The sequence below is a fragment of the Paraplanobispora takensis genome (assembly GCF_016863195.1).
Classification (GTDB): Bacteria; Actinomycetota; Actinomycetes; order Streptosporangiales; family Streptosporangiaceae; genus Planobispora; species Planobispora takensis.
The window spans coordinates 112,341-162,785 of sequence record NZ_BOOK01000008.1; the positions used below are offsets into that span (position 1 = coordinate 112,341).

Below are 50,445 nucleotides of genomic sequence, written 5' to 3' on the forward strand. Positions count from 1 at the left end.
GGGGAGACCGGCCCCGGTCACCGGGGCCCGGGCCGCACCGCCGCCCAGGACGTGCACGTCGGCTCCCCGGCGGCGCAGCTCACTGCCGATCGCGATCGCGGGGTACAGATAGCCGGGGTCGCTCAGCGGGCAGAGCAGGACCTTCATATCCTCAGCCCGAGGTGCGCGGCCAGGAACGCCAGACAGTCGGCCTGCAGGGCGACCGTCCGGGAGAGCGCCCGCTCGCCGTGGCCAACGTCCCGTTCGTGCCGGAGCAGCACGGGCCCGGGTCCCGGCGAGGCGTGCTGCAGCGCGGCGCACATCTTGCGCGCGTGCAGGGGGTCCACCCGGGTGTCGGTCTCCGCGACGGTGAAGAGCACGGGGGGATACGCCGTCCCGGCGCGCACGTGGTGATAGGGGGAGTAGGCCAGCAGCGTCCGCAGCCCGCCCGCCTCGTCCGCGCTGCCGTACTCGGGCCGCCAGCTCGGGCCGAGCCCGTGCAGCTCGTAGCGGGCCATGTCCAGCAGCGGGGACATGCACACCGCGGCCGCGTACTTCTCCGGGTGCTGTGTGATCGCGGCGCCCACCAGGAGCCCGCCGTTGGATCCGCCCATGATCCCGAGCCGGTCGCGGCCCGTCCACCCGGCCTCGACGAGATGGTCGGCGGCGGCGGCGAAGTCGTCGAAGACGTTCTGCTTGTGCGCGCCGCGGCCGGCGTGATGCCACTCCTCGCCCTCCTCCCCTCCGCCGCGCAGGCACGCCACCGCCCAGACACCGCCCGCCCGCACCCACGCCAGCGCCTCGGGCGAGTACGCGGGCACGACCGGGGCGCCGAACCCGCCGTAACCGGTGAGGACGGCCGGTCGCGGGCGGTCCGGGCGGCCCTCGGGGGACAGGACGAACATCCGGACCGTGGTTCCGTCGGCGGACCGGAACGCCACGTGGCGGGTGCGCGCGCCCGCGGTGACGACCGCGGAGGGGCGGCGGCGCCACGGCCGGGTCACCCCCGTCCGCCCGTCGTAGTGCAGGACCGTCCACGGCGTGAGGTGGTCGGAGTAGGAGAACCACGCCTCGTGGCCTCCCTCACGGCTCACCACGAGACCTCCGGCCGATCCGGCGCCCGGCAGGGGCACCGTGCCGACCTGTGTCCCGTCGGTCAGATCGTGGACGGTGATCTCGCTGACGGCGTGCCGTACCCACGAGGCGAGTCCCAGCGGGCGCGGCAGCCGCGCGCCGGTGAGCACGGCGAAGTCCGTGAGCACCGATCCCGGACGCTCGGCGATCAGCTCCCGCCACCCGCCGCCGGCGGTCGAGGGGGTCGCGGTCATGACGCGCCCGTACGGCGCGCCTCGCGTGGTCCTCAGCCAGATCGCAGACCCGGCGCCGGCACCCGGGGGGATGCACAGCCTGGTGTGCCCGCGCACCCCCTCCTGCACCGGGCGCAGCGCGGGCGCGTGCCAGGGGCCGGCGGTCAGGTCCGCCAGCCAGACCTCGGTGTCCCGGTCGGTGCCCTGGGTCGCGACGACGCTGAGCCAGCGCCCGTCGGCGGTGAGGCTCACCGTGTAGAACTGGGCCCCGTCCCGGCCCTCCCCGAAGATCATGATGTCCTCGTCGGGGTGGGATCCGACCCGGTGCAGGAAGACCCGGCGGTGATAGCGCTCCTCGCCCGGGTGCGGCCCGGGGGGCAGCCGCCGCACATAGTAGAAGTGCGTGCCGCCGGGCAGCCAGGCGACGGCCGAACGCCGGACCCGGTCGATCGGCCCGTCCAGCACGCGCCCGGTGGCGGTGTCCATGACCCACAGCCGGGACTCCTCCGTGCCGTTGGAGGAGAGCTGGTAGGCCAGCAGGTCCCCCTCGACGGAGGGACGCCAGGTGTCCAGCACCGTCAGCCCCGCCGGGTCCAGCTCCGCGGGGTCGACCAGCGGGCGGTCCCGCCCGTGCGAGGCGACCATGAGCCTCGGGTGCTCCCCGCCGGCGGGCCGCCGGGAGAAGAAGCTCCTCCCGCCGCGCGTCACGGGAGGGGAGTGGAGGTCCACGGCGTGCAGGGAGGCCAGCCTCCTGTGCCAGCGCTCGGCCCGCCACGCCGGGCGGCTGGCGGCGTAGAGCTCCTCCTGGGCGCTCAGCCAGGCGCCCGTGCGGGGGTCGGCGCCGTCCTCCAGCCACCGGTACGGGTCCCGGACGGCCAGGCCGTGCCGCTCCTCGACGAGAGCCAGGCGTTCGGCGTCCGGATACCGGGGCGTGCCGCCGCCCGCCGTGTCACTCCTCATGGTCATCTCTCATGGTCGTCTCTCATGCCGGGTCTCCGGTCCGGTCCGCGGGTCCCGTACGTCGTGCGCGAGCACGTCGGGCTCCGCGGTCTCCGCGGGCTCTAAGGTCTCCGCGGGCTCTGATGTCTCCGCGGGTTCCGCCGCCCGGCCCGCCTCGATCAGGGAGGGGATCGCGACGAGGGTGGCCGCCAGGCACAGTCCCGCGAACACCAGCCAGACGGTCGTGCCGCCGAACCACGCCACCATGACCCCGGCCAGCAGCGGGCCGGCGAAGGCCAGGCTGGTGCTGATGAGGCCCTGCGCCGCGATGACCCGCCCGTACATGCTTCGGGGGGACCGCTCCGCGACGAGCTGGAACAGCATCACCGAGGCCGAGGGCCCGAGCGCGGCCATGAAGGTGAGGCAGGCGCCCATGACCCAGGGGGACTGGGAGAGCGACAGGATCCCGAAGGAGCCCGCCCACAGCAGGCCGACGGCCGGATAGAGGCGTACCGGTCCCAGCTTCATGACCCGCGTGACGACCAGTGATCCGGCCACCACGCCGCATCCGGTACAGGCCATCACGATCCCGATCACGCCGCTCGGCACGCCCTGCCCGCTCATCACGAGCACCGCCGCCAGTCCCGACGCGGCCCCGACCAGGTTGAGCACCGCGCAGAACGCGGTGAGGCCGAGGACGCCGCGATGGGCCGCGAGCCAGCGCAGGCCGGCGGTGACCCGCCGATCCTCGCCGGCGGGCTCGTCCTCCCCCCGCCCACGCTCCCCCGGACGCGCCGACACCCCCAGGAGAAGCACGCCCGACACGGCGTAGGAGACCGTGTCGACGACGAAGGGCAGGAACGGATCCACCGCGTACAGCGCGCCTCCCAGCATCGGGCCGACGAGCGCGGCGATCCCGAATATCCGCTGGCTCTGGCTCATCGCGAGGGCGAACTGCGCCGGCGGCACGACCACGCGGACGAACACCATGGCCGCGCTGCCGAAGATCGCGGTCGCGACGCCCTCGACCAGGGCCACCGCCACCAGCTGGGGGAAGGTCAGGTGGCCGAGCGCCGCCGCCAGGGGGATGGAGCCGACGGCCGCGAGCCGTACCGCGTCCATGGCCAGCATCAGCCGTTTCTGGTCGAACCGATCGGCCAGATGCCCCGCGGGGAGCTTGGAGAGCGTGCCGACGACGACCGCGCAGGTCCCCAGCAGCCCCGCCTTGACGGCACTCTCGCCCATGCCGAGTACGAGGAGGGGGAAGGCCAGGCCCGACATGTGGCTGCCGAGCAGGGAGACCGCCCGGGAGACGCGGTAGTTGCGGTAGTCGCGGTCGCGCCACAGGCTGATCGAGCCGGCCGCACCGGTCATGGCCGCAACCGTCCGGTCTCGGCGAGATAGTCGAGGAACGCGGCGTCGGCGGCGTCGTTGAACGCCGCCACCGCCCGATCGTCATCGGAGTAGTGGTTCTTGTCGTCGCACGAGACCCAGATGTCCTCGGTCTGCTCGGAGGGCAGATAGCCGTCCACGACGCTCCCGACCTGCCAGCCGGGTTTGCCGGCCGTCTCCCAGCAGCTGGACAGGGTCCCGTCCGCGTTGACCACGGCGCCGTACAGGCCGTTCGCGTGCGAACACGTCCCGCAGGGCAGATGGGCGCGCGGACGGCTCACGGTGAAGCCGAGTTCGAGCGCGTGCCGCCGCCATCGGAAGAACCGCTCCGCGAGGTCGGCGGTGTGCCGCATCTCGTTGGCGTAACCGATCCCCACGTCGCCGACCCAGGCGAACTGCATGGCGCACCTGGACGGGTCGAGCCTGTCGGCCAGGGTGTCGAGCAGGGCGTCGATCCCCGCGTAGTTGAGATGGGAGACGTTGACGCGCAGCGCCCACCCCAGAGGCGTCGTCTCCGACACCCTCGTGATGTTGCGGATGATGCCCTCGAAGGTGCCGCCGCCCGAGCGGCGCACCCGGATGGCGTCATGCGTGGCCGCGTCCCCGTCGAAGGTGATCTGCACCGAACGGAGGCCGAGCCCGGCCAGCTGCCCGGCCAGCAGGGGGGTGAGCAGGGTGCCGTTGGAGATCATCGACGCCGACACGAGCCCGTAGTCGGCCGCGCGGGCGAGCAGTTCCCGGCAGCCGCGCGGATTGAGCAGCGGCTCGCCGCCGAAGAGCAGGACGTGGAGCGCCTGCAGCCCGGCCGCGGCCATCCGGCGCCGGGTGAACTCCAAAACGCCGGTGATGGTCTCGGAGGTCAGCCGGGCATGGGAGATCCGGGGCGGCCGGTTGCCGCCCGTCGGGTCCTGCTCGACGTTCTGGAAGCAGTAACCGCAGCCCAGGTTGCAGTCGGTGCTGGTGAGCACGGTCAGCGAGTAGATCTTCGGTGGGCTCGTACGGAACAGGCCCATCTCCGCCAACCGGCGCGTCGCCGACGGAGTCGGCGTCCCCGCGGGGGTGAGGTGCCCGGCACGAAGCCGGGCCACCCCGCCGGGGCCCAAGAACCACCAGTTGTCCTTTCCTCGGATGATCCGTTCGCGAGGAACATGGCTGATCCTGTGCCCACTCATTTCAATACGCCTCGATGCCTAGTCGTCTTTTTCCGGTCCGCTCACGAATCCGCGTAGTAGAGGGCGCACTGGCCGGAGAACCACAGACAGGGGTCCTCCTCCTCTTCGGCGTCGTGCGCGACCACGTCGATGCTCTCGTCGTTCTCCTGCGGCGTCTCTTCGTTTTGCCGCTTCTCGGGGTCAGACATTTTCTGTCCTTTCTTGTTGCGGTGGTACCACCGTAGGAGAGGACGGTATGGCGGCGGTTTCCCGCCGGTTCGACAGCGGTATGTCCGCTGCTCATCGCCTGTTGACCGGATTCTTCTGGCCCAAAGGGTGTATGGACGGCTGCGTTTCCGGCACCGACACTGTCGTCATGGATATGGCTGGACCAGGGCGATGAATTGCATTTCCTGCGGCACCCCGTTGAACGGCGGCAGCCGATTCTGCGCGATGTGCGGAACGCCGGTCGGATCCGGGGGCCCGTCGCGGGAGGCGCGGAAAACCGTCACCAGCCTGTTCATCGACATCGTCGGTTCCACCGAACTCGCGGAACGGCTCGATCCCGAACCGCTGCGCGAGCTGCTGGACCGCTATTTCGCGGCGTGCGTGTCCGCCGTCGGCGAGTACGGCGGAGAGGTGGAGAAGTTCATCGGCGACGCCGTCATGGCGGTCTTCGGCGCGTCCGTGACCCGGGAGGACGACGCCGTGCGCGCGGTACGGGCCGCCGCGGGCGCACTCGGCGCACTCGGCGCGCTCAACGCCGACGTCACCGCGAGCCACGGTGTGCGGCTGGAGGCCCGGTGCGGCCTGTGCACGGGCGAGGTCATGGTGATCACCGCGCCGGACGGCGGCTTCCGAGTCGTCGGGGACGCGGTCAACACCGCGAGCAGGCTCCAGGGCGCCGCCCGGCCGGGTGAGATCCTCATCGGCGAGCGGACCGCGGCCGTCGTGCGGGGGCACGTGGGCGTCGAGCCCGTGCCGCGGATGCGGCTCAAGGGCAAGGCCGCCGCCGTACCCGCGTGGCGCGTCACCGACCCCGCGGCGGGCGAACGCGACGGGCCGGGGACGCCGGGCGCGCCGCTGGTCGGACGCGACGACGAGCTCCACGAGCTCGGGCACGGCCTGCGGCGGGTGAGGGATCGCGGGCAGGTGTGCCTGGTCACCGTCCTGGGTGCGCCCGGGATCGGCAAGACCCGCCTGGTCGGGGAGTTCCTCGCCACGCTCGCCGACGGCGCGGCCGTCGTCCTGCGGGGGAGATGCTCCGCCTACGGCCGGGGCGTCACCTACGCGCCCCTGGCGGGCATGCTCCACGAGAACTGGGCCGGACTCGCCGGACCGGTCTCCTCCGGCTCCGAGGCCGGCGCGCGGGCGGTCCGCACCCTCGAGGCCGTCATGGCCGCCGGTGAACCGGCGGGTGTCGAGGAGATCTCCTGGGCCGTCAGATACCTCCTTGAGGAGCTCGGCGGGGAACGGCCGGTGATCATGGTCTGGGACGACCTCCACCGGGCCGAGGAAACCCTCCTGGACCTGATCGACGACATCGCGACCTGGCTGCTCGACGTGCCCGTGCTGCTGCTGTGCGTCGCCCGCACCGAACTGCTGGAGATCCGCCCGGCCTGGGGCGGGGGCAAGCCGTGCGCCTCGACGCTCGAACTGGGACCCCTGACCCGCGAGGAGAGCGCCAGGCTGGTCGGCGAGCTGGCCGCGCACGCCGAGGTGCAGTCTCACGAGCACCGGGACGCCCGCGAACGGATCGCGGTCGAATGCGAGGGCAATCCGCTCTTCGCCGAGCTGATGCTGGACCTGTTCGCCGACACCGCGCCCGGCCCCGTCGGCACCGCGCCCGTCTCCATCGGCACCGCCCCCGGCGCGCGGATCCCGCCCACCGTCCACGCGCTGCTCAGCGCCCGCCTGGACCAGCTCCCGGACGACGAGCGGCGGCTGGTGGAGATGGCCGCGGTGGCCGGTCGCGACTTCTCCCACGACACGCTGCGGGCCATGGCCGGCGACGAAGGCGCCGACGTCGCGGCGCCGGAGGTGGTGAACAGGCTCCTCCGGCGGCGGATCGTCCAGCGCGTCGACCGGGAGAACCTCCGGTTCCGGCAGTCGCTGCTCCGCGACACCGCCTACGCGCAGACCCCCAAGGCCCACCGCCGGCGCAGGCACCTGTTCCTCGCCCGCGGGCTGGGGCGGGACGGGGAGGGCCGCCTGGCCTTCGCCTGCCACGTGGAGGCCGCCTGCCACCTGCAGCGCGACCTCCTGCCCGGCGACACGCGGCTGCCCGACCTGGCCCCGCACGCCGCCGGCGTGCTGATCGAGGAGGGCGAGCGGGCGCTGCGGCGCAAGGACCTCCCGGCCGCCGCGGCCCTGCTGGAACGCGGGCGCGCACTCCTGGGCGCCGGAGACCCCCGCCGCCTGGCCGTCGCGCTGCACATCTGCGACGCCTGGCTGGGGATGCAGGACGCGGAGCGGTGCCTCGCCGTCCTGGCGGCGGAGGAGTCCGCGGGCGGGGACGGCCGCCGCACGCGGATCACGTGCGCCATCCAGCGCTGCGTGGTCGCGCTCCGGCTCGGGCTGGCCCCGCCGGAGGCGGTGCGGGCCGACGCCGACCGGCTCGCCGCCGAGCTGCGCGAGGAGGCGGACGACGACCTGATCTGGTGCAGGTACCACCAGCTCCGGGCCTACCTGCACCTCACGGGGGAGAGCGCGGGCGCCGACGCGTCCCTGCGCCACGCGCTCGCCAGGGCCCGCGCCATGCGGGACCGCTACGAGGAGGACCGGCTGCTCTGCGCGATCTGCGAGGTCGCCAAGTGGACGCCGGGCCGTCTCGGCGAGGGACTGGAGCTGTGCGCCGCGCTGTCGGCGCGGTTCGCCGCCAACCGGGCGCTCCTGGTGCCGGTGCTCGTGACCCGGGCGTACCTGACGGCGCTGGCGGGCCGGATCGGCGACGCCCGCCGTACCCTGGGCGCCGCCCGCGAGCACGCGGGCGACCTCCACCTCGACCTGGCGGACGCCGCGGTGCTGGAGATGTCCGGCGTCGTGGAGTCGCTGGCCGGCGCCCACGACCGGGCCGAGGAGCTCTTCCGGCGGGCGGCGGCGGCCCTGCGGGCGGCGCCGCGTGCCCCGGACGCCGACACGGCGGAGGCCGCCGCCGCCCGGGAGCTCTTCCACCGGGGCAGGACCGGCGAGGCCGCCGCGGCCCTGGACCGGCTGGTACGGCGCGCCGCCGGTCCGGGCCTGCGCACGCGCATCGCCGTCGCCTCGCTCCGGGGCCGGATCGCCTCGGCGTACGGGCGCCACGACGAGGCCGTCGCGATGGTCGCCGAGGCCCGCGAGCTGAGCGGGCCGGTCGACGACCCGTGTCTGGCCGGGGACGTGCTCTTCGACGCCGCCGTCGTGCTGCGGGCGGCCGGCCGGTCCGGCGAGTCGGCGGACGCCGCGCGCCGCGCGGCCGGGCGTTACGCGGCGAAGGGCGCCACCCTGCTGGTCTCCCGGGTCGAGAGGTGGGTCGATGGCGGTGCCTGAACCGATGGGGGCGAGAGGTGAACCGGTGGGGGCGACGGACGGATCGATGAGGGCGAGAGGTGGACCGGCGGTGGCGGCCGACGTGCCTCCCTGGCGACGCCCGCCGCGCAACCACTTTCCCGGCGTGCCCGCCTGGGGCGCGCCCACCGCCGAGCGGGCGCACGAACGCTTCGACGTGACCCCGCTGACCCGGGTGACCCCCGAGTGGGCCTGGGGCGGCGCCGACGGTTCCGGTCTGCGCGTGTGCGTGCTCGACAGCGGTGTCGACGGCGCCCATCCCCGGGTGGGCGGGCTCGAGGGCGCGTTCGAGGTCGTACGGGGAGCGCGGGGGGAGCTCTCGGTGACCGAGGCGGAGCCGTACGACCTCGCCGGTCACGGTACGGCGTGCGCCGGCGTGATCAGGTCGATCGCCCCCGGCGTCTCCCTCACCTCGCTCCGGGTCCTCACCGAGGGCAGGAGCGGCACCGGGGAGATCCTGCTCGCCGGGCTGGAGTGGGCCATCGAGCAGGGCTACGACGTCATCAACATGAGTCTGTCGACGACGAAGGCACAGTTCCGCCCCGCCCTGCACGAGCTGGCCGACCGCGCCTACTTCCGCCGCTGCGTGCTGGTCGCGTCCGCGCACAACATGCCGGTGCGGAGTTTCCCCTGGCTGTTCTCCTCGGTCATCTCCGTCGCCAGCCATGACGAGGCCGACCCGATGACCTTCTACTACAACCCGTCGCCGCCGGTGGAGTTCTACGCCCGCGGCCTCCGGGTCCGGGTGGCCTGGCCGGGCGGCGGGGAGATCCTGAGCACCGGCAACAGCTTCGCCACCCCGCACATCACCGGCATCTGCTCTCTCATCCTGAGCAAGCACCGGTCGCTGACCCCCTTCCAGCTCAAGTCCGTGCTTTACCTGGCCTCCAAGAACGTGGCCGGGAGAGAGGGAGACACCAGTGTCTGACACATCGGAGGCGAACGGGCCGGTGGAGCCGGACCTCACGCAGCGCCGGCTGCTGCAGTCCATCGTGGAGGTGGCCTGCCGCGTCTTCGGCGCCGCGGCGGCCTCGGTCTTCCTCCTGGACCACCGGACGGGCGAGCTGGTCTTCGAGGCGGTCGCGGGCGAGGGCGAGGAGGTGCTCGTCGGCACGCGTTTCCCCGGCGGCACCGGCATCGCCGGGTGGGTGGCCACGTGCGGCCAGCCGCTCCTGGTCGACGACGTGCGCGAGAGCGAGCGGTTCGCCCGCGGCGCCGCCGAGTCGACCGGCTACGTGCCGCGCAGCATCATGGCCGCGCCGCTGATCAAGGACGGGGAGTGCATCGGGGTCGTCGAGGTGCTGGACCGCGGCCTGCGCCCGCGCGGCGACCTGGGTGACGTCGACCTGCTCGCATTGCTGGCCACCGAGGTCGCCCTCGCGCTGGAACTGCTCGTGCGGCTGCGGTGGGGCGGCGACGCCCGGCCGGGGCCGGCGGCGGCCGACGGCGAGGACCTGGCCCTGCTGCACCGGGTGGCGGAACGGCTGGGCGGGGCCGGCCCGGCCGCGGCGACCGTGCGCAAGCTGCTGGCCACCGCCGACGAACTCCTGGCGGCCGAGGAGATCTCCCTTGCCTCCCCCTAACGCCGCGGCGTTCCTCGGCCAGCTGTCGGCGCCCCGCCACGTGCTCGACCTGCGGCCGCCGGCGGGGCCCGCCGGGCCCCGGGCGCAACCTCCCCCCGGACCCCGGACCCGGCCTCCCGGCGACCGCGCGCCCTCGCCCGCCGTCCTGCTCGTCAGCCGCTGCGGGGACGGCGAGTTCCGCGCCGTGGCCGAGTTGCTCGGCAGGGTGGGGGTGCAGGTCGTACGGCTCGACGCCGACGGGGTCGACGGCGCCGACCTCCTGGTGGACCCGCTGCGGGGGATCGTGCGCGTGAACGGCCGCCGGGTGCGGCCCACCGTGGTGTGGCCGCGGCACTTCTCGGCCGGTGCCATCGAGGGCACCGGGGAACCCGCGCGCGACCTCTTCCTGCGTGAGTCCTGGGAGTCGGTGGCCGACCAGCTCTGCGAGGTCGCGGCAGTCGGCCTGCGGCCTCCCCGCCTGCGGACGCTGGCGCAGCTGCGCCTGGCCGCGTCGTTCGGCGTCGCGGTGCCGGCGACGCTGATCACCACCGACCCCGGACGGGCGGGGGAGGAGCTCCGCGGCACCCGGCTGGTGATCAAGGCGGCGCACCGGCACTTCGTGGAAGCGGCGCCCGGGACGCTGACCGGCGTGTTCCCGGCGATCGTGGCCCGCGGCGGCCCGGCCCCCGCGGCCCGGCCCGGTCCGCCGGTCGTCGTGCAGGAGTACGTCGAGCACGACGCCGAGCTGCGCGTCCACTACGTGGCGGGGGAGCTGTACGGCTTCCGGGTCGTCAAGACCGCGCCGGAGGACCTGTGGGTGCGCGAGGACCGGGTCTCCGTCCACGTCACCGACCCGCCGCCCGGCGTCGTCCGCGCCGTCCGGGCGCTGGCGGGGGCGCTGGCGCTGCGCTGCTGCGCCTTCGACTTCCTGATGCGGGACGGCGAACCGGTCTTCCTCGAGATGGACCCCGACGGGGACTGGCGCTGGATCGAGACGAAGGCCGGCACGACCGCCGTCACCATGGCCGTGGCCCGCATGCTGTGCGGCCTGCACCGCGCGCACCTGCCCGCCGCGGCCCCCTCCCCGTCCGGAGGCTTCGACCTGCTGGCCTTCCTGAGCGGCCGGAAGTGACCGGCCGGAAGTGACCGGCCTGAAGTGATCAGCCGGAAGTGACCGGCCTGAAGTGATCGGCCTCTCCTCCATCCGCCGGGCCTCGTGCGGCGAATTCCGCGTGGTGTGTTCCGGGCGGGGTGTTCCGGGTGGTGTGTTCCGGGCGGTGGGTGAGGAGACTTCGGATGTGGCCCTTCGAGGGACGCCGGGCGGAGTTGTCGCAGATCCGCTCCGCTTTCGCCGGGTCCGAGACGGACGTCGTGCTGCTCAGCGGGCCGGCCGGGATCGGCAAGACCCGCCTGGCCCGGGAGGCCGTGGGCGGCCTGGACCGGGCGCACCCCCTGTGGATCACGGCCACCCGGGCCGCCGCCGCCATCCCGTTCGGCGCGGTCGCCCCGCTCCTGCCGGACGGGACCGGGTCCGACGGCTCCGTGGAGGTGATCCGGGCGACCGCGCGGAGCATGGGCCGCCGGGGCGGCGGGAGCCGTACGGTGATCGTCGTCGACGACGCGCACCTGCTCGACGACGCCTCCGCCACGCTGGTCGCGCACCTCGCCGCGCACCGGCTCGCCTTCCTCGTCCTGACGGCGCCGGCGGACGCGCAGGTCTCCGACGCGCCCGCCCGGCTGGTGACCGACGGCCGAGGCGTCCGGATCGAGGTGCCCCCGCTGCCGCAGGAGATCATCGACAGGCTGATCGACCGGGCGCGCGCCGACGGCCTGGACGCCCCCGCCCGGCGGCGGCTGCACCGGCTGGCGCACGGCAACCCGCTGGCCCTGCGCGAGCTGCTGTACGGCGGGCAGCTGGGCGGCCTCACCGAACTGATCACCTCGAGACTGACCCGGCTCGACCCGGAGAGCCTGCGGGTGGCCGAGCTGGTGGCCTGCGGCGAGCCGCTGGCGCTGGCACTGCTGGAGCGCGTGGTGGGGCTCGCCGCGGTGACCCGGGCCGAGGACGGCGGTGTCATCGTGGTGGAACGCTCGGGCGACCGCCGTCAGGCGCGTTTCGGCCATCCGCTCTACGGCGAGGTGCTGAGGTCCCGGCTGACGGTCACCCGGGCCACGCGCGCCTATCGGGCGCTGGCGCGGGCGCTGCTGTCCACTCCGCTGCGACGGCGCCACGACACGCTGCAGGCCGCCGTCTGGCAGGTCGAGGGCGGCGCCGTCAGCCGGCCCGACCTCCTGCCCGCGGGAGTACGGCTGGCGATCGCGCACGCCGATCTCCAGCTCGCCGAGCGCCTGGCCCGCGCCGGGTGCGCGGCGCGGCCCGGACGGCAGGCCGACCGGCTGCTGGCCGAGATCCTCGCCCTGCAGGGACGCACCGAGGACGCCGCCGAGGTCCTGCCCGCCTCACCGGCGGCCGAGGCCGGCGACGAGATGGCCTGGGCCGTCACCCGGGCCAAGACCGTCTACTGGGGCACCGGCGACATCGAGGCGGCGCTGGCCGTACTGGACGACTGGGAAGACCACCCCACGGCGCGGGCGTCGAGGTCCTGGCTGCTGTGCTTCGACGGCCGCTGCGCCGAGGCCGCCCGCCTCGCCCGCGATGTCCTGAACGACCCCGCGGCCGAGCCGAGGGCCGTCATGTGGGCCGCCGCGACGGCCTCGAGCGCCGCCGGATTCCTCGGGCGCGCCGAGGAGACCGGTCCCGCGCGCGACCGCGGTCTCACGGTCGCCGCCGCGAACACCGACACGATGCCGTGGGGCCCGTTCGAGGTGAACGTCGGCGCGTTCCTGGGCCTGCTGGCCGGCGGGCGCCCGGCGGAGGCGCAGGATCTCGCCGCGGCCGAGTACCGGTCGGCGGCCGACGCCGGAGCCGCCATGATGCTCGCCTGCTGGGCGCTGCTCGGCGGGTTCGCGGCCACGGCCCGCGGCCACCTCCACGACGCGCACCGGCTGCTCGCCGAGGCGCACGCCGGGTTCGCGGTCAACGACACCGTACGGCTGGCCCGCTGCTGCCAGGCCGCCCGCGCCGCCGTCGGTGCCATGCGCGGCGACGCGGAGGCGGGCCTGCTCGTCGCCGACGCCGACGCCCGCGCGCATCCCTCCAACAGGATCTTCACGCCGTGGATCGAGACGTGGCGGGCCTGGACGGCCTACGCCCGCGGCGACGTGGCCGGAGCGATCGCCGCGGCGCGGCGCGGCGCCGGGCTGGCCCGCCGGGCCGGATACCCGGCCGTCGAGGCGCTGGCCCTCTACGACGTCGCGCGCCTGGGCGGCCGGCCGGATCCGGTCCGGCTGGACGGCATCGACCACGACCTGGCCGGGATCGCCGGGCGCGCCGTCCGGGCGATGGGCGCATCCGACGGGGCCGCGGACCTGGAGGCGGCGGCCGGGCGGTTCCGGGCGCTCGGCTACGACCTGCACGCCGCCGAGGCCTACACCGTCGCGGGACACCGCCACCGGGGCAACGCGCGCGTGGCGCGGGCCGAGATCGCCGAGGCGCACGCGCAGGAACTGCGCGCCGCCTTTCCCGGCGCCCGTACCCCGCTGCTGCAGGCGACCCGCCTGGTCACCGTGCTCAGCCCCCGCGAACGCGAGGTGCTCCTGCTGGCCGCCCACCACACCAGCGCCGAGATCGCCTCCCGGCTGGGCCTGGCCGTGGCCACCGTCAACAACAACCTCGCCCGCGCCTACACCAAGCTGGGGATCTCCGGCCGCTCCCAGCTCCGGTCCCTGCTCCGCACGCCCGCAAGCGAAGCGTTCCCCGCGGGTGAGACGGCGTGAGCCGGACAAGGCGCGGACGGGCGTGACCGCCCGGCGGGGCGCCGGATCGGCCGGGCCCGTCACGCCCCGCCGCCATGCCTCGCCATCAGGCTTGCCACCGCGCCTTGCCGTCACGCCCTGCCGTCACGGCCTGTCCTCGTGCCACCCCTCGCCGTTGAAGACGGCCAGTTCCCGCCGGATGTCCTCGTCGTCGGGGGCCAGTTCCAGCGCCCTGGCCAGGTCGGCCGCGGCCTCCCGGCCCCGGCCCGCCGCGCGCAGCGCCATCGCCCGGTTGAACAGCAGCGCCGCGTCCGCGCCCGACTCCAGGGCGCGGGTGAAGTCGCCGACCGCGCCCTCGGGGTCGCCGCTCTCGAAGGACAGCACGCCCCGGCCGGCCCAGGCCGCGCTCAGCGAGGGGGAACGCTCCAGCGCCCGGTCGAAGGCCTCCCGCGCCCCGGCGTGGTCGCCCTCGGCCGTCTTGACCTGGCCCAGCGCGCACAGCAGGTAGGGATGGCCGGGCTCCAGCGCGAGCCCGGCCTCGGTGTCCGCGCGGGCCCTGCCGAGCTCGCCGAGCGAGACCAGCAGTCCCGCGCGGTTGGCCAGCGCGTCGACGAACTCGGGGTCCAGCTCCAGGGCGTGGTCCAGGTCGGCGAGCGCACCGGTATGGTCGCCGGAGGAGAAGCGGATCTCGGCCCGGTTGTAGTACGGCTCGGGGAAGGGCGGGCCCACCCGCATCGCCGTCTCGTAGTCGGCCGCGGCCTCCCGCGCCCGGCCGAGCCGGTACAGCAGGTTGCCCCGGTCGATGTAGTAGTCGGGATATCCGGGGTCGGCGGCGATCACCTTGTCCAGGTCCTCCAGCGCCTCCTCCGGACGGCCCAGCATGATGGCCAGCTGCGCCCGGTTGGCCAGCAGCACCAGCCGGTGGATCGGGTGCTCGTCCGGCCGCAGCCCCTGCTCGGCCAGGTCCAGCGCCTGCTGGACGAGCTCCATGGCCTTTGCGGGACGGCCGCGCCGTACCTCGATCAGTGCCCGGCCGTTGAGGTCGAAGCCCAGCTTGAACGCCCGCTCACCCGGGTCGGGCAGCAGGGTGGAGATGGCGATCGCCTCGTTCACCCACGCCAGGGCCGTGCCCAGGTCGCGCCGGGTCGCGTCGTGATGGCGGACCTTCAACATGCCGGTGGAGTAGGCGGCGGCCGCGTGGGTGACGGGGGAAACGCTTTCCTGGCGGGCCCGGTCGAACAGCGCCTCCGCCTCGTCCTCCCGCTTCAGCGAGCCCAGGGCGGTCGCGGTGCTGTGCAGGAACCGCCACCACACCTCCGGCTCGGCCTCCGGGTCGACCAGCGGCAGCGCTCGCAGGCCCAGCTCCGCGACCGCGTGGTGGCACCCGGCGTCCAGGCACCACTCGACGGCGAACCTCAGGGACTCCACCGCCTTGCGTGGATCGGTGCCGTGCTCGCGGTGGTACGGCACCGCGCCGAGCCGGGGACCGATCGCGCCCTGCCGCTCCAGCTCGTCGGCGCGCTCGTCGTGCTCCTCGGGGGTGAGCCGGTCCGGGGGCGCGCCGCCCTCGCGGGTCACCACGGTGAGCAGCCCGGGATCGACCCGGCGGCGCAGCACCTCCAGCAGTTCGCGGTCGGTGGGGTCGGCCTCGGCGGTGTTCTCGACGACGAGCGCGCGCGGGCCGGTCCCGGTCAGGTGCTCGTGCAGGAACTCGGCCAGGCCGTTGGCGATGCGCAGCGTCCTGCGGGGCGCGTGCACCAGGATGCGCTCCGCTTTGGGAAGGTGGGCGGCCCTGGACTGACGCCGGGCGGGCACCACGTCGTGCAGGTCGGGGGCCACGGTACGCAGCTCGATGTCATAGCGGGCGACCAGTTCCGGCGGGGCCGAGGGCACCACGGCCGAGACGATCGCGCTCGCGGCGGTGTAGGGCCCGCACAGACGCCGGTCGGCGTCCACGGGGGGCAGGAGCAGAGGAGGAAGGAGGGGGTCCTCCGATGATTCCTCCGAGGGAATGGGTCCCCGGCTCACCGGATCTCCTCAGGTCTCGTCGCGGACCGGCGCCCTGCGCGGGCGCCGGTGCCACGTTCCGGTTCTCAGCCGACGTGCTTGGGGCTGGCGGCGCCAGTGAGGGCGACGGTACCGGGCTTGTGAACGATGACCTGCTTCATTGGTGCCTCTCTCCACGGTAAGAACAGTCGAAAGTATTCGCAGAACCTGCATGCGTTTACAAGATCTGCATCAGATAGTGGCCAGATGCGGACAAACTATAGACAAACAAAAGCGGATCATCATCTGTGAGCCGACCTTTCAGGAAGAAGGCTGTTGCTGGGTGATGCAGTGGATGCCGCCGCCGAGAGCGAAGATGGCACGGGCGTCCACTGATTCGATGCTACGTTCGGGAAACAGTTTGGAGAACGTCTCCGCCGCTTCGGCGTCCCGCGGATCGTCGAACGAACAGAGCAGGGCCAGGCCGTTGGCCAGATAGTGGTTGATGTAGGAATAGTCGACCAGCTCCCCGCCGGCCTCCCGGGTCTCCGGCGCGAGCAGCTCGACGACCTCCAGCGGGCGCCCCTTGGCGTCGGTCGAGGAGCGCAGGATCGCCAGGTTCTCCCGGGTGACCTCGTGGTCGGGGTGGGACGGGTCGGGCTGGACGTGGCACAGCACCAGGCCGGGCCGGGCGAAGGAGGCCAGCAGGTCCACGTGGCCGCTGGTGCCGTACCGGCCGTAGTCGGCGGTCAGGCCCCGCGGCAGCCAGATCACCTTGCGGACCCCGAGCCGGGCGCGCAGCTCCTCCTCCACCTGCTCCTTCGTCCAGCCGGGGTTGCGCTTCTCGCCCAGTTGCACGGTCTCGGTGACGATCACCGTTCCCTCGCCGTCGACGTGGATGCCGCCGCCCTCGTTGACCAGCCGCGAGCGGAACCGGCGCGCCCCCACCCGCTCCAGGACCGCCGCCGCCACCAGGTCGTCCTTGGCGTGGTCGTTCCAGCCCCAGCCGTTGAAGGTCCAGTCGACACCGGCCAGGCCGCCCCGGCCGTCCAGCAGGAAGGTCGGCCCGTTGTCGCGCATCCAGCAGTCGTCGAGCGGCTGCTCCACCACCTCGACGGCGGGGGCCAGCCAGCGGGCGGCGGACTCGCGCCCGCTGGGGTCGACGACCATGGTGACCGGCTCGTAGCGCACGATCGTGTTGGCCACCCGGGACCAGGCCCGGTAGGACGCCTCGGGGTCGGCCAGGGCGTATCCGGCCACCGGCCAGGACATCCAGGTGCGGGTGTGCGGGTGCCATTCCGGCGGCATGAAGAACATCTCTGACTCCGAGGTCGGGGGAGGGGGAGGGGTGAGGGGAGGGGCGTGCGGTCACAGGAAGTAGAGACGGCTCAGCGAGACCGACTCGGCGGGTTCGGAGCGGATCTCCTCGCCGTCGAGGGTCACCCGGCCGAGGGCGTCCACCTGGACCGAGCCCAGCCGGGAGTTGCGCACCATGTCCCGGGGGCCGATCCCGCGGGTGCCGCGCACGCCGACACGCCTCCTGCGGGTCGTCATGTGGTCGTCGCCCGAGGCGGCGGCGGCCTGGCTGACGAAGGCCACCGACAGGTCCGCGGCGGTCGCGCCGTGCGCGCCGAACTGCGGGCCCAGCACCAGCGGCTCGCAGCTGTCGGTGGAGGCGTTCGGGTCACCGGTCACGCCGTACGCGGGGAAGCCCGCCTTGAGCACGAGCTGCGGCTTGGCGCCGAAGTGGTCGGGGCGCCACAGCACGACGTCGGCGAGCTTGCCCGGCTCCAGCGAGCCGATCTCGTGGGCCAGGCCGTGCGCGATCGCCGGGTTGATCGTCAGCTTGGCCAGGTACCGCAGCACCCGCTCGTTGTCGTGGCGCCCCGCGCCGCCCATCTCGCCCTTCATCTTCCCGGCCATCGCGAACGTACGGCGGACCGTCTCGCCCGCCCGGCCCATGCCCTGGGCGTCGGAGGAGGTGATGCCGATGACCCCGAGGTCGTGCAGCACGTCCTCGGCGCCCATCGTGCCCGCCCGGATCCGGTCCTTGGCCAGAGCCGCGTCCCCGGGCAGCTCGGGCTTGAGCCCGTGCACCGCCACGATCATCCCGTGGTGCTCGCCCAGGGCGTCCCGGCCGAAGGGCAGGGTCGGGTTGGTGGAGGAGCCGATGACGTTGGCCACCCCGGCCAGCTTCAGCACGTTGGGCACGTGGCCGCCGCCGCAGCCCTCGATGTGGAAGGCGTGGATCGTCCGGCCCTCCAGCACGGCGAGGGTGTCCTCCACCGACAGGCACTCGTTGAGACCGTCGGTGTGCAGCGCCACCTGCACGTCGTGCTCCTCGGCCACCCGCAGCGCGGTGTCCAGCGCCCGGGTGTGGGCCCCCATGTCCTCGTGCACCTTGAAGCCGCTCGCGCCGCCCTCCACCAGGGCCTCGACGAGCGGGGCCGGATGCGAGGACGAGCCGCGCGCCAGGAAGCCGATGTTCACCGGCCAGGCGTCGAAGGCGTTGAACGCGTGCCGCAGCGCCCACGGCGAGTTCACCCCGACGCCCCAGACCGGCCCGAACTCCTGGCCGATGATCGTGGTGACGCCGGAGGCGAGCGAGGCCTCCATGATGCGCGGGCTGAGCAGGTGCACATGGGTGTCGATCGCCCCGGCCGTGGCGATCAGCCCCTCGCCGGAGACGATCGTGGTGCCGGTGCCGACCACCACGTCCACGCCGTCCAGGGTGTCGGGGTTGCCGGCCCGGCCGACGGCGTGGATGCGCCCCTCCCGGACGCCGATCGAGGCGGTCCGCACGCCCAGGACCGGGTCGAGGATCAGCACGTTGCTGATGACCAGGTCGCAGGTCTCCCGGATCGAGGCGGCCTTCAGGTGCAGGCCGTCGCGGGCGGTCTTGCCGAACCCGGCCAGGAACTCCTCACCGGGCTTCTGCGAGTCGTGCTCGACCTCGACCACGAGACCGGAGTCGCCGAGCCTGACCAGGTCGCCCTTGCGCGGGCCGTACACGCTCATGCCGTCTCCCCGGATCCGGCGGGCCCGCCGCCCGCGATCGTCCAGCCGCTCATGGACCGCCTCGCGGCCGTGTTCATCCGCCCGCTCACGCGTCGCTCCCCAGATATCCGCAGGCCCGCGCCTTCTCCATGGCCCGCTCGAACGCCCCCGGGGCGTCCAGCGGCCCGTCGACCAGCCCGGCGAACCCGATCGCGACCCGGGCGCCGCCGATCGGGACCAGCCGCACGGTACGGCTCTCGCCGGGGTCGAACCTGATCGTCGACCCCGCCGGGATCGCCAGCCTGCGCCCGTAGGCGGCGGCCCGGTCGAAGCGGAGCCGGGGGTTGACCTCGAAGAAGTGGAAGTGCGAGGTGACACTGATCGGCACGGTCGCGGTGTTGAACACCTCGACCGCGTTCCCGGCACCCGGCCCTTCGCCCGCGCCCCCGTCGAGCGGGACGGCACCGTGGTCCGCCGGCCCGGCACCACCCGGGAAGGCGAGGTCCACCGGCCCCGTGCCGTCAGGGAAGACGGGGTCCGCCGCGCCGTCGCCGTCCGCGTGGAGGGCGGTGCCGGCGCGGGTCGTGGCGCCCTCGTGGGCGGCGGTGCGGGGAGCGGGCTCGATCACGGCGCCGGGCGCCTCGGTGCCCAGGGAGCCGCCGCCGATCGGGCCGGTCACCACGGCCAGCCGGGTGCCGTCGTCGAAGACCGCCTCGACCATCACCTCGGTCACGATGTCGGCCACGCCGGGCAGCACGTCGTCCGGGCCGAGCACGGTCCGCCCGGCCGCGATCGCCTCGGCCAGCCGGGCGCCGTCCCGGGCGGCCTCGCAGACCGCGTCCGCGACCAGCGCGGTGGCCTCCGGCACGTTCAGCCGCAGTCCCCTCGCTCTCCTGGCCCGCGCCAGCTCGGCCGCGGTGAACAGCAGCAACCGGTCGCGTTCCGTCGGTGTCAGCCGCACGGCCACCCCTCGTTAGAACAGTCTTCAAAGTTAGAGCAGCATTCTAAACCGGTACGGTGTCACCTATGACTGCCGAGCTGGATCCCGCCGCCCCCCGGACCGCCGGGACGCGTCCCTCCGAGGACGGACCGGGGACGGCCACGGCGCAGGAGGCGAAGGAAACCCGGCCCCGGCCCGGGACAGCCGATGCGCGGCGGGTGGAAAAGGCCCGGCCCGGGTCCCGGACGGCGGGGTCCGCGGTCAGGCTGGAGCGCCCCGATGTACGGGCGCACGTCCTGCGGGCGGCGCTGCTCGCGATCGACGAGGTCGGGCCCGAGCGGGTGCGGGTCAGGGACATCGCCGAGCGGGCGGGCATGAGCAGCGGCCATGTCATGTACTACTTCGGCAAGCGGGACCGGATCCTGGTCTCGACGTTGCTGCTCAGCGAGGACGAGCTGGCCGAACGGCGCACCGCCGAGCTCGCGGGCGTCACCGACCCGCGCCGGGCGGTCGTCCGCTTCGCGCAGCTGTATCTCCCCGCGAGCGCCACGGACGTCCGATGGCGGCTGTGGGCCCAGGTCATCGCCCGGCCGCCGCAGGACGAGGAGACCCTGGCCAGGATCGCCGGATTCACCGGCACGTGGGTGCGGGAACTGGCCGGGATCCTGACCCGCGGGGTCGTCGCCGGGCTCCTGCGCCCGGTCGGCGACGCCGCGGAGCACGCCGGACGCGCCTGCCGCATCATGGACAGCCTCGCGAGCGACGTGCTGCTCGGCCTGCCCGGCTGCGACGCGGACTGGGCCCGCGACCAGGCGGTGCACGCGATCCTGGGCGAGCCGCCGCGCTGAGGTCCAGACGGCGCCCCTGCGGGTGAGTCGCCGCACTGGGGTCCGGCCGGCGTTCCCGCAGGCGAGCCGTACTCCGGCCTACGGGTGAACCGTGCTCCGGCCGTCTCCGGCGGGAGACCGCACCCCGGCGCAGGACCGCGCTCCGGGAGCGGGCCGGCGGTCCCGGCCTCCTGTTCGCCGGGAGGCCGGAACGCCGTCCGGGCGGGTGCGATAGGCGGGCCGACCCGGGAAACGCACCTAGACGGGGGTGCTGGTGATCACCGCGAAGTGCGCGCCGTACGGGTCGGCGAGGTGGGCGAAGCGGCCGACGCCCTCGGCGTCCATGGCCGGCATGACGACCCGGCCGCCGAGATCACCGGCCTTGGCGACGGTGTCGTCGCAGTCGGGGACCTCGAAGTACGGCAGCCAGCGGGCGGTGTCGCCGGGCTGCAGCGGCATGATGCCGGCGATGCCGGCCTCCTCGCCGCCTCCGGCGGGTGTCACCGTGATGTAGGTCGCGTCGCCGAACGGCACATCCTGGATGTTCCAGCCGAAGACCGCCTCGTAGAAGGGGCGGATCGCATCGGGGGCCGGGGTGTACAGCTCCAGCCAGGCCAGCGAGCCCGGCACGGTGACGAGATCGAGCCCGCTCAGCCTGTCGGGCTCCCAGGCCGCGAACTCGGCGCCGCCCGGATCGGTGAACCCGGCCATCCGGCCGTTGTCGAAGACCGCGAACGGGGCGAAGCGTACGGTGCCGCCCGCCTGCTCGACGGCCTTGGTGGCCGCGTCGCCGTCGGCCGTGTGGAAGTAGACCGTCCAGGCGGTCCGCGCTCCCTCCTGGGTCAGGGGGCCGACGGCGGCGACGGTCTTACCGCCGATCTGGAAGAAGCCGTAGCCTCCCCCCTCGGGACCGGCCGAGAGGAACTCCCAGCCGAGCACGCCGCCGTAGAAGGCGACGGCGCCCTCGGTGTCGGGAGTGCCGAGGTCGATCCAGTTGGGAGCGCCGTGGACGTACTGCGTGGTGAGCATGGCATGCTCCTTCGAGGTGCCTACGTGTCGCGGTGGCGTTCGTCGCGGCCTGTCGCGGGCGCGTGGCGGCGTCTGCCGCCGGGCGCACGGCGGGGCGTCACCCGTCTGAGTACTGTCAGCCTGGCACGGCCCACCGACGATTCCGAGGGCCCACGCGGTCCCCGGAGCACGTGCCGTGATCGAGGGCTCCGGCGCCCGTCACCCCTGAGCGATCCCTGAACGCTCGCCGGACCCCGGGGCCCGTCGACCCCCGAGTCCTCGTCCGGTCCCCTACGCCCTCGTGGCGGACCGCGCGGACGAGTCGGGTGCGGGGTCGGCGCATACGACGCGGTCGCGTCCGGCGGTCTTGGCGGCGTACAGCGCGGTGTCGGCGCGGCGCAGCAGCCGCAAGGGGGTCTCCCGGCCGTCCCACAGCGCGAGACCGGCCGAGAAGGTCTGCTCGTGCGGGGTGACCAGGCGCAGAGCCTGCAGCAGATGCTCGGCGGCCGCCAGATCGCGGCCGGGCATCAGCAGCACGAACTCCTCACCGCCGTAGCGGGCCAGCATGTCGGCCGAGCTCAGCAGCAGGCTCCAGGCCCTGGCGGCCCCGGCCAGCAGCTGGTCGCCGCCCTGGTGGCCGTAGGTGTCGTTGAAGCGCTTGAAGTGGTCCAGGTCGAGCATGGCCAGCGTCAGCGGGACGTCCTCGCGGGCGGCGCGTTCGTAGTCGCGGGCCAGCTGGGCGTCCAGGGTGCGGCGGTTGGGCAGGCCGGTGAGCATGTCGGTGCGGGCGACCCGGTCGAGCCGGCGGGCCTGGTCCTGCAGGCGGCGCAGGAGGGTGGCCATGCGGGCCACGACCAGGACGAACAGTACGGCCGATACGACGGTGACGGCCCAGGCGCTGAGCTCGAAGCCGAAGGCGAGCTGCACGGCCAGGGTGCCGGGGGCGAGCAGGACCACGGCGGTCAGCGTGAGCAGCCGGCGGGTGGTGAAGGTCGCCAGGGCGTCGGGGGTGGGGCGCAGCAGGTCCCGGGCGGAGGGGTGCAGCGCGGCGGCGCCCCAGACCACGTACGACAGCAGGAACGGCAGGTCGCCGACAATGACCGAGCCCTCGATCATGATGAAGATCACATCTCCGGCGAGCAGCAGGATCAGCGCGGCGGTCAGCAGCCGGTACGCCGGCATCTGCGTGCCCGAGGTGGTCAGCAGCCGCACCAGCCCGGCCAGCAGGATCACGTCGGCGATGGGATAGCCCAGCGCGATCAGCTGGGAGAAGAGCGAGTCGTGCCCGCCGATGTTCGGCTGGATCAGCAGCACCCAGTACGGCAGGGCCAGGCCGACGACCATGATGGTGCTGTCGAGGCGGGCCTCCCGATCGGCCGTGGAGCGGCGGTGCCGGGCGAGCATGAGGAGGGAGGCGGTGACGAACGGATATTCCAGTAGATAGAGCACGTCGGCCGGGGACGGGAAGGGGTCGACTCCGGCGATGTGCTCGTAGTAGAGCCACATGACATCACCGAAGACGGCGGCGAGCTGGCCCAGCCCCATCAGCGCCCAGGCGAGGCCGATTGCGTGCCGGAACCGGGCCGCCGTGACGAGCACGGCCACGACGCTGGACATCCCGATCGCGGCGTACATGACGTCGGCCCACACCTCGTCCGGGAGCAGCGCGAAGATCCCCACGGCGATCAGACCGCCGAGGAGATAGACACGCCAAATCCGATAACTGGGCACGCCGCCCTATCGACAGCCCGGCGGCGTTCCTGAGAGGAAGTTCGCACGCCGGCGGATCCGGGATCCTCCGGGCGGTCACGAGGGCGCGGCACCGAAGAGAAAACCCCAGGCGTACGGCCTGGGGTGTGCTCTGCCCCACTCCGGGGGCGTGGTGGACGATACTGGGATTGAACCAGTGACCTCTTCCGTGTCAGGGAAGCGCTCTCCCGCTGAGCTAATCGTCCGCGTGGGAAGACCAGAGGTGGAGACGGGATTTGAACCCGTGTACACGGCTTTGCAGGCCGTTGCCTCGCCTCTCGGCCACTCCACCGAGCGAGGCCCGGAGGCCTCCTTCGAGCGGAAGACGGGATTCGAACCCGCGACCCTCACCTTGGCAAGGTGATGCTCTACCACTGAGCCACTTCCGCGTGTGCCCGCCGGGGAACCCGGCCTCACGCAGAGAACTTTAGCGAATACCCGGCGACTCCCCAAACCGGAATTCCGGTACGGGCCGTGAGGCCGGGGAGATGTAAGGGTCTAACATGGCATACACCGGTTACATCTGCAGTGAATCATCTACAGCGAGAGAGTGACACCATGCGCGACAACGTGGTCGTGAACATCGGGCCCGAGCCGCTGACCTTCGGCGAGGTCGTCGCCGTGGCCCGGCACGGCGCCGCCGTGCGCCTCACCGACGACGCCGTGGCCGCGATGGCCGCGGCCCGCACCCGCGTGGACGAACTCGCTGAGAGCCCCACCCCGGCCTACGGGGTCTCGACCGGCTTCGGGGCGCTGGCCACCCGGCACATCGCCCCCGAGCTGCGCGCCCAGCTCCAGCGCTCCCTGGTCCGCTCGCACGCCGCCGGCGCGGGACCCGAGGTGGAGACCGAGGTCACCCGCGCGCTGATGCTCCTGCGCCTGCACACCCTCGCCACCGGCCACACCGGCGTACGCCCCCGCGTCGCCAAGGTGCTGGAGGCCATGCTCAACGCCGGGATCACGCCGGTCGTGCACGAGTACGGCAGCCTGGGCTGCTCCGGCGACCTGGCCCCGCTCTCCCACGTGGCCCTCGCGATCATGGGGGAGGGGGCCGTCCGCGACTCCGGCGGGAACCCGGTCGCCGCCGCCGAGGCGCTCAAGCAGGCGGGCGTCGAGCCCGTCGAGCTGGCCGCCAAGGAGGGCCTCGCACTCATCAACGGCACCGACGGCATGCTCGGCATGCTGGTCCTCGCCATGGACGACCTGGCCCGCCTGTTCAAGACCGCCGACATCGCCGCGGCCATGAGCGTGGAGGCCCTGCTCGGCACCGACCGCGTCTTCGCCGCCGACCTTCAGGCCCTGCGCCCGCACCCCGGCCAGGCCGCCAGCGCCGCCAACCTCCGCACGCTGCTGCGGGACTCGGGCATCATGGCCAGCCACCGGGACGGCACCTGCACCCGGGTCCAGGACGCCTACTCGCTGCGCTGCGCCCCCCAGGTCGCCGGCGCCGCCCGTGACACCCTCGCGCACGCCGCGTCCGTCGCGATGCGCGAGCTCGCCTCCGCGATCGACAACCCGGTGGTGCTGGCCGACGGCCGGGTGGAGTCCAACGGCAACTTCCACGGCGCCCCCGTCGGCTACGTGCTCGACTTCCTGGCCATCGCCGTGGCGGACGTGGCGAGCATCTCCGAGCGCCGTACCGACCGCATGCTCGACGTGGCCCGCAACCACGGGCTGCCCGCGTTCCTGGCCGACGACCCGGGCGTGGACTCCGGGCACATGATCGCGCAGTACACCCAGGCCGCGATCGTCTCCGAGCTCAAGCGCCTGGCCGCGCCCGCGAGCGTGGACTCCATCCCGAGCTCCGCCATGCAGGAGGACCACGTCTCCATGGGCTGGTCGGCCGCGCGCAAGCTGCGCCGGGCGATCGAGGGCCTGACCCGGGTGCTCGCCGTGGAGATCCTCACCGCGGCCCGCGCCATCGACCTGCGGGCGCCGCACACGCCCGCGCCCGCGACCGGGGCCGTGGTGACCGCCCTGCGCCAGTCCGTGCCGGGCCCGGGCCCGGACCGCTTCCTCGCCCCGGAGATCGAGTCGGTGGTGCGCATGGTGGCCGACGCCTCCGTGGTCGCCGCGGCGGAGGCGGTCACCGGCCCGCTCGCCTGACCCCGGCCCACCCGGCCCCGGCGCTCACCGGTCCGTCCTGGCTCACCCGGCCCCGGCGCCCACCGGTTCACCCCGGTCCGCCGGGGCACGGCGATCACCTGGCTCATGGGACGGCCGCCGTCACCTCCACCTCGATCATCAGCCCCGGCCGGAACAGCCGTGACACCTCCACGGTCGTGCTGGCCGGGGGCTCGCCGGTGATGAAGCGCCGCCGGACGGCCCCGTACTCCGGCAGGCGCGACATGTCGGTGAGGAACGTCCGGATGTGGGTCACGTCGTCGAACGTGCAGCCCTGGTCCGCGAGGATGCGCGCCAGGGACTCCATCACGTGCTCGGACTGCGCCGTCATGTCGCCCTCGCCGGCCACGTTCCCGCCGGAGTCCAGCGCGACCTGCCCGGAGACGAACAACAGGTCTCCCGCCCGGGTGGCGTGGGAGTAGAGGCCGTTGGTCGCCGGGACCGAGGCCGGGTTGACCTTCTCCACCCCGGTACGGCCGGCCGCCCCGCCGGACAGGTCCCGCACCGGAGCACCGGCCGCGCCGGGCCTGTTCTGGACCCCGGTGCCTGCCGTACCGGGACCGTCCTGACTCAGGTCGCCTGCCGTATCGGGACCGTCCTGGATCCCGGTGTCTGCCGCGCCGGGACCGTCCCGATCCGGGGCCGCGTCCGGGCCGCCCGGCTCCCGCGCCGCGTGCCCGACGCGCTCGATGTGCCCGACGCGCTCGACGTGCCCGAACACGGCCGTCAGGTCCTCCCCGCCCAGCCCCGCCGCGACCGCCGCCGTCAGCCGGCCCTCGGCCGCGGCCGCGAGCGTCTGGACCGGGTGCGCGGCCAGCCGCAGGTCCTTGGCCGCCAGGCCGAGGGCGTAACGCGGCTCGGAGGGGCCGCCCTCCACCGCGGGGCGGATCCGTTCGGCCAGCGCCCCGAGCGGGGTGCGCCCCAGCACCTCCAGCAGTGTCCCGGTGTCCACCCCGGCCGCCCGGGCGTAGGCCGCCGTCTCGGCGAGCAGCACCTGCGCGGGCACCAGCGTGCTCATCACGGCCAGCTTCAGGGCCGCCCCCGCTCCCGGCCCGCCCACTTCCCGTACCACGCCGAACACCCCGAGCACCTCCCGGCAGCGCGCCAGATCCCGCGCCGTCCCCCCGGCCAGGACCGTCAGCGTGCCGGAGCGGGCGGGCTCCACGCTGCCCAGCACCGGGGCGTCCACCAGCCCCGCCGAGGAGGGGAGCAGGGCGCGCAGCCCGGCCACCGCCCCGGGGCCGATCGTGGACATCTCGACCACCACGACCCCCTCCGCCAGTCCGGGCGCCGCCGCGGACAGGACGTCGTGCACCGCCTGCGGATCGCTGAGCATCGTGACGACCAGCTCCGCGCCGGCCACGGCCTCGGCGGGCGAGTCGGCGACCGCCGCGCCCTCCACGGCGCGCGGGGTGCGGTTCCACACCGTCACCTTGTGCCCGGCCTCCACGAGTCGCCGGGCCATCGGGGCGCCCATGCGCCCCAGACCGAGAAAAGCAATCACGTGCCCCGACGTTAGGGATGTCCGAGCCATTCCACCAGCGACTAAATAGTATGTAACCCATGCATAATAGGAATGGGTCCGGCCGTGTTTGACATCGAAGCGCTGCGCCTGCTGGACGCGGTCGCGCGCACCGGTTCGTTCACCGCGGCGGCGGCCCGGCTCGACTACACGCAGTCGGCGGTCTCGCGGCGGATCGCCTCGCTGGAACGGCAGGCGGGCGGGCCGCTGTTCGAGCGGCTGCCCCGCGGCGTGCGCCTGACCCCCGCCGGGGAGCTGCTCCACCGGCACGCCGCGGTCGTCCTCAACCGTCTCGACCGGGCGGCGGAGGACCTCGCCGGGATCCACGGCGGCTACCGCGGCCGGGTACGCGTCGGGGCGTTCGCCACCGCCAACGTCGCCTTGGTGCCTGTCGCCCTGCGGGCCTTCCGGCGGGAGTTCCCGCAGGTCGAGCCGGTGCCGGTGGAGGCGCCCAGCCCGGGCCTGATGCGCCGGATGCGCGAGGGCGGCCTGGACGTCGCGGTGGTCAGCGACTATCCCTCCGGCCTGCCGTACGACGACGAGGTCGAGATCGTCCAGCTGGCCGAGGACGAGCTGCTCGTGGCGCTGCCCGGGGACCATCGGCTGGCCGCGGCCGATCCGGCCGACCCGGTCGACCTGCGGGAGCTGCGGGAGGAGACCTGGATCGAGGCGCCCCCGCCCGGCCGGAGGACCGCGCTCGCCGACGCCTGCGCCCGCGCGGGGTTCACACCCCGTACCACCGTCAGAATCGCCGAGTGGACCGGCAAGTTCGGTTTCGTGGCGGCGGGACTGGGAGTCACCCTGGTCCCCTCCCTGGCCGCCTGGGCGGTCCCGGCCGGCCTGGCGCTGCGCTCCCTGGGCGAGTTCGCGCCGCGCCGTACCGTCTCCGCCGCGCTCCCGCCCGCCTGCCTGCCCGCCGCCCGCGCGCTGGTGCGCTTCCTGGCCGAGTCGGCGGACGAACAGGTGCGGGCGGTCGCGGAGGACAGGCGGAGGGGCGGGGCACGCCGGGCGGAGAGGGGGAGGAGCGGCGGGGCGCGCCGGGCGGCGGAGAGGGGGAGGAGCGGACAGGCGCGACAATGAGAGGGTGCACGACTCCTTCGCCCACGCCGGAGGCCTGCTGGCCACCCGGCTCCTCGACGTCACCACCGACCTGTCCGCGCTGGACGGTCAGGGGTGGTGGGCCGTCGTGGTCGACTACGAGGGCAAGGTCACGTGCGCCAGGTTCGCCGACGTCCGGCCCGCGCCTCTGCCGGCGCCGCGCGGTCCCTGGCGCGGGCCCCACCCGTCGCGGTGGCGCAGCTCTCTCGACCGCGCCGCCTACGAGGCCGGGGTGGAGCGCATCCGCGGATACATCGAGCGCGGCGAGGTCTACCAGGCCAACCTGTGCCGGGTGCTCACCGCGTCGCTGCCGCAGGAGGCGGACCCGCTGGCGCTGGCCGTACGGCTGGCCGAGGGCAACCCGGCCCCGCACGCCGCAACGGTCTGCCTGCCCGGCCTGAGCGTGGTGTCGGCCTCGCCGGAGCTGTACCTGTCCCGGGACGGCGAGGTGATCGAGTCCCGGCCGATCAAGGGCACCGGCGTCACCGCCGGAGACCTCCTGGAGAAGGACCACGCCGAGAACGTGATGATCGTCGACCTGGTCCGCAACGATCTGGGCCGGGTCGCCTCCGTGGGCTCGGTGACCGTCCCGGCGCTGTGCGAGGTGGAGGAGCACCCCGGCCTGGTGCACCTGGTCTCCACGGTGCGGGCCCGGCTCGCGCCGGAGTACGGATGGCCGGAACTGTTCTCCGCGACGTTCCCTCCGGGTTCGGTGACCGGTGCGCCGAAATCCTCGGCTCTGCGCATCATCAACGAGCTCGAACCCGAGCCCCGCGGGCCCTACTGTGGTGCCGTGGGCTGGGTCGACGCCGACCGGCGGCGGGCGTCGCTGGCCGTGGGGATCCGCACCTTCTGGCTGTCGGCCGGTGAGATCCACTTCGGCACGGGCGCGGGCATCACCTGGGGCAGCGATCCGCGGCGCGAGTGGCGCGAGACCGAACTGAAGGCCTCCCGGCTCATCGCCCTCGCCTCGACCCCCTGAGCCCCGCCGTTCCTCAATTCCGACAGATATCCCGACTGCTATTCCGACAAGGAGACATTCCCGATGGACGTACCCGTATGGGTCAACGGACGCCTGATCGATCCGGACCAGGCCGTGGTCTCGGTCTTCGACCACGGTCTCATGGTCGGCGACGGCGTCTTCGAGACGGTCAAGTTCACCGACGGCACCTCGTTCGCGCTCAGCCGCCACCTGGACCGGCTCAAGGTCTCGGCCCGGCTGATGGAGCTGCCCGAGCCGGACACCGACGCGATCGCCGAGGGGGTGCGGGCCGTCCTGGCCCAGGCGCCGTCCTGGCCGCTGGGCCGGATCCGCATCACCTACACCAGCGGGCCGGGGCCGCTCGGCTCCGACCGGGGCGGCCAGGGCCCCACCACCGTGATCATCGTCGGTGAGCAGAAGCTGTTCCCCGCCACCGCCGACGTCACCGTGGTCCCGTGGCCGCGCAACGAGCGCGGCGTTCTGTCCGGGGTCAAGAGCACCTCCTACGGCGACAACGCCAAGGCGCTCTTCTACGCCAAGGCCAGGGGCGGCGGCGAAGCGATCTTCGGCAACCTCGCGGGGAACCTCTGCGAGGGCACCGGCAGCAACGTCTTCCTCGTGCGCGACGGACGGCTCGTCACCCCCACGCTCGGCTCCGGCTGCCTGGCGGGCGTCACCCGGGCCCTGACCCTGGAGTGGTGCGGCGGCGTCGAGGAGGACGTGCCGCTGTCGGCCCTCTACGAGGCCGAGGAGGCGTTCCTGACCTCGACCACCCGCGACATCCAGCCGATCCGCGCGGTCGACGGCACCGTGCTCCCGGTCGCGCCCGGGCCGGTCACGGCCAAGGCGATGCAGGTGTTCGCCGAGCGCTCGGCGGCCGACCTCGACCCGTGACGGGCCGGCCGCCGACCGGCCCCGGTCCGCGAACCGGGGCCCCGCGCGTCAGTAGGTCACCTGAGTCTGGGCGTTGAGCTCCTCGGTCTTGACCTGCTTGGCCGGGTCGGTCAGCGGGTCGTCGATCCGGAGCACGTCCAGGCCCTTGGTGATGTCGCTGGAGTAGATGTGGCCGTTGTAGTAGTAGGCCGACCACGATCCGGCGAGCCCGGGCACCGGGCCGCGCTCGAAGAAGCCGATCTCGCGGGGGTTGGCGGAGTCGGTGAAGTCCCAGATCGACACCCCGCCCTGGTACCACGCCTGGACCATGATGTCCTTGCCCGGAATCGGGAGCAGCGAGCCGTTGTGGGCCACGCAGTTCTCGTCGGGCTGCTGCTCCCTGGGGATCTTGAAGTAGCTCCGCAGCGTCAGGGTGCGCCCGTCGGTGAGCTCGTAGACGGCGTTCGCGCCCTTGGTCCTGGGGGTGTTGCGGTCACAGGTGGCGCCCATGCCGCCGCCCAGCTCGTCACCGAAGACGACCTTGGTGGCGTCGTTGTTGAAGGTGGCCGAGTGCCAGATGGAGAAGTTCTCCCGGTCGCTCACGTGCTGCAGCACCTTGGGCTTCACCCGGTCGGTGATGTCCAGCAGGATGCCGTCGCCGAAGCAGGCCGCGGCGGCGAGGTTCTTCTGGGGGTAGGCGGTGATGTCGTGGCAGCCGCCGATCTCCGTGCGGACGCTCTCGTCGGAGATCACCGGATTCGAGACGACCTTGGCCGCGGCCGGGTCGCCCGTGGGGACCTCGACGATCGAGAAGATGTTGTGCGGGCCGGGGCAGGTCGAGGACCCGGGCTCGGGACCGGGGGAGGAGACGTAGAGATAGACCGTCTGCGGGTCCGTTCCCGGCACGAGGGTGTGGGTGTGGGAGCCGCAGGGGGTGCTGACCGCCGAGACGAACTTCGGCTCGGCCTTGTCGGTGATGTCGAAGATCCGGATGCCCTCCCAGCCCTCCTCGCCCGTCTGCTCGCCGTCGTCGCACCCGGGGCCGCCGCGCGGCCGGTCGATCGAGAGGAACAGCAGGTTGCCCGTCACCGAGACGTCGTTCTGCTCGCCGGGGCAGAACACCCGGCTGACCACGCCGGGCTTGGCGGGGTCGGAGATGTCGAACACGGTGAAGCCGTCGAAGTTGCCCACGAACGCGTGGTCGTCCTGGAAGGCCAGGTCGGTGCCCCAGGCCTGGGGGCCGTCGAGCGGGGCCCCGGGCGGCACGTTGGCGACGTGGGTGACGTTCGCACTGTGCAGGACCTCATCCGAACCCGGCGCGGAGGCGGAACCGGAGTCCTGGGCGGAGGGAGCCGTCGTGGGAGCCTGCGCCCCTGGAGCCGGCGACTCCGGATCCGCGCCACAGCCCGCCGCCACGAGGATCGCCGCCAGCACGAGCGCTGCGATTGGTCGCACAGTACTCCCATCGATTGGATTGGCTTGCACCATTATTGATGGTATGCGGGGTGTGTATCGGTCGCGCGGCGCTCTCGTCGCGTTCCTGTCGGCGTTGATCCTGCCGACGTCGGTCCTGTCGGGATGCGCGCAGACGGAGCCGGACAGGGGGGCGCCGCTGGTGGCGGACACCGGCGCGCCGGTCATCATCCCCGGCGGACCGGGGGAGGCGGGGCGTACGGCGAAGCCGGGCGAACGGTTCGGCGACTCGGAGGCCCGGGTGACGGCGGCCGACGTGCGCTTCGCGGAGGGCATGATCCCCCATCACCGCCAGGCGCTGGAGATGGCGGAGCTGGTCCCGGCACGGTCGTCGTCGACCGCGGTGCGGACGCTCGCCGAGCGGATCATCGCGGCCCAGCGGCCCGAGATCGCCGCCATGACCGCGTGGCTGAAGTCGATCGGCCGGGCCCCGGAGGGCCACGCGGACCACACGGTCTCCCTGGAGGAGATGAACCGGCTCAGGGCGGCCAGGGACGCCGCCTTCGACGAGCTCTTCCTGAAGCTGATGATCGCCCATCACGAGGCGGCCGTGACGATGGCCGGCCAGGAGCTGCGCGAGGGGACCGACCGGGCCATGCGCGCCACGGCGGCCGACGTCGTCTCCGGCCAGAACATCGAGATCTCCCGCATGCGGGAGATCCAGGAGGAGCGGTAGACCCGGAGGTCAGGAGCTCCAGAGCATGTTGCTGAGCTCGGCGTCCAGGTCCATGAAGTCGGTCTCGCGACCGGCCGACACCAGCTCGTAGGTGCGGTGCAGGAACTCGGTGAGCGGGGCCAGCGGCACCTCGAACAGCGCCTGCCCGAACGGCGAGGTGAGACTGATGTGCAGCGTGCGCTCGCCGTCGGCGCGCGCCGGCCACACCTGCACGTCTCCGTCGCCGACCCGTCGCACGATGCCGACGGTCAGCAGCTCACGGGCGAAAATCCACTCGACCGGCTCGTCGTTGCCCACGTGAAAGGCCATCCTGATCGCGTACGGGTCGTCAGCCGTGTAGCTGAGTCCGGCGAGCAGGGGGACGGTAGTACGGTCGGGGACCACAAGCCGAAGGCCCAGCTCGGCAGAGACGGTGGTGCTGTTCATCGTCAGCCAAACCTTTTCGTCGTCGGTCCCCTCTGCGGGGCTTCCACTACTTCTGATCGGATCTCGTCCGCTCCTACGAGGCGGAACGAAGAGACCTGTAGGAGAGATTCCGCCTCCAGGCCGTTCTGTAACGCACATCACAGCGCGACATTTCTGCGCTTACCTGGCTAAACGCCATCAACGGGGTCGTATTTACGAGGGTTTTGCGCATCGTTTCCATCACGCTCGACTTCCCAACTGGGGTGTCTCCGGCGATAGGTGTCTAGCCATGGTCGTTACGGTACTTCTCCGGATCAGGTTGATGCTATGACACCGTAGCGTCCCATCGGGTTCATCACCGACCCTTTGCCGCTATCGCGTCGCACCCACGGCCCCCTCCGCCGCCTCTCCAAGATCACGCCCTCCGCCCCCTCACCTGAGCCGCTTCGCGAGCGGTCCCGGATTGCTGTATGGTTTTCCACGTCGGCACCGCCAAGGAGCCACACAGGGCGGGCGATTAGCTCAGCGGGAGAGCGCTTCGTTCACACCGAAGAGGTCACTGGTTCGATCCCAGTATCGCCCACACAGATGAGACGCAGGTCAGAGCCTGTCGGTTGACACCAACCGGCGGGCTCTTCTGTTTCCTGTGGGGCGATGGGAGCCAATCGGGGAGCCACCTCACTCCGACTCGGCCCGCCGGCTGTCGCCGAAGACGGTGTTCATGGTGTGGGCGCCCTTCGTGATCACCGGTCGGAGCTGGTGCCGATAGACGGCCTCAGTGACGCTGGTGCCTGCGTGCCCCACCAGATCGGCGATGGTCTCCAGGGGTACGCCCTGGTCGCTCATGATGGAGACGAAGGAGTGCCGCAGCTCGCGGGGCACCCATCCCGGTCCGATCTGCGCGTCCTCGGTGATCTTCCGGAACGCCCGGCGCACGTTGGCGGCATCCAACGGGGTGCCGACGCCGGTGCAGAACACCAGGTTGTGATCGTGCCAGGCGGTGCCCGCCTTCAGCTTCTGGGCGGCCTGGCGGGTGTGGTGCTGCCGCAGCGCCCCAGCGGCGATCTTGGGCAGTTCCAGCGTGCGCCGGGACTTACGGGTCTTGGTGTCACCTCCTACTCGGTCGGCCCGCCATACGTAGATGGCGAACTTCTTGTGCTTGAACCCTGCCTCGGTCACCGGTCGCCAGGACTTGGTGCTGGGCATCCAGGCGACGACGTGATCCCAGCGCAGCGCGCGAGCCTCCTCGGTCCGGATGCCGGTGGTGAGGCTGAGCACCACGTAGGCGTGGAGGTCGGAGGATTCTGCGGCCGTGAGCACCGCCTGCGCCTGCTGCCGGGTGAGCGCCTTGCTGGGCCGCCCGTCGGTGCCCTTGGCGTGGTGACCAGCTCGGCGACGTTCCTGAGCACCAGGTCGCGGGCCTGGGCTTGCCGGATGGCCCGTTTCACGATGCTGTGAACATCTCGGAGCGTCCGGGTGGACAGCTCGCTTGCCAGCTCGTCAAGCCACTCATCCACGTCATCGGCACGGAGCCGGTGGAGTTTGGCCTTGCCCAGCTTCGGGATGACGTGCCTGTCGGCGAGGATGCGCAGCTTGGTGACGGTGCGCTCAGATCGGTCCTTGAGGCCCTTGTCGAGCCAGTCGTTGACGGCATCGCGCACGGTGTAGTTCTCCGATGCGGTGATGCCTGCCTCAAGGTCTTTGACGGCCTTGATCAGCTTGTCCTTGACCGCAGTTTTTGTCCGGCCCTTGCGCTTGAGGCGCTGGCGCTTGCCGTCGGGGTCGAATCCCAAGGAGATGGCTCCGGTGTAGCCCTCTGCCTCGGGATAGATGGTCGCTTCGTACGTGCCGATCAGGATCTTGGCCAAGGGATCACCCCTTCTCGTGGCGGTTGAGATACTCCTCGATCGCCTTCCTGATCACCCACGACACGTCGCGCTCCTGCGACTCGGCGTACCTGCGGAGACGGTCTTTCAGCTCCGCATCCACCCGGACGGGTGGCAGGGTCGTTCGGTCGCGCGTCATAGACGCCTTCCTTTCTGTGCCATGGAGTTATCAAGAGGCGCTCGCCGGTTGCGCGGCGGTGCCGCACAACCGGCCCTGTAAACCGTTGTAGTACGCCGCTCTACACCTCGCCTGCGGATTCCAGCGAGGAGACGAAGTCGGCAAGGTGCCGATCGGTGATCCGGCGCAGCTTGCCGATCTTGATGCTCTTGAGCTGTCCGGTGCGGAGCAGGTAGTAGATCTTGTCGCGGCCCACGTGCAGCATCTCCGCGACCTGTTCGACGGTGTATGCCTGCAAGCTCACCTCCTTTCCGGTGTCCGTACGGCGGGCACCAGTTGGTTGGGAATCACCTCCTGTGGTGACGGGGTGTGGTCGTCCACGCGTTCGTCCACGGACGCGCGCGCCGCGCTTACGTGCAGGCGCGCGCGTGGAGGTGGACGTGGACGATTACTGACGGTCAGGAACTTGGGGTGGCGCGCCAGCGTCCCCGGCTGACCTGACTGGCGCGGTCGGCGCGGGCGTGGTCTTGGAGCCGGTAGTAGATCCAGGAGCGGCCCATGCCGGTGGTGCGCATGAGATCGTCGATCGACAGCCCGGTGTCGGGCGCTGCTTGCAGTGCCGACCACAGGATGTCTTCCGCGCTGGGGGCTGAGTCGGCGCGGGCGTGCTTGCCCGGGGACGCCGGCGGCGGTTCGGCGGGTTCGTCGGCGGTGTCGGCGGCGGCTTCGAGGGCGGCGGCGGAGATCGGATCGAGGGGTGGGCGGGTGGGTGCGTGCCGGGCGGCGGTGTGCTGGACCCCGTCGTCGTCGAGCAGGAAGGTGCGGGCCCGGCGCGCGATGTCGTGCTCGGGTGCGCTGATCAGGAACTTGCCCGGAGCATCAAGGCTGTGGGGGTGCCAGCCGCTCTTGAGCATGCCTTGTCCCAGGATCAAGTCGACGTCGCGGCGCTCGCGGACTCGAAACGACAGCCGTACATCCATCTGGGAGCGCACCGCGCCTTGGCCCATGGCTTTCTGTGAGGGGCGTTGGGTGGCGGCCACGAGGGTGACCGCGACCGCGCGTCCGCGTCGGGCGATGGAGTCGGCGTGGCGGATCGCGCCGGGTGCCTCATCGACCAGTTCGGCGTACTCGTCGATGAGGATGATCAGGGCGGGAGCGTCCGGACGGGGTTGCCAGACCCGTTGTCCATACTGGGCCAGGGCATCGGCGCGCCCGTCGAGGATCACTACCGCATCGGCCATGAGTGCTTCGGCCTCTTGCGGGGTGGTGGCCAGGCGATCCAGGCAGGAGCTCCAGGGCAGCAGTTCCATGCCGCGTTTGAGATCGATGCCCCAGACGATGACGTCCGGGCAGGCCGACAGATCTCCCAGCAGGACGTTGACGCCGCCGCTCTTGCCCGCGCCGGCCACGCCGCCGATCAGGGCGTGCCGGCGCAGCAGGGAGACGCGTACCGGACTGCCCTCTTCGAACAGCCCGAGTTTGACGGGTTGGGTGATGGAGGTGACCGATGGTCCGGGCCAGGTGATGGCATCGGCGTGCGGATCGGTCTCGATGATGCGCAGTTCCAGGCGGTTGGCCCGCTCGGGGAGGGGTTGGATGCGGGCGGCTCCACGCCGAGTACCGAGCGCGGATTCCAGGGCGGGCAGCTTGGCGACGGCCTCTTCCACGGTTTGGCCGCGGGCCAGGGCGATGCGGGCGCGCCAGCCCCACAGGTCGACAATGGCCGATTGGATGCGGGAGCCGGCCAGCCCGACGGCTTGGGCGATATCGGGCCAGGCGCTCAGGGTGCGCTCCACCCGTACCCGGCTACGGAAAGACCAGCAATGCGGGCTTCCCCAACGAACGACGCGAGGTCTTCCTCGATGTCACGCCGCGGTGGACCTGCGAAGGCGATCACGCCCGGAATGAACTGCACCCGCAAATCCGGCCAGACGGCCGGAGCATGCGGCACTGGGTGATGTCGTCATCGGAATCGTCTCCTGAAATATCTCTGGCCAGTGCGGCAACCCGACCTATCCCACCGTGAATAGGAACGTTTCTCAGCACCGAACCTGGATATGGTGCAACGTGGGGAGGTAGCCGGCGGTTCATCCACCTGCCTTCAGCCGGAACGCGAGGCGGCGGGGCGCCTGCACGCGATAGCTGTCCGTCACCAGCTCGGCAACCTCGACCCAGTCCGTCTCGTCGTCCAGCACCATTCCCACGACATTCACAGCCCAGTCGGCCCGGAAGAACGGAGGGCCGGCATGCGCCAGCGCGGCCAACTCCCCGGGCGGCGCCCGGAAGGTCATCAGGATGGCCGGATCGTCCATATCGATGTACGCCGACCCCCTCTCGTCGGTGGTGTAGACGTGCAGGAACGTCCGCCGGCGAATCCGCCACCGCAAGCCGATCCACGCCGGCTCCTCGTACGCCTCGGGCAGCTCCCCGCAGATCACCCGAAGCCGGCCCACAACGGCGGGTGGAACGTCCGCGATGTCGCTCATCTGTACCTCCCGCGCCCATCCTGCCCGCCGGGTAGGACATCAGCACATCAGAGTCTCCGGGGTTGGCGGGGCCGCACCGACGTCATAGGACTATCGGGCCCTGGACGCGCGCTTCACGTGGCCGATCTTGACGCCCTGGATGGCACGCCGGTGCTGGACATCAAACCCGTACCTCCGCGAGTTCGCGCCGCAGGACGAGGTACGGCAAGCCCCCTGGGCAACCAACCTGATGCATCAGTACTACTAAAACTGGATCGCGGGCCCCGGAAGATCTCGTCCCACAGAACCGGTCGGCTGAAGGCTGGGCCCGCGAGATCACTTCCGGTCGATCCCGGCGGGCGTTTCATAGACGCACACATGAAACAGTTCTCACCGGAGATCGCGAACAGGGCATTCGCCGTTTCATAGGTCGTTTCAAAACTGTAGCCACATGAAACGACCCCATGAAACACTCGCCGGGTGAATGACGGGTACCTCAGCGTGGAAACCCACGGCTGCCCCATGTCCAGCTGTGCCGCGCCCGCCGGGTCACCTTGCCGGACCAGCAAGGGCAGGGTGGCGAACGCCCGCCGAGCTCTTCGCTAAGCTCGTCGCAACAGTCGGATGACCGCGTGTTGCGATGATCACTAGAATCCGCCCCGTCCTAGCCACTCCGGGGCCGAGCTGAGCGGGCACGTCCGGATCGGGTACGCTCGCGCGTCCACAGCCCGACAGTCGCTCGACACCCAGCTCGACTCTCTCACCGCCGCGGGCGTGACGAAGATCTTCTCCGAGAAGATCTCAACCCGCGCCGTCAGTCGTCCCGAGCTCGACCGTGCGGTGGAGTTCGCGCGGGAGCTGCGGGCCGCCAGCCTCGGTGTCACGCTAGTGGTCCACGAGCACAAGCGCCTCGGACGCGGCCTGGCCCTGGCTGAGCTCGCCGAGCAGCTCAAGTCCTATGGCGTCGCCCTGGAATTCCTCACCGACGAGCTTCAGGGCAACCACGACCCGTCCGGGATCATGTTCACCGTGCTCGCCGCGCTTTCCGGCATGGAACGCGAGTACATCCGCGACCGCACCCTGGAAGGCCACGAGTCAGCCCGTACCCGCGGCCAGACCATCGGCGGCGCCACCGTCACCGACGACGCCATGCTCTCCCTGGCCCTCCACCTGCGCGAGAAGAACCTCAGCCTGCGCGAGATCGCGGCCAAACTCGTCATCACCAAGGGCAAGAAGAAGGGCCGAGTCAGCCCTCCATTTTGGCGGTCATGAGCAGCCTCCCACAAGCAATCGGGTCCAAGGGCCGGCGATCCACGTGCAGGCCTGGAGAAGTCGTACAAGGAACTGCGTGTGTTGCGCGGCATGGACTTCGAGATGGCCACTTGCATCGAGACGACGCTGCCCACGCATCCCCGGCTGCCTTTTCTGAGCGGGAAACGGGTCCAGGCGCCTCCGGCTGAGGTCGCGGGACGCCCGGATGGCTTGACAGTCGCGGCGCAAGGTCGCATGGTTAGCTACACATGTAGCTAACCAGTGGGGCGGCTAAGCCAGCGATGGACGACGACCGACCGATCTTCCTTCAGATCGCCGAGCTGATCGAGAACTCGATCATCGACGGGTCGCTGGTGGAGGAGGCCCAGGTCCCGTCCACCAGCGAGCTTGCCGCCTTTCACCGGATCAACCCGGCCACCGCGGCCAAGGGCGTCAACCAGCTCGTGTCGGAGGGAACGCTCTACAAGCGACGCGGCATCGGCATGTTCGTCGCCGGTGGCGCCCGGGCCAGGCTGCGCGAGCGGCGACGGGAACGGTTCACCGAACAGTACGTGGAACCCCTGCTCGCCGAGGCGCGCAAGCTCGGCATCGGCCATGACGAGCTGATGAAGATGATCGATTCATTCGGTGCGGTTGTCGGGAGGGACCTGGGATGACGGCGGTGGCAACCGCACACGGGGTGACCAAGCGCTTTGGTGACGTCACGGCGCTCGACGATGTGAGCTTCGCGCTGGCCGAGCACACGATCTACGGCCTGCTCGGGCGCAACGGGGCGGGCAAGACCACCCTGATGCAGATCCTCACCGGGCAGGCGTTCGCGTCGTCGGGGAAGGTGTCGGTCTTCGACGCGCCACCGGTGGAGAACCCGGCCGTCCTGTCGAAGGTCTGTTTCGTCCGGGAGAGTCAGCGCTACCCCCACGTCTACACCGTGCGCCACGTCTTTCGCACCGCACGCCGACTGTTTGCGAACTGGGACGACACGTTCGCGCACGGCCTCGCCGCGGACTTCCAGCTACCGGCCGGGCGGCTGGTCAGCAGGCTCTCGCGGGGCATGCTGTCGGCCCTCGGCGTGACCGTCGGGCTGGCCGCGCGGGCGCCCCTGACGTTCTTCGACGAGCCGTACCTCGGGCTCGACCCGGTCGCCCGGCAGCTTTTCTACGACCGCCTGCTCGCCGACTACGCCGGGCATCCCCGCACCGTGGTGCTGTCCACCCACCTCATCGACGAGGTGAGCGATCTGGTCGAGCGGGTGCTGCTCATCGACCGTGGCCGGCTGCTGCTCGATGAGGACGCCGACGACCTGCGCGGGCGGGCGGTGGTGGCCACCGGACGGGCGGAAGCCGTGGACGGGTTCGCCGCCGGACGCACCGAGTTGCACCGCGAGCGGTTGAGCGGCCTGGTCCGGTCGACCATCCTCGGTGGGCTCGGACCGCACGCGAAGGCGCTCGCGCAGGAGCTGAACGTCGAGCTGGAGCCGCTGTCGTTGCAGCAACTCGTGGTCCGCCTGACCGTACCGCCGACGACAACGGCGCCGACGGACCGGGAGGCCGCCCGATGAACCGCATCCGTCAGGTGGCCGCTCTCCAGATGCCGGCCTGGCCGCAGATCCTGGGCTGGACGTGGGGCATGGTGGCCGTCGCGTTCGGCATCAACCTGTTGAGCGTCATGGCGAACTACGACCCGGGCGACGGTGTGACGAACACCGGCGGCCTGGTCAGCCTGTGCGGCGTCGCGATCGGGATGGCCACCGTCTCGGTCACCCAGATCTTCCCGTACGCGCTGGGCATGAGCGTGACCCGCCGGGAGTTCTACCTGGCCTGGTCGCTGCTCGCGTTCGTCCAGTCGGTGCTCTACGCGCTGGTGCTCTGCCTGCTGCGCGCCGTGGAACAGGCCACCGGCTACTGGGGGTGGGGGATGCGCTTCTTCGGCCTGCCGTTCATGGATGACGCCAACCCGGTGCTGCTCCTGCTCGGGTACGCGGTACCCATGCTGGTCGTGACCCACCTCGGGATCCTGCTCGGCACGTTGTACCTGCGCTGGGGCACCACCGGCGTCCTCGCCAGCCTCACTCTGACGTTCACAGCGCTCGGGCTGGCCGCCACGCTGATCACGTGGAGCCGGCAATGGCACGCGATCGGCCGTTGGTTGCTCGACCAGTCCCCCACGGCGCTGCTCGCCGGCTGGCCGGTCCTGGTGGCCGCCGCGTTCGCGGTCGGCGGGTACAGGCTCATCCGCCGTGCCACGGCGTAGGCGCGGCGGGCACTCTGCCCGCTCCGGACACCGGACACCGGACACCGGACAACGCGAACGCCAACATCCGCCGTGATGGGCCGCCAGATTGTCAGCCCTGTCCGCCCGCGTCCTCGGGAGAGATGCAATGACGAACAACAACACGCCCCCGCCCGCCGCAGGTCTCGGGATCTGGGCAAATCTCGGGATCTGGATCGCATTTGGCGCTGCCTTCGGCACCCTCGTCGGCGTCGTCGTCGGGGGCTTTTCCGACAATCTCACTTCCGGTGTCGGGCTAGGTTCGTCCATCGGTACGGGCCTGGGTGTGGCCGCCTGGGCCGTCTTCATCGCGCCGCGAAGGAATGCCCGCCGCGACTCCTGAGCGTCGCGCCCGGGTATCGGCTACGGGGTCGTAGGCGCCACCGGGACGTCCAGGAAGCAACGCAACGGCGCTGGCGATGGGCCGCGTCAGATGATCGCGCCCCGGCGGGCCGAGATCCGGTGGCGGTTGAGTTGGATCAGCAGCCGGCGCGGAGCGCGCCACCACCATGGCGATGTGGTATCGGTACAGCTTGGTCGAACCGACGCCAGGCCAAGCGGTGTTCCACACTCAGCGTCATCGACGCAGCTGGTGGTCCAGGCGCTCCCGGCGTCGCGGCTGCCGTCATAGCACTCGCCGACCGGATCGTCGACTGGGCGGATGGCTATGCTGCCCGTCGTGTTGAGGTGTGACCAGGTCTCGCGGTCATAGGTCTTCGACGTAGTCGGCGGCGATGTCGTCGGGTGGGTTGGTGTACAGGCGCAGGTAGCGGTCGTTGGTGTGGCCGAGGCGGCGCTCGAGTTCGGCGCGGTTGTGGCCGGAGGCCTGCGATAGGCCGTAGGCGAAAGTGTGCCGGGCGTCGTGCGGACGCAGGGTGCCGAGCTTGCGGTCGGGGTCGGGCATCCTCCTGGCCAGTTCCTGAGCCCAGTCGGTCTCCTCGGCCGTCGGAGTGAAGAACACGTGCAGCACCCGCGCCGAGGTCAGGCGCTTGAACTGCGGGTAGGCGGTCCGCTCGATCGACGTCACCCGCGAGCCCTTCCTGCTGATCACTCCCAGGACCCGCACACCCTAGCGACGGGTGATCACAACGCACCGCACCGTCCATCGAACTGCAACCAAATCAACGCAGATGGTGACGCCTCAGCAGCTGTTGCGGCCTCTGGCCAGCCCTATTAGCCCTTTCCGGCGTACTTGGTCTGCCCACCAGAAGGTCCGGCGCGGCGTCCTGGTGCCCGCCGCCTTGCCGCTGCTGGGGCTGGAGGCGGCCGCTCGGGCTGAGGCCCGTACCCGCGCCCGTCAGCGTCTGGAGCGGCTCCAGCCGCGCCCACTGCTCGTCAGTCAGATCGAACCGCCGCGACACCGCTAGGGTGGCCACGAGGTCTCCGGTACTTGTGGTTGTTCTTCGTCGATCAACCCGAATACCGAAGACTTCACTTACTTAGCCCACACGACACACCAGACTTTGAAGCACGGCGATGAAGGCGCCGAAGTTCATAAAGCCGCCCTTCCACAGCTCGATGACGCCGTTGCGGGTCAGGTCGGGCAGGAAGAGGATCATCCGTGCCTCGTGCACCTTGTCCTTGGTCTCGATGCGCAGCTCGGGGCCGTAGCCGCGGCCACCCTGTAGCTGTGGGAAGTAACTGACAGACTTCCACCACGTGATGTGGTCGGGGGTCTGGAGCGCCAACTCCATGGCGTCGGCGTCCTCGTGGAACTCCTCCACGGTGAGGGCAACCCGCGCGCCAGGTGCGTCAGTGATCCTTGTCTCACCCAGCGGAAGCTGCTCGGTCGCTGTGGCCTCTGTGAGATTGGACATTCGTATGCTCCTTCCGGATGCGGAAGGCGGCCCGTGCCGCCAATGACGACGATGCTTCCGGATCGCCGGCGGCCGGACGTCTATCGAGAGGCGCATTTTCCCTGTCCGCCTGACCAAGTACGCGACAGCAGATCTCAGCTCACCGGTGGAAAAGAAATGTCAGCTTTGCGGCTGATGACTGATCGATACCTTCATCGAACATTGACTGCCACGCGGCAGGAGGAAGACATCCGCGCGGTCTGTTCGGGTTCGGTAAGCGGGTGCTGTGGCGGCGACGGTACAGGTGATCAAGCAGCAGGCGGTGCTGTCCAAGTCGACGGTCTCGGCGACCTGCCAGGCCATTGCCATCGAGTAGGACATCTGGACCGTCGATACCTATCAGTGATCAAGTTGTACTACCTATTCGTGGACGCCTCACACTTCAATATGCCCCAGGTGGTCAGCATCGGCATCATCGCCGCCGAGCAGCGTCCGTCGCTCCCAATGCCGGTGAGGTGAGGGCGGGCTTTCGGAGTGGTCAGGCTGTGCCGCCGGTGGCCCGGGGTGAAGAGCAACCGCTGACGCGACGGGTGGGCGAGTGTCGCGAACTGCTCAGGCGCGCCGATCTCCACGACATCCTCAGGAGGTGGCCGGCGAGAAGGCCGATCACGCATACCCAAGGTGTCCAAGCGGCTTTGACGTTCCCGTAAGGGCAGTGCTCTACTCCCTGCCATGACGACTCCGACGAATCTTCAGCCTGCCCCTGTCATCGACGAGACAGCCCGATTGCTGACCGAGCACTACGTTTTCCCTGAGATCGCCGGGCAGCTCGCCGACCTGCTGAAACGACGCCTCGCCGAGGGTGCTTACGACGTCGACGGTGCCGAGGAACTCGCCCGTCTGGTCACTGCGGACCTGCAGTCCGTCAACGACGACAAACACCTGAGACTCAAGCACCACGCCGACCCGGTGTCCCCCGAGCAGGGTGCGGCAACCTTGGAGTCCATCCGCCGGGACTTCGACACCTCGCTGGGCGGTGCGCCCCGGGTGGAGTTGCTCGAGGGAGGAGTCGCCGTGGTGGAGCTGGCGCCGATGCTGTTTCCGCTGGAATGGGCCGCCGAACCGCTGAGCGCCGCGCTCACCTTGGCCTCCCGCGCCCGGGCGCTGATCGTGGACCTTCGCGACAACCGGGGCGGCGACCCGGACACCGTCGCCTTCGTCTGCAGCTACCTCCTGGACGAGCGCACCCACCTCAACACCATGTACTGGCGCAGCGGCGAGCGCCGCGAGCAGTCCTGGAGCCTGCCGCACGTTCCCGGCGCGCGGTTCGGCGGCAGCAAACCGTTGTACGTGCTGTCCAGTGCCAGCACCTTCTCCGCCGCCGAGGAACTGGCCTACGACCTGCAGCAGCTCGGCCGCGCCGTCGTCGTCGGCGAGCCCACCCGCGGCGGCGCGCACCCGTGCAAGGGCTGGACCGTGCACCCCCACCTGGAAGCCACCGTCCCCACCGGCCGCGCCATCAACCCCGTCTCCGGCACGAACTGGGAGGGCACCGGTGTGCAGCCGGACGTCCCGTGCGCCGCCGCGCAATCCCTCGACCGGGCACACGCCCTGGCCCTGGCCCGACTGACAGGCTGAGGCAGTCGGGTTCATCGGCCGCGTGGTATCGAACGTCGCTCGTGATCAAGGCGATTGGAGTTCCGGGCCTGGTACCAGACCGCGCTCAGGCCGGTACCAGGCTCATGCTTCAAACCAGGCATCCCGGGGCGGGGCCGGTTCTCACCGGAGGTGAATCCGCTTCATCCCGGTGGGTCCAGCGGACTTCGTCAGGTGGAGCCGGAATTCGTTCCTCAACTCAGGCGCAACCGGCTCGATCTCAAATGCCGTGCTCTGGTCCTTGCTCCCTGTCCGGTACGGCGGGGCGGCCCGATTCTCTGCTCGGGCCGCTCCGGTAGCGGGTCGGCGGCGGGCCGGCAGCATCAGCCGCTTGTGCGCGGTGGACTTGATCACATCGTCGGTGCCGTCGAGCAGCCGGGCGCCGCGAGCCGCGAGCGCGTTTGCGGCCGGCACGCCGGAGGGACGGATGGCGGCGATGTGGTCGAGATAACCGGTCACGGCCCGCTCGGCGGCATAGGCGGTACGGCTCAGGGCGGTCTCTTCGGCCGCCCGCTGCCGGTAGTAGGCCGTGGTCAGGCCGAGGGTACGGCGGGCCTCGCCCAGGCGGTCCAGCGCCTCGGCGGTGTGCCGCCACCGACCGCCATTGCGTGATCTTGCCCGCACGGAGGTACGGATGATCTTGTGGTTCCCGTCCATGATCCGCACGAGCGAAGATCAAAATCCTGCGGACCAGTGCATCAAGATGTACGGGTTCGCCGAATGGCCGACGGATCGTCATATCGCGGTCGGGCTCCTTGCCGGGTCTCCACCGGATGGTCACTCGCGGGCGGCGACCAGGGCCGTGGGGGACGGTCTGGTCGCTGTTAGAGCGGTCAGGGCGCTGGCGACGGCGGTGACGGCCAGTGAGGCCATGATCAACAAGCCGAGGAGGGTCCAGGGTACGGAGAGGACGTGCACGCCTCCGGGACCCGGGTAGAAGCTCGCCAGCGCAGCCGCGGCGACCAGGGTTCCCAGCAGCAGGCCGATCAGGGTGACCGCGGCGGACTCGACGACGGCCATCCGGACGACCTGGCTGCGGCTCAACCCGGTGGCGCGGGCGACGGCGAACTCGGTGCGGCGTTCTGCGGCGGCGATCACGACGGCGTTGATCACCGCGATCGCGGCGTACAGGCCGGACATGCCCATCAGGACGGCCATGATCCCCATGGTGCCGCGCTGCTGGGTCTCCACCCGGGCGTCGGCCCATTGGCCAAGGGTGCGCACCTCGCCGATCCCGGCGGCGCGGATCCGGTCGGCGACCGCTTGCGGTGATGTGCCGGGGGTGAGCTGAACCAGGGTCTCGGTCGGCGCGTCGGCGAGCATCGCGGTGGGCATGAGGTCACGCGGTACCAGGAAGTTGTCGCTGCCGTTCTCCAGGACTTCCGGCAGACGCGCGACGATGCGCAGCTTGAGCTTGTGGGGGCCGATCCGCGCCGTGACCGTGCCGTCGCGGACGCCTTCGGCGGCCAGCCGGGGGCCGATCGCGACGGTGCGGCCGTGCAGGGCGTCCAGGGAGCCGGAGCGCAGGGTGAGGCGGTGGGTGCGCCGGTAGGCGGCGGCGTCGACCGCAGTGATCCCCCAATGGTGGGTCTGCCGGTAGGAGCGGTGGTCCACACGATGCTGGGCCGTCACCGACATCTCCACCTGGCTTTGCGGAGAGGCCAGGGCGACGCCCGGGATCTGGGGGATGCGGGCTGCGGCTGCGCCGGTCGATGTGACCACCAGATCGGCAGCGGTGCTGCGTTCGAGGTCGGCGCTGGCGGCGCGGGCCAGCGAGTTCAGCGCGCCGGTCAAGCCGACCAGCAGGCCGACCAGCACGATGACGGGCGCGGCTGTCGAGGCGCTGCGCCGTACCGCGTCACGCAGGTTGGCCTGTGCCAGTTCGCCGAGCGCACTGGTCCGCAGCACCGTCCCCAGCAGCCGGCCGACCAGTGGAACGGCCAGCGGGCTCAACGCGCTCAGGGCGATCGATCCGAAGACCGGGATCGCCATCGCGACCAGCAGGGCGCCCAGCAGATCCGCCCCATGCCCCGCCACAACGAGCATGACGGTCAGCACCAGTGAGGACACCCCCCACAGCCAGCGGCCGAGGGTCATCACGCGGGTGGCACGAGGGGCGCTGCGCAGGGCGTCCAACGGACGCACCCGCGCCGCCCGGTAGGAGGCCGACAGCACCCCCAAGACCGCGACGCCGATTCCCACGGCCGGCGACAGCAGCAGCATCCCGTTGGACCAGCGGGCGGAGAAGTCGCCGGGAAGCAGTCCGATCCCGATCAGCAGCCGGGCCTGGATCCAGGTGGCCGGCATGCCCAGCAGGATCCCCAAGGCGCTGCCGGCCAGCCCCAGCAGGAACGCCTCGCCCAGCAGCAGCCTGATCAGCTGCGGGCGGCTCCCGCCGAGCATCCGCAGCAGGGCCAGCTCCTCGCGCCGCTGCTCGACGGAGAAGGCGAACGTCGAGCCCACGATGAACACCGCCAGGAACATCGCCAGCGGTGTGGCCATGCCCAGCAGCGTCGCGGCCCCGACGTATCCCTCCCTGATCTGCTCGGCGACCCGACCCGAAGCGCCCGGCGGGATCGTGGGCTCGCCCGTGGAGACCAGCACGAGCACCGACGACTGGACCAGGGCCACGCCGAGGGTGACCGTCAGCAGCGCTCCGGCGAACAGGGGCCAGCGGTCGCGAACGGTGCTGGCGGAGATGCGCAGCATGGGTCAGCCCTCCAGCCGGGTGAGCCGTTCGGCCACCTGGGCGGCGGAGGGACGCAGCAGATGGTCGGCGATCCGGCCGTCGGACAAGAACACCACCGCGTCGGCGCTTGCCGCCGCGACCGGGTCGTGGGTGACCATGACGACGGTCTGCCCGGCGGCGTCGACCATGCGGCGCAGCAGCCGCAGGACCGTGCGGGCCGACCCGGTGTCCAGAGCTCCGGTGGGTTCGTCGGCGAACAGCACCGAGGGCCGCGTCACCATCGCGCGGGCGATCGCCACCCGCTGCTGCTGCCCGCCCGACAGCTCCCGCGGTCGATGCCGCCCTCGGTCGGCCAGTCCCACATCGGCCAGCGCGGTTTGCACATCACGGCGCGATGGCCGGGCCCCGGCCAGCCGCAACGGGAGCGCGACGTTCTGCTCGGCGCTCAGCGAGCCGATCAGGTTGAAGTTCTGGAAGACGAAGCCCACGGTGCGGCGCCGCAGCCTGGTCAGTTCCGCGTCGGTGGCGTGGGTGATGTCCTGCCCGGCCAGCAGGACGCGACCGGCGCTCACCCGATCCAGGCCCGCGGCGCAGTGCAGCAGGGTGGACTTTCCCGACCCTGAGGGGCCCATCACGGCGGTCCAGGAACCGGCCGGGAAAGTCACACTGACCTCGGCCAGCGCTTGCACCTGCGTCTCACCGGCCCCGTAACGCCTGCTCACCTGGGACAGCTGCACGGGGGCGACCGGGACGCCGGCATGCGGCCCCGCGGTGGCGGGAGCCCTCATCGCACGACCTCCAGGCCGATACCGCGCGCCAGTGCCCGCACCCGCGCGTCGTCGGGGCGCAGCCCGTCCTCATGCACATGGAACGGCCGGGGGCGGTCCGGGCCGGCGGGGCCGGCGCTGTCGGCCAGGATGCGGTCGGCATCCAGAACCGCCTCGCAGGCCCCGCCGCCCGCGCTGAGCCGGACGATCTGGCGCGGCGAGTGGTCGCCGAAGCCGTCCGCCGACCAGTCGGGCCCTTCGTCCGGACCGCCGGCGATCGGCCGCCGCATCACGGTGTCCCGGTTCTGCGACCAGCTTGCGGACGGGTGGGACGTTGCCCGCGCCGCAGTCCGCGGGGGACCGGGCGCCGCGTCCACCGATCCGCCGGCCGACGCCGCATCGGCAAGGACTGCCGGGAGAGCGGTGACGCGTACGGGAAGCCTTCGTCTCATGCCTCGGATCACACCACCGCGGCACCGGCGCCCGCATCACGGTGATCTACCAACTTGGAGGTATGCCCAGCACTACCTCGGTGCCGGAGCGGGTCGCGGGGTCGACTAGCGTACGTCTGTGCCGAACGATCCGCCGCCCACCCCGCTGGCCGCGATGGGACGCCGCGGGTTTTTGCTGACCGCCTGGCCCTGGCGCGCGGCCGGCTACCTGCTGTCGACCGTGCCGGTCGTGCTCACGGTGGGCCTGCCGCCGGTGTTGCTCGGCCTGCCGCCGTTTCTGGCCGTCGCGCCGGACGCCACCCTCGGCGAGTGGGCGTTCCTCGCCGTCCTCGGCGCCCTGCTGGTCGCCGGGCTCGGACCGATGGCGACCATCCCGCTGGCCAGGCTGGAGCGGCGCCGGCTGCGTCTGGTGGATCTCCGCTCGACGGGTTCGGGCCATCGGCGGCCACCGGGCCGGGGCGTCGTGCCGTGGCTTCGCACCCGCTATGCCGAATCGGCCACCTGGCGCGAACTCGGCTACTTCCTGCTGCTGGCCGCCACCACCCCCGTCCTTTACGCGGCGCTGGTGTCCGCGCTGGTCTTGCAGCTCTGCGCCATTGCCGCCCCGCTGATCCTGCTGGGCGGCGACGGCCCGATGGCGCTGGGCCCGGTGGAGGTCGCGACCCCGGCGGCCGCGCTGCCGTACGCGCTCGCCGCGCTCGTGCTGCTGCCCGCCGTTCCGTACCTGCTGGCGCTGACCTCCGGTGCGCAGGCCGCGCTCGCCCGGGCGCTGCTCCAGCGCGGATCCGGCGAACGGCTCCAGGCCGAACTCGTCGAGGTCGCGCGCTCGCGGGCGCGGCTGGTCGACGCGTTCGAGGCCGAACGCCGCCGCATCGAACGCGACCTGCACGACGGCGCCCAGCAACGGCTGCTCTCGCTCACCATGAAGCTCGGGCTGGCCCGCGTGGACCTGCCGTCCGGATCCGCGGCCGCCGCCAGCGTGGCCGACGCCCACCAGGAGGCCAAGCAGCTCATGACCGAGCTGCGGGAACTGGTGCACGGCATCCATCCCCGAGTGCTCACCGATCGGGGACTGGCGGCGGCGCTGGGCGAACTGGCCGATCGGTCCCCTCTGGCGGTCACCGTCGCGGCCGACCTGCCCGCACGGCCGCCCCGCCACGTCGAGAGCACGGCCTACTTCGCCGCCGCCGAGGCGCTCACCAACGCCGCAAAGCACAGCGGCGCCGATCGGGCGGGAGTGGCTGCGCGCTGGGACGACGGCGTCCTCACCCTGGAGATCATCGATGGCGGTGCCGGCGGCGCCGATCCCGGCCGCGGCACCGGACTGACCGGGCTGGCCGACCGGGTGGCGGTGATCGACGGCAGACTGCTGGTGTCGAGCCCGGCCGGTGGCCCGACTCGCGTACGTGTGGAGCTTCCGTGCGATCTGAACCGACCGCCGTCCGGGTAGTCCTCGCCGAGGACGGCGTCCTCCTGCGGGAGGGCCTGGCGGGCCTGCTGGCCCGGTTCGCCTTCGACGTCGTGGCCGCCGTGGGCGACGCCGCGGCCCTGCGCGCGGCCGTCGCCGAGCACCGTCCCGACCTGGTGATCACCGATATCCGGATGCCGCCGGACTTCTCCGACGAGGGCCTGCGAGCGGCTGTGGAGCTGCGTCACGCCGATCCGGACCTGGCGGTGGTGGCGCTCAGCCAGTACGTCGAGCTGAGCTACGCCGCCGACCTGCTGGACTCCGGCGCCGGCCGCCGGGTCGGCTACCTGCTCAAGGACCGGGTGGTCGACGTCGCCGACTTCGTCGCCGCGCTGCGCCAGGTGGTGGGCGGCGGCACGGTGGTGGACCCGCAGGTCATCCGCCAGCTCATCACCCGGCGACGAGATCCGCTCGCCGAGCTTTCCCCGCGCGAGCACGAAGTGCTCATGCTCATCGCCGAAGGCCACTCCAACGCCGCCATCGCCCGGAGGCTGGTCGTCACGGACGCGACCGTGGGCAAACACGTCCGCAGTATCCTCGCCAAGCTCGACCTTCCCCAGACCGAGGACACCCACCGCAGAGTCCTCGCCGTCCTGGCCTACCTCCGCGGCCGACCCGCAAACCCGCAACCCCGTTGATCCCGCGGTAACGGAGACCGGGAGAAACTATGGGACTGGTCAGGCGAGGCTGAGCGCCTGATCTGGGACCTCGTCGCGCGCCGACTTTTCGGATGGAGGTTTCCGGACGGTATCGAGCCTGGTCATCAGGGTGTCCAGCAACGTACGCATTCCTGTACGCCGCCGGAGACGGCTTCGTGACCGTCTGGGCGTACGCGCACGTTTCGACGCGTCAAAGGCGCCTCTGTCACCGAGGCCGCCCGCACTCTCAAGAGCGACCGTTCCACCGCCTACGCCGCCCTCGCCACAGCGGCCCGCAGGTCCCCGGCCTGACGTTTCCACGGTCTCTCCCGGTCTCCACGGACGCCGTCTTGTGATCTTGTTCAGGAGTCGGTCGGTTGATGGGAGCCGGTGGCTGTGGGGGCGGTCCATGCGAGCAGCATGTGGAGGGAGTCGTGGGAGGAGGTGCCCGGCCGGGCCGCGTATGTGATCAGTGCCTGGTCGGGGTCGTCGGCGGCGCGCAGGGTTTCGTAGGTCAGTTCCAGGTCGCCGACCAGCGGGTGGTGGAACCTCTTGATGCCCGAGGTCTTGTCCTGGACCGGATGTTCCGCCCACAGGCGGCGGAAATCCTCGCTCTTT

48 protein-coding genes and 4 tRNA genes (1 of these 52 cut by a window edge) are annotated in these 50,445 nt (G+C 71.8%); 23 read left to right on the top strand and 29 right to left on the bottom strand.

Features of this window, described 5'->3' with window-relative positions; all coding sequences use genetic code 11:
- The 5 genes from Pta02_RS07270 to Pta02_RS07290 all read right to left on the bottom strand — a co-directional run.
- Positions 1–147, bottom strand: partial view of a glycosyltransferase gene (locus Pta02_RS07270; RefSeq protein WP_203873912.1) — the 5' end (the start) only. Its footprint begins 1,065 nt before the window's first position; 147 of the gene's 1,212 nt are visible here — the first part of the coding sequence; it begins with the start codon at positions 145–147; the stop codon falls past the left edge of the window.
- On the bottom strand, positions 144–2,246 hold the full coding sequence (locus Pta02_RS07275) for a prolyl oligopeptidase family serine peptidase (RefSeq protein ID WP_203873913.1): 2,103 nt from the start codon (positions 2,244–2,246) through the stop codon (positions 144–146). The genes Pta02_RS07270 and Pta02_RS07275 overlap by 4 nt, the downstream gene beginning before the upstream one ends.
- Positions 2,247–2,255: 9 nt before the next feature.
- Complete coding sequence (locus Pta02_RS07280) at positions 2,256–3,599, bottom strand: MFS transporter (protein WP_203873914.1); 1,344 nt, start codon at positions 3,597–3,599, stop codon at positions 2,256–2,258.
- The gene (locus Pta02_RS07285) at positions 3,596–4,630 is read right to left on the bottom strand and encodes a radical SAM protein (RefSeq protein WP_203873915.1); all 1,035 of its coding nucleotides are present in this window, start codon (positions 4,628–4,630) and stop codon (positions 3,596–3,598) included. Before Pta02_RS07285 ends, Pta02_RS07280 begins: the two co-directional genes overlap by 4 nt.
- A 200-nt stretch (positions 4,631–4,830) precedes the next feature.
- The gene (locus Pta02_RS07290; protein ID WP_203873916.1) at positions 4,831–4,977 is read right to left on the bottom strand and encodes a hypothetical protein; all 147 of its coding nucleotides are present in this window, start codon (positions 4,975–4,977) and stop codon (positions 4,831–4,833) included.
- A gap of 244 nt (positions 4,978–5,221) precedes the next feature.
- Here Pta02_RS07290 and Pta02_RS07295 point away from each other — a divergent pair, with 244 nt between their 5' ends.
- The 5 genes from Pta02_RS07295 to Pta02_RS07315 all read left to right on the top strand — a co-directional run bounded on the left by Pta02_RS07295 (position 5,222) and on the right by Pta02_RS07315 (position 13,713).
- Positions 5,222–8,296: an adenylate/guanylate cyclase domain-containing protein gene (locus Pta02_RS07295; protein WP_203873917.1), complete on the top strand. Its 3,075-nt coding sequence runs from the start codon at positions 5,222–5,224 to the stop codon at positions 8,294–8,296.
- 70 nt (positions 8,297–8,366) lie between these two features.
- Positions 8,367–9,242: a S8 family serine peptidase gene (locus tag Pta02_RS07300; RefSeq protein WP_203873918.1), complete on the top strand. Its 876-nt coding sequence runs from the start codon at positions 8,367–8,369 to the stop codon at positions 9,240–9,242.
- Positions 9,235–9,897, top strand: a complete 663-nt coding sequence (locus tag Pta02_RS07305; RefSeq protein ID WP_203873919.1) for a GAF domain-containing protein — start codon at positions 9,235–9,237, stop codon at positions 9,895–9,897. The genes Pta02_RS07300 and Pta02_RS07305 overlap by 8 nt, the downstream gene beginning before the upstream one ends.
- On the top strand, positions 9,884–11,008 hold the full coding sequence (locus Pta02_RS07310; protein WP_203873920.1) for an MvdC/MvdD family ATP grasp protein: 1,125 nt from the start codon (positions 9,884–9,886) through the stop codon (positions 11,006–11,008). Before Pta02_RS07305 ends, Pta02_RS07310 begins: the two co-directional genes overlap by 14 nt.
- A gap of 164 nt (positions 11,009–11,172) precedes the next feature.
- Entirely contained in the window at positions 11,173–13,713 is a 2,541-nt protein-coding gene (locus Pta02_RS07315) for an AAA family ATPase (protein ID WP_203873921.1), read from the top strand.
- A gap of 123 nt (positions 13,714–13,836) precedes the next feature.
- Here Pta02_RS07315 and Pta02_RS07320 read toward each other — a convergent pair whose 3' ends face one another.
- The 4 genes from Pta02_RS07320 to ureA all read right to left on the bottom strand — a co-directional run bounded on the left by Pta02_RS07320 (position 13,837) and on the right by ureA (position 19,636).
- On the bottom strand, positions 13,837–15,648 hold the full coding sequence (locus Pta02_RS07320; protein ID WP_239129801.1) for a tetratricopeptide repeat protein: 1,812 nt from the start codon (positions 15,646–15,648) through the stop codon (positions 13,837–13,839).
- A gap of 351 nt (positions 15,649–15,999) precedes the next feature.
- Positions 16,000–16,995 carry an agmatine deiminase family protein gene (locus tag Pta02_RS07325; protein WP_203873923.1) on the bottom strand — a complete coding sequence of 332 codons (996 nt, stop codon included), beginning with the start codon at positions 16,993–16,995 and terminating at the stop codon, positions 16,000–16,002.
- A gap of 51 nt (positions 16,996–17,046) precedes the next feature.
- Positions 17,047–18,696 carry an urease subunit alpha gene (locus tag Pta02_RS07330; protein ID WP_203873924.1) on the bottom strand — a complete coding sequence of 550 codons (1,650 nt, stop codon included), beginning with the start codon at positions 18,694–18,696 and terminating at the stop codon, positions 17,047–17,049.
- A gap of 85 nt (positions 18,697–18,781) precedes the next feature.
- Positions 18,782–19,636, bottom strand: a complete 855-nt coding sequence (gene ureA / locus Pta02_RS07335; protein ID WP_203873925.1) for an urease subunit gamma — start codon at positions 19,634–19,636, stop codon at positions 18,782–18,784.
- Positions 19,637–19,701: 65 nt separating this feature from the next.
- Between ureA and Pta02_RS07340 the strand changes: the two genes are divergently transcribed.
- Positions 19,702–20,463, top strand: a complete 762-nt coding sequence (locus tag Pta02_RS07340; protein ID WP_203873926.1) for a TetR/AcrR family transcriptional regulator — start codon at positions 19,702–19,704, stop codon at positions 20,461–20,463.
- Between the two features lie 237 nt (positions 20,464–20,700).
- Here Pta02_RS07340 and Pta02_RS07345 read toward each other — a convergent pair whose 3' ends face one another.
- The 5 genes from Pta02_RS07345 to Pta02_RS07365 form a co-directional block, all read right to left on the bottom strand.
- Complete coding sequence (locus Pta02_RS07345; protein ID WP_203873927.1) at positions 20,701–21,471, bottom strand: VOC family protein; 771 nt, start codon at positions 21,469–21,471, stop codon at positions 20,701–20,703.
- Positions 21,472–21,741: 270 nt separating this feature from the next.
- Positions 21,742–23,181 (bottom strand): GGDEF domain-containing protein, encoded by a 1,440-nt coding sequence (locus Pta02_RS07350; RefSeq protein ID WP_203873928.1) that lies wholly within the window; start codon positions 23,179–23,181, stop codon positions 21,742–21,744.
- A 149-nt stretch (positions 23,182–23,330) separates the two neighbouring features.
- Positions 23,331–23,405 (bottom strand) — tRNA-Val (locus tag Pta02_RS07355).
- Between the two features lie 15 nt (positions 23,406–23,420).
- A tRNA-Cys gene (locus tag Pta02_RS07360) sits at positions 23,421–23,491 on the bottom strand.
- A 25-nt stretch (positions 23,492–23,516) separates the two neighbouring features.
- Positions 23,517–23,588: transfer RNA gene (locus Pta02_RS07365), tRNA-Gly, on the bottom strand.
- 169 nt (positions 23,589–23,757) lie between these two features.
- Here Pta02_RS07365 and hutH point away from each other — a divergent pair.
- Positions 23,758–25,305 (top strand): histidine ammonia-lyase, encoded by a 1,548-nt coding sequence (gene hutH, locus Pta02_RS07370; RefSeq protein WP_203873929.1) that lies wholly within the window; start codon positions 23,758–23,760, stop codon positions 25,303–25,305.
- A gap of 103 nt (positions 25,306–25,408) precedes the next feature.
- On the opposite strand, the gene Pta02_RS07375 is transcribed toward hutH, so the two are convergent.
- Positions 25,409–26,827 (bottom strand): NAD(P)-binding domain-containing protein, encoded by a 1,419-nt coding sequence (locus Pta02_RS07375; RefSeq protein WP_203873930.1) that lies wholly within the window; start codon positions 26,825–26,827, stop codon positions 25,409–25,411.
- Positions 26,828–26,911: 84 nt separating this feature from the next.
- Between Pta02_RS07375 and Pta02_RS07380 the strand changes: the two genes are divergently transcribed.
- The 3 genes from Pta02_RS07380 (at position 26,912) to Pta02_RS07390 (ending at position 29,819) form a co-directional block, all read left to right on the top strand.
- Positions 26,912–27,925: a LysR family transcriptional regulator gene (locus tag Pta02_RS07380; RefSeq protein ID WP_203873931.1), complete on the top strand. Its 1,014-nt coding sequence runs from the start codon at positions 26,912–26,914 to the stop codon at positions 27,923–27,925.
- A gap of 4 nt (positions 27,926–27,929) precedes the next feature.
- Positions 27,930–28,925, top strand: a complete 996-nt coding sequence (locus Pta02_RS07385) for a chorismate-binding protein (protein WP_203873932.1) — start codon at positions 27,930–27,932, stop codon at positions 28,923–28,925.
- A 63-nt stretch (positions 28,926–28,988) separates the two neighbouring features.
- Positions 28,989–29,819 (top strand): aminotransferase class IV, encoded by an 831-nt coding sequence (locus Pta02_RS07390; RefSeq protein ID WP_203873933.1) that lies wholly within the window; start codon positions 28,989–28,991, stop codon positions 29,817–29,819.
- Between the two features lie 48 nt (positions 29,820–29,867).
- On the opposite strand, the gene Pta02_RS07395 is transcribed toward Pta02_RS07390, so the two are convergent.
- A complete protein-coding gene (locus Pta02_RS07395) occupies positions 29,868–31,253 on the bottom strand; it encodes an LVIVD repeat-containing protein (protein WP_239129803.1) in 1,386 nt (461 codons plus the stop codon).
- 43 nt (positions 31,254–31,296) lie between these two features.
- On the opposite strand from Pta02_RS07395, the gene Pta02_RS07400 reads away from it, so the two are divergent.
- Positions 31,297–31,947, top strand: a complete 651-nt coding sequence (locus tag Pta02_RS07400; protein WP_203873935.1) for a DUF305 domain-containing protein — start codon at positions 31,297–31,299, stop codon at positions 31,945–31,947.
- Between the two features lie 9 nt (positions 31,948–31,956).
- Here the strand turns inward: Pta02_RS07400 and Pta02_RS07405 are convergent, their stop codons facing one another.
- Positions 31,957–32,373: an SsgA family sporulation/cell division regulator gene (locus Pta02_RS07405; RefSeq protein WP_203873936.1), complete on the bottom strand. Its 417-nt coding sequence runs from the start codon at positions 32,371–32,373 to the stop codon at positions 31,957–31,959.
- 490 nt (positions 32,374–32,863) lie between these two features.
- Here Pta02_RS07405 and Pta02_RS07410 point away from each other — a divergent pair.
- Positions 32,864–32,935: transfer RNA gene (locus tag Pta02_RS07410), tRNA-Val, on the top strand.
- Between the two features lie 95 nt (positions 32,936–33,030).
- Here the strand turns inward: Pta02_RS07410 and Pta02_RS07415 are convergent.
- A complete protein-coding gene (locus Pta02_RS07415) occupies positions 33,031–33,672 on the bottom strand; it encodes a site-specific integrase (protein ID WP_239129805.1) in 642 nt (213 codons plus the stop codon).
- Positions 33,673–33,806: 134 nt separating this feature from the next.
- Here Pta02_RS07415 and Pta02_RS42485 point away from each other — a divergent pair, with 134 nt between their 5' ends.
- Positions 33,807–34,247, top strand: a complete 441-nt coding sequence (locus tag Pta02_RS42485; RefSeq protein WP_507763415.1) for a hypothetical protein — start codon at positions 33,807–33,809, stop codon at positions 34,245–34,247.
- On the opposite strand, the gene Pta02_RS07425 is transcribed toward Pta02_RS42485, so the two are convergent.
- The 4 genes from Pta02_RS07425 to Pta02_RS07440 form a co-directional block, all read right to left on the bottom strand.
- A complete protein-coding gene (locus Pta02_RS07425; RefSeq protein ID WP_203873938.1) occupies positions 34,225–34,377 on the bottom strand; it encodes a CopG family ribbon-helix-helix protein in 153 nt (50 codons plus the stop codon). The two genes, Pta02_RS42485 and Pta02_RS07425, sit on opposite strands and share 23 nt — an antisense overlap.
- Before the next feature lie 100 nt (positions 34,378–34,477).
- The gene (locus tag Pta02_RS07430; protein ID WP_203873939.1) at positions 34,478–34,654 is read right to left on the bottom strand and encodes a helix-turn-helix domain-containing protein; all 177 of its coding nucleotides are present in this window, start codon (positions 34,652–34,654) and stop codon (positions 34,478–34,480) included.
- 160 nt (positions 34,655–34,814) lie between these two features.
- Positions 34,815–36,152 carry a cell division protein FtsK gene (locus Pta02_RS07435; RefSeq protein WP_203873940.1) on the bottom strand — a complete coding sequence of 446 codons (1,338 nt, stop codon included), beginning with the start codon at positions 36,150–36,152 and terminating at the stop codon, positions 34,815–34,817.
- A gap of 291 nt (positions 36,153–36,443) precedes the next feature.
- The gene (locus Pta02_RS07440; RefSeq protein WP_203873941.1) at positions 36,444–36,842 is read right to left on the bottom strand and encodes an MmcQ/YjbR family DNA-binding protein; all 399 of its coding nucleotides are present in this window, start codon (positions 36,840–36,842) and stop codon (positions 36,444–36,446) included.
- A gap of 480 nt (positions 36,843–37,322) precedes the next feature.
- Between Pta02_RS07440 and Pta02_RS42455 the strand changes: the two genes are divergently transcribed.
- The 6 genes from Pta02_RS42455 to Pta02_RS07465 all read left to right on the top strand — a co-directional run bounded on the left by Pta02_RS42455 (position 37,323) and on the right by Pta02_RS07465 (position 40,704).
- Positions 37,323–37,427, top strand: a complete 105-nt coding sequence (locus tag Pta02_RS42455) for a zinc finger domain-containing protein (protein WP_444980746.1) — start codon at positions 37,323–37,325, stop codon at positions 37,425–37,427.
- A 96-nt stretch (positions 37,428–37,523) separates the two neighbouring features.
- On the top strand, positions 37,524–38,093 hold the full coding sequence (locus Pta02_RS07445) for a recombinase family protein (RefSeq protein ID WP_239129811.1): 570 nt from the start codon (positions 37,524–37,526) through the stop codon (positions 38,091–38,093).
- 281 nt (positions 38,094–38,374) lie between these two features.
- A complete protein-coding gene (locus Pta02_RS07450; RefSeq protein ID WP_203873942.1) occupies positions 38,375–38,749 on the top strand; it encodes a GntR family transcriptional regulator in 375 nt (124 codons plus the stop codon).
- Between the two features lie 5 nt (positions 38,750–38,754).
- Positions 38,755–39,651: an ABC transporter ATP-binding protein gene (locus tag Pta02_RS07455; RefSeq protein ID WP_203873943.1), complete on the top strand. Its 897-nt coding sequence runs from the start codon at positions 38,755–38,757 to the stop codon at positions 39,649–39,651.
- Positions 39,648–40,343, top strand: a complete 696-nt coding sequence (locus tag Pta02_RS07460; RefSeq protein ID WP_203873944.1) for a hypothetical protein — start codon at positions 39,648–39,650, stop codon at positions 40,341–40,343. Before Pta02_RS07455 ends, Pta02_RS07460 begins: the two co-directional genes overlap by 4 nt.
- A 127-nt stretch (positions 40,344–40,470) precedes the next feature.
- The gene (locus tag Pta02_RS07465) at positions 40,471–40,704 is read left to right on the top strand and encodes a hypothetical protein (RefSeq protein WP_203873945.1); all 234 of its coding nucleotides are present in this window, start codon (positions 40,471–40,473) and stop codon (positions 40,702–40,704) included.
- A gap of 363 nt (positions 40,705–41,067) precedes the next feature.
- On the opposite strand, the gene Pta02_RS07470 is transcribed toward Pta02_RS07465, so the two are convergent.
- Positions 41,068–41,412 carry a site-specific integrase gene (locus Pta02_RS07470; protein WP_203873946.1) on the bottom strand — a complete coding sequence of 115 codons (345 nt, stop codon included), beginning with the start codon at positions 41,410–41,412 and terminating at the stop codon, positions 41,068–41,070.
- A gap of 388 nt (positions 41,413–41,800) precedes the next feature.
- Positions 41,801–42,178, bottom strand: coding sequence for a hypothetical protein (locus tag Pta02_RS07475; protein ID WP_203873947.1), 378 nt, complete (start codon positions 42,176–42,178; stop codon positions 41,801–41,803).
- Between the two features lie 42 nt (positions 42,179–42,220).
- On the opposite strand from Pta02_RS07475, the gene Pta02_RS07480 reads away from it, so the two are divergent.
- Positions 42,221–42,676 (top strand): hypothetical protein, encoded by a 456-nt coding sequence (locus tag Pta02_RS07480; RefSeq protein ID WP_203873948.1) that lies wholly within the window; start codon positions 42,221–42,223, stop codon positions 42,674–42,676.
- Between the two features lie 213 nt (positions 42,677–42,889).
- Positions 42,890–43,795, top strand: coding sequence for a S41 family peptidase (locus Pta02_RS07485; protein ID WP_203873949.1), 906 nt, complete (start codon positions 42,890–42,892; stop codon positions 43,793–43,795).
- Between the two features lie 141 nt (positions 43,796–43,936).
- Here the strand turns inward: Pta02_RS07485 and Pta02_RS07490 are convergent, their stop codons facing one another.
- The 4 genes from Pta02_RS07490 to Pta02_RS07505 all read right to left on the bottom strand — a co-directional run bounded on the left by Pta02_RS07490 (position 43,937) and on the right by Pta02_RS07505 (position 47,559).
- On the bottom strand, positions 43,937–44,479 hold the full coding sequence (locus Pta02_RS07490; RefSeq protein WP_203873950.1) for a DUF932 domain-containing protein: 543 nt from the start codon (positions 44,477–44,479) through the stop codon (positions 43,937–43,939).
- A gap of 111 nt (positions 44,480–44,590) precedes the next feature.
- Complete coding sequence (locus tag Pta02_RS07495) at positions 44,591–46,522, bottom strand: FtsX-like permease family protein (protein WP_203873951.1); 1,932 nt, start codon at positions 46,520–46,522, stop codon at positions 44,591–44,593.
- A 3-nt stretch (positions 46,523–46,525) separates the two neighbouring features.
- Positions 46,526–47,290, bottom strand: a complete 765-nt coding sequence (locus Pta02_RS07500; protein ID WP_203873952.1) for an ABC transporter ATP-binding protein — start codon at positions 47,288–47,290, stop codon at positions 46,526–46,528.
- Positions 47,287–47,559, bottom strand: a complete 273-nt coding sequence (locus Pta02_RS07505; protein ID WP_203873953.1) for an SGNH/GDSL hydrolase family protein — start codon at positions 47,557–47,559, stop codon at positions 47,287–47,289. Before Pta02_RS07505 ends, Pta02_RS07500 begins: the two co-directional genes overlap by 4 nt.
- A gap of 280 nt (positions 47,560–47,839) precedes the next feature.
- Here Pta02_RS07505 and Pta02_RS07510 point away from each other — a divergent pair, with 280 nt between their 5' ends.
- Together Pta02_RS07510 and Pta02_RS07515 are read left to right on the top strand one after the other, a co-directional pair.
- Positions 47,840–49,171: a sensor histidine kinase gene (locus tag Pta02_RS07510; RefSeq protein WP_239129809.1), complete on the top strand. Its 1,332-nt coding sequence runs from the start codon at positions 47,840–47,842 to the stop codon at positions 49,169–49,171.
- A complete protein-coding gene (locus Pta02_RS07515; protein WP_203873954.1) occupies positions 49,141–49,827 on the top strand; it encodes a response regulator in 687 nt (228 codons plus the stop codon). Before Pta02_RS07510 ends, Pta02_RS07515 begins: the two co-directional genes overlap by 31 nt.
- Positions 49,828–50,189: 362 nt before the next feature.
- Here the strand turns inward: Pta02_RS07515 and Pta02_RS07520 are convergent.
- Positions 50,190–50,445, bottom strand: a 256-nt coding sequence (locus Pta02_RS07520; protein WP_444980745.1) for an MmyB family transcriptional regulator, incomplete at its 5' end; no start/stop codon positions are given.

Excerpts from the sequence above, each read along its gene's own strand:
- Pta02_RS07275 (WP_203873913.1), bottom strand. The coding sequence starts at position 2,246 with ATGAGGAGTGACACGGCGGGCGGCGGCACGCCCCGGTATCCGGACGCC.
- Pta02_RS07280 (WP_203873914.1), bottom strand. The coding sequence starts at position 3,599 with ATGACCGGTGCGGCCGGCTCGATCAGCCTGTGGCGCGACCGCGACTAC.
- Pta02_RS07285 (WP_203873915.1), bottom strand. The coding sequence starts at position 4,630 with ATGGGCCTGTTCCGTACGAGCCCACCGAAGATCTACTCGCTGACCGTG.
- Pta02_RS07290 (WP_203873916.1), bottom strand. The coding sequence starts at position 4,977 with ATGTCTGACCCCGAGAAGCGGCAAAACGAAGAGACGCCGCAGGAGAAC.
- Pta02_RS07295 (WP_203873917.1), top strand. The coding sequence starts at position 5,222 with ATGTGCGGAACGCCGGTCGGATCCGGGGGCCCGTCGCGGGAGGCGCGG.
- Pta02_RS07315 (WP_203873921.1), top strand. The coding sequence starts at position 11,173 with ATGTGGCCCTTCGAGGGACGCCGGGCGGAGTTGTCGCAGATCCGCTCC.
- Pta02_RS07325 (WP_203873923.1), bottom strand. The coding sequence starts at position 16,995 with ATGTTCTTCATGCCGCCGGAATGGCACCCGCACACCCGCACCTGGATG.
- Pta02_RS07330 (WP_203873924.1), bottom strand. The coding sequence starts at position 18,696 with ATGAGCGTGTACGGCCCGCGCAAGGGCGACCTGGTCAGGCTCGGCGAC.
- Pta02_RS07340 (WP_203873926.1), top strand. The coding sequence starts at position 19,702 with ATGACTGCCGAGCTGGATCCCGCCGCCCCCCGGACCGCCGGGACGCGT.
- Pta02_RS07345 (WP_203873927.1), bottom strand. The coding sequence starts at position 21,471 with ATGCTCACCACGCAGTACGTCCACGGCGCTCCCAACTGGATCGACCTC.
- hutH (WP_203873929.1), top strand. The coding sequence starts at position 23,758 with ATGCGCGACAACGTGGTCGTGAACATCGGGCCCGAGCCGCTGACCTTC.
- Pta02_RS07390 (WP_203873933.1), top strand. The coding sequence starts at position 28,989 with ATGGACGTACCCGTATGGGTCAACGGACGCCTGATCGATCCGGACCAG.
- Pta02_RS07400 (WP_203873935.1), top strand. The coding sequence starts at position 31,297 with ATGCGGGGTGTGTATCGGTCGCGCGGCGCTCTCGTCGCGTTCCTGTCG.
- Pta02_RS07405 (WP_203873936.1), bottom strand. The coding sequence starts at position 32,373 with ATGAACAGCACCACCGTCTCTGCCGAGCTGGGCCTTCGGCTTGTGGTC.
- Pta02_RS07425 (WP_203873938.1), bottom strand. The coding sequence starts at position 34,377 with ATGACGCGCGACCGAACGACCCTGCCACCCGTCCGGGTGGATGCGGAG.
- Pta02_RS07440 (WP_203873941.1), bottom strand. The coding sequence starts at position 36,842 with ATGAGCGACATCGCGGACGTTCCACCCGCCGTTGTGGGCCGGCTTCGG.
- Pta02_RS07450 (WP_203873942.1), top strand. The coding sequence starts at position 38,375 with ATGGACGACGACCGACCGATCTTCCTTCAGATCGCCGAGCTGATCGAG.
- Pta02_RS07460 (WP_203873944.1), top strand. The coding sequence starts at position 39,648 with ATGAACCGCATCCGTCAGGTGGCCGCTCTCCAGATGCCGGCCTGGCCG.
- Pta02_RS07465 (WP_203873945.1), top strand. The coding sequence starts at position 40,471 with ATGACGAACAACAACACGCCCCCGCCCGCCGCAGGTCTCGGGATCTGG.
- Pta02_RS07475 (WP_203873947.1), bottom strand. The coding sequence starts at position 42,178 with ATGTCCAATCTCACAGAGGCCACAGCGACCGAGCAGCTTCCGCTGGGT.
- Pta02_RS07480 (WP_203873948.1), top strand. The coding sequence starts at position 42,221 with ATGACGACGATGCTTCCGGATCGCCGGCGGCCGGACGTCTATCGAGAG.
- Pta02_RS07485 (WP_203873949.1), top strand. The coding sequence starts at position 42,890 with ATGACGACTCCGACGAATCTTCAGCCTGCCCCTGTCATCGACGAGACA.
- Pta02_RS07495 (WP_203873951.1), bottom strand. The coding sequence starts at position 46,522 with ATGCTGCGCATCTCCGCCAGCACCGTTCGCGACCGCTGGCCCCTGTTC.
- Pta02_RS07500 (WP_203873952.1), bottom strand. The coding sequence starts at position 47,290 with ATGAGGGCTCCCGCCACCGCGGGGCCGCATGCCGGCGTCCCGGTCGCC.
- Pta02_RS07505 (WP_203873953.1), bottom strand. The coding sequence starts at position 47,559 with ATGCGGCGGCCGATCGCCGGCGGTCCGGACGAAGGGCCCGACTGGTCG.